The sequence below is a fragment of the Pontibacter sp. HSC-14F20 genome (assembly GCF_019599265.1).
Classification (GTDB): domain Bacteria; phylum Bacteroidota; class Bacteroidia; order Cytophagales; family Hymenobacteraceae; genus Pontibacter.
The window spans coordinates 1-53,683 of record NZ_JAHZTC010000025.1; the positions used below are offsets into that span (position 1 = coordinate 1).

Genomic DNA, 53,683 nt, shown 5'->3' on the forward strand with positions numbered 1-53,683 from the left:
GCACCCTGTTTTAAGCTTGTAGAGTATGGCGCCTACTATTTTACTGGCTGCCACATGGAGCCTGGGACCGCGTTTGCCAACACTTAGTTGTGGCACGATCCATTTATTTATGCTATCTTCACTTAAGACTTCCATTGGATTAGGACTTGGTGAGCAAATGTTTTCGCAAATACTTTTACCAACCTAATTCTTTGGAGGTTCTTAAAACCCTAAACAGCTTCATAAAGTAAAACGGCACTTACTATAAGATTTAAAGTGGAAATGTATGCTGGTACAGAATTCTCAGAATCTAAATCAAATTTACTTACAATTAACAGTAATCGGTCACTAACAAACTTAGGGCTTTGGCTCGTAATCGTAAAATAACTTGAAATCCAAGGAATATTAGGTTCAACTACAAGCATACTAAATATACAAATTCCTAATACTGTGATTACAGTTACCAGTACCGTCTTAAATATTAATTTAGCTGGTAATCTATATCCTAATAGAATTTCACCCTCCATAGAGCTAATGGATTTATCATTTTTAAAAGTGCCAAATATAACCGAAACCTAATTGATTCTTACTTATTCCTACATTCCCATATATTATAAAGTCCCTATAGAAACAGTGCTTCTTAAATAAAAAAACCCTCTCCTGTTTATAAGAGAGGGTTTATATTGAATTTTCTGACAGAAAAGACAATTACTTCTTTGCCGTGATATCCAGGCTTACTGTGAAGTTATCATCGATTACTTTGTCGCCCAGGTCATCAAAGAAGCTCTTAGAGCCGTAACGAACGTCATATTTGGCGCGGTCAACGATCACATCGGCTTTCGCAGTAGCATTACCGTTCTCAACGTTAACTGTAGCCGGGAAGCTTACCGGGTTGGTTTTGCCTTTAATAGTCAGGTCACCTTCTACATTATAGTTTGGCTGGCCGGCAGCGGCGTCAGCGATCGGGCTGATGCTGTTGATTTTAAAGTTAGCCGTCGGGTGCTGCTCAACGCCAAAGAAGTCGTCAGACTTCAGGTGACCTACCAGGTCAGCATTGTACTTGGCATCTGTTAAGTCGGTGTTGGTGATAGAGGCCATGTCGATGGTAAACTCACCACCTACTAACTGGCCTTCAGCTACTACCAGTTCGCCACCCTGCAGGCTGATGTTACCAGAGTGCTCGCCACCTACTTTTTTACCATTCCAGGTCAGTTGGCTTGCAGACGGATCTACGGCATAAGCCTCACCCTCTGCTGCAACAGGAGCTTCTGTAGCTACGGCAGTTGTGTTCTCAGTTGCGGTGTTGCTGTCGGTGCAGGCAGTAAAGAAAAGCGCTGCGGCCATAGAAGCAAAGATTGCTGTCTTTTTCATGTAATTCTGATTTAGATAATGATAGTTTTCGAATTTGATTTGCAAATTTAATGTATATACATTTATTGTACAAACATGTTTATCTTTATTTTTGGTTCCATCACAATAATATCTGGTTGTTGCAAATCAAGGAAGACAGTTAACTGCTAAAGAATCTTCTCATCTACCTTATTGATAAATCAGAATCATGCCCTGCACATCATTTTATCATTGCCGCTGCAATTCAGGTTGTCAGACTTTATATGTCAGTAGGCTTCTTAAAAGGTATAGCGCGAGAAAACACGTGAGGGTGAATAAAAAAAGCCACTATACAGTTATACCTGTAAGTGGCTCTTGGATAATCCTGTAATAAATGCCTTGTTTATCTGCTCCCAGACAAAACAATCAATATACTTTAAGTAACCGGCTCATTCGCCGGAGTGTTGGTTTTTGAGCATTCTTTCCAATAACTCGTTCTTTTCCCGCTCACTTTTAAGGAGCGCATCATAGAGCTCCACTATCTTTTCTATGGGATTGAAGGTACATTGATCAAAATATCCATTGTTACCTGCAGTAGAATTATCATGCAATGTTTGAACATTGAAGATAGCCCCCTCTTCGGAAAAATTCTCAATAGCCTCTGTAGTCACACCAAGTGCTTTGGCTATCTTTTCAAGTGTTGCCTTATCCATATCCTCTTCCTGCTCAATTCGGGAGATGTTCTGCTGGGTGGTTCCCAGTTCACTGGCAAGCGAAGCCTGCTTTACGCCAAGGGCCGTACGCATTCTACGGACATGATCGCCCAGATGAATGGGCCGTTTTCTTGCTGCTGTTTCCATGATTTGAATGTACGCATATTTTATAAATAAATCAAGTATAATTGCGAGTATTTTACAATTAACTACTTGTTTATCATACACTTACTAAAATGCTTTACTTAGCAGGTTGCGCATTTGATTTTATGCTCGCAATACCTCTCACATCCTATTATTCTCCTGAAATGCAGTAGATTACACTGGATTATCAACGCCGCCGAGTCACTTCCAGCACGCACTGCCGTCATGCTCTTACAGGCACTGCCCTGAAAGCCTCTTGTATGCCCGAGGTCATTCCATACTGCGCGTCGCTGCTGGCAGCCTCAAAGGCCACATGTCATCTGTTTCAAAAGCAAGTCAACCCACTCCAAAAAGCAACAAAACGACCAGAAACATAATATGCTGTTTCTGGTCGCTTGTTGCAAAGGCTAATGCATTCCTGTGTAACGGAGCGGCTTTGCGAAGGGATCCTGCGCTGAATGCTATTGCTTTGCCTTCACATTCAGGCTTACCGTGAACTCATCATAGATCGCTTTGTCGCCCAGGTTTTCAAAGAAGTTGCTGGAGCGGTAGCGGATATCGTATTTGGTGCGGTCTACTGTCACATCAGCTTTGGCTGTGGCTACGCCGTCTTTCACAGTGATAATGGCCGGGAAGCTTACCGGGTTCGTGATGCCTTTGATGGTCAGGTTGCCTTTTACGTTGTAGTTCGGCTGGCCTGCGGCGGCTTTGGCGATCGGAATAGCTTCGGTGATCACGAAAGAACCGCTTGGGTACTTTTCTACACCAAAGAAATCATCCGACTTCAGGTGACCCACCAGTTTGCCGTTCATGCCAGCATCTTTGATGTCTTCCACCGTGATCGAACTCATATCAAACTCGAAGGAGCCGCCCGTCACACGGTTTTTGTCCACCGTCAGCTGACCGCTTTTCAGGGAAATTTTGCCATAGTGCTCACCAGTCACTTTTTTGGCGTTCCAGTTTACCTCGCTGGCAGCCGTCTCAACAGCAAAAGTACGTCCCTTGGCAGGAGCAGCTATTTCTGTTGCGTTCCGATCTGTGTTAGAGGTGCCGGTAAAGGCAGATAGCATCAGCGCAGCTGCAAGCGATGCCAGAATAGCGGTTTTTTTCATGTGATAAATGATTGATTTTGAGTAGTTGGATGGTTTATTTTTAAAATGGTTTAATGGTCTCAACTGTTTTTCCGCACTTTATCCAACAGCCTGCTCAGCTCAAGGGCCTCCTCGTCTGACAGGTTGGTGATACCTGTTCCCTTTCCTCCCTCCAGTTCATCCATCTGCCTGAGCAGGTCCAGGCCTTTCTCAGTGATCAGCACATCGACCGTGCGCCGGTCCTTTGGGCACTGCTGGCGGGAGACCAGCTCTTTTGCCACCAGCTTATCGACGATGCGGGAAGCGTTGGAGGTCTTGTCGAGCATACGCTCTATCAGCATGCTAACGGTAGCGGGCCTGGGGTATTGTCCGCGCAGGATACGTAAAATATTGTATTGCGGCAAACTTACGCCAAATGGTTTGAAGTGCGCACTTTGCTGCTGCTCTACCCAACCGGCAGTATATACCAGGTTAATATACGCTTTCTGGTGCAGACTCCTGAATACCGGCTGCTTGATTTCTTCTTCTATCTGCATAGTATGTTGTTTCGTTTTTGGTCTTTAGATGGCATTAACCCATCTCTACTGAAAATTGGCCGGATCAAGACTCACAGTATCAAAGCAGGACCCTATACCCATAGATTTGCTGGCCCCTCGAAGCCGACTGTCATCACCACCCCTTTCAAAAGGGGACCCTTTATATAATAATGTACCCCTAAAAGGGTTAAACACGATTTATCCCTGCAACTCAACTACATAACAGCAGCGGCCTATAGCTCCAGACAATGAGGTGACTGCAAATATATGTACATACATTTAATACAGCAACATAGTTCAGCATTATACTTAAATAATTTCAGCTTTTACATTCTGAAGAAAACGCTGCACTAAAAATAGGCTTTCCTTGCTTAAAAATAGCTTGTTTATAATAATATTTATTTTAAATATTACGGTCCATAGTCAATATCGAACCTTTACCCTAATCCTAAACATCTCTCATATGAAAAAAGCATTTAGAATCATCGGTATGCTCTTCGTGGTGCTGGTGGCAATTGCAGCGGCCGGGGTGGTATACCTGCGCTATACCTTCCCGAAGGTGGATGCGGCACCCGCCATTACCATCCAGAAATCACCGGAACTGATTGAACGGGGAGCCTACCTGGCTAACCATGTGGCGGTTTGCATCGACTGCCACTCCACCCGCGACTTCTCCCGCTTTTCAGGTCCGGTTGTGCCCGGCACGGAAGGCAAAGGGGGCGATGTTTTTGATCATTCCATGGGCTTTCCGGGTGTTTTTTATGCCCGCAACATCACTTCCGACACGGAGACAGGTATAGGCAGTTGGACCGACGGCGAGGTATACCGCGCTTTCACGACAGGGGTTAGCCGCAACGGGGATCCGCTCTTCCCGGTGATGCCTTATAAGTCCTATGCCAGCATGACCACCAACGATGCCTATGCCATCATCTCCTACATTCGCTCCCTTAACCCGATCAAGTACCAGGTGCCCGAGTCAAAGCCTGACTTCCCGATGAACCTGATTCTGCGTACCATCCCCTCGGGCAAGCCAAATCCAACTGATGAACACACGTTGCAGGATGAACTGGTGCGCGGCAAGTACCTGCTTACCATAGCAGCCTGCGCCGAATGCCATACGCCACAAGATAAAGGAGCACCCATCGAAGGAAAATACCTGGCCGGCGGATTTGAGTTTAAATTCCCGAACGGAGCCGTGTTGCGCTCTTCCAACATCACGCCCGACAAGCAGACAGGTATAGGCAACTGGACAGAAGAGGCTTTTGTGCAACGTTTCAAAAACTACGAGGCTCCCGAGGCGACAGCCGCAAAGTTAGCGCCGGACGCCTTCAATACTATTATGCCCTGGGCCATGTATGCCGGTATGGAAGAAGCCGACCTGAAGGCAATCTACAAATACCTGATGACGGTGGAGGGGAATGCCAACAAGGTTGAGCGCTTTAGCCCGCCGACTGCAGTAGCCAGTAAGTAAGCGCAATTCTATACCTATAGCGCACGTTTGCTGTCACTTCTTTCAGAAGTCGGATGGCAAACGTGCGTTTGTATTGCTATATTTGAGGTATAGCCAAACACAAAACATGGAAAGCAAAACCTACATCAGCTATATGCAGTCGCCGCTCGGCCTGCTCCGGATTGGCGGTACCAAACAAGGCATAACAGAAGTAAACTTTTGTGAAAAGGACGCCGTGCCGGCTGAGCAGACGCATGAAATGCCCGTTTGTATCAGCGATTGTGTGCAGCAGCTGGAGGAATATTTTGCGGGGAAACGGCATGATTTTGACTTAGCGCTGGCACCTGCGGGTACAACTTTCCAGAAACAGGTATGGCAGGAACTGCAAGGTATACCGCACGGCAAAACCACCAGCTACCTGGCCGTGTCGAGGGCAGTGTCGGGTGAGAAGGCAATTCGTGCTGTGGGGGCCGCTAACGGTCGCAACCCGATCTGCATAATTGTGCCCTGCCACCGGGTAATCGGCAGCGACGGAAGCCTGACGGGCTATGCCGGAGGCCTGTGGCGAAAAGAGTGGCTACTACGTCATGAAGGAGCACTGAGAACCGCTGCACAGATATCCCCCTTTTAAAAGTTCAAATAATAACTAATAAACTGCAACATACTTACAAGTACGAAGGTATAAAGTAAAAGCACCCTGTGTTAAGGTGCTTTTACGTGTTATTACCTATGCAATTGTCTTATCAGAAAGCAAAACCACACCTGCTCGAAGCTCAGATGGGAGCCCGAGTGCTTGCTTTTTTCCTGGACACATTTTTCCTGTTGTCCACTATCGGGCTAATCGAATACTTTACTTTCAGCAGCAATGAAGAGGCTTTGGTTTTTAAGTCAGAACGCCTACTGCACCTGCTGATGGGTTGGCTATACTTTGCAGGTACTGAAAGCGGCGCCTGGCAAGGCTCTCTAGGCAAACAGTTCTTGGGACTTCGCGTTGTGGGTTTTTGCGGCGACCGCATCTCATTCCGACGCGCCAGCCTCCGTTATCTACTCAGGCCAATCAGCATTTTTGTGTTGCTCACGCAGGCATTGACAGGCACAAGAGTTGCCTCTCATACCCGCCTGCTCCACGACCGCATCTGCAAAACCAGGGTATTGTCTTAAAGCCTAGGCCCCAAATTCAAAGCCTAGGCCCCGAATTCAGTTACCTCTACACTAGCCGTACTGTCCGGGCGAACGGTCAGTTTAAACAGATAGCGGTACTGGCTGTCAGCAATTTCCTCGAAAGGTTTTTCAGCCCCAAACGCTTCGATGATCGGCAAAAGCGTATTGGAATGACCGGCTACAACAATTGTCTGTCCGCGATGCTCCTGCAGGATACGCGTTTTAAGCCCCTCGAAATCGTGCCCTTCGTACTGCACCACCTCTATGTTACGCTCTCTGGCCAATGGATAAAGCGTCTGTCCGGTACGCATGTATTTAGTGGCATACAAAGCGTCCACTTCCTGCCCTTCTAAGAAAGCCCGCAAGGCTTCTGCCCGTGCATGCCCCGCTTCTGTCAGTTCCGGATCTTCGTTGGAAGCTTCAGTGGTATCCTTTTCGGCATGGCGCACCAGGTATACGGTAGTCACTTCAGTAGCAGTCTCAATCTCCTCGATCTGCTGATCGGAAGTGGCTGTATTGGAATTGCAGGCGCTGAAAATGCTTAAAAACAAAAGCAATGAACTGAGTCGGAAGAGGTTTTTCATGCGTTAAGATTTAGATCGTGATAAGGTTTAGAGCTAGAAAGTTAAGAAGTTAAACGGAATAATACACCCTGATTATTGGTGGATGAGTATTAAGCAGGTTACAATTTCTCAGGCTGAATCACACCCTTGCTTGAGCTGCTCTCAGGATTTAGATATTTTCGCAAATACCAGGTTCAATCACTTCAAAGGCAGAAACAATACACCCAGATTTCTACAACTTATACCCCAACTCTAGCCCTTCTGACAGCAAACGCTCAGCCTGGCTGTTTTTACCTTGCTGGTACAACAGGTTGACCAAGCTCTGGCGGGCGGCATACAGGTATGGGTTCTCACGGAGGGCAGCTTCGTAGGCTTTCCGGGCGCGCTTTGGTTCTTTCTCTGCTTCCCATACCTTGCCGGAGGCGAACAGAAATTCGGCCAGTTCCGCAGGCGTGTGTTGTACGGGCTGCTTTTTGAGTTCTTCCTGCGCCTTGCCGGCATCACCTAGCCCGGCGTATACCCTGGCCAATAAAGCAGCTTCGCTGCGGGCGCGCAATTTCCCGTTGCTGATAGGCGCCAGCAATTGCTGTGCAGCAGCTTTGTCTCCCAGTTGTAACTGCCAGTTGGCCATGCGCACCATATAGCCCGGGCGCGGTGTACCTGCCGCAGTGAGGATGCGCTGCGCTTCTGCAAGGGTGGCAATGGCTTCGGCATATTTGCCTTGCGTAGCCAGTACCTCGGCATACTGCTGACGTAGTTCATAGTGCTGCGGCTTGCGGGCTACCAGTGCTGCCAATGTACGCTCTGCCTCCTGTGATGGCGCGGCCGTACCGCGCAGCCAGCTGGTATAGGCCTGTGCCTCGTCACGACGGTCCCGCAAATAAGTAGAGATGGTCGGGGCTTCCTGTACGTAGCGCTCCCCTACTGCAATGGCCTCCAAAAGACGACCGTAATCCGCATACATTTCCCGGAAAGCCTGGTTGATGCGGGCGCGGGTCAACAGATCATCTTCCAGCAAGAGGGCCTGCTCATAACGCATCTGTTGCTCCTGCACAGCGCGACGGACCGACAATTGTCCGGCCCTGCGTCGGGCTTCAAACAAATCTGCCTCAGCGGTATAGATCGGCGCATAATCCTTGTTTACTTTCTGAGCACGCAGCAGCCACTGTTGTGCTTCGTCGAAAGCCAGTTGTCGTTGCTTCAGACCGGCATAGGCCAGCAGGGCAGGCTGGTAGCTGGCATCCCAGGTTAGGGCCGAGTCGAGTAGCGCGGCCGCTCTCGGATAGTTTTGTGCCCGGGTCTCGCGCTCGGCCAGGTTCAGGTATACCTGTGCCCAGTTACTGGCCATCGCCTGTTTGTCGCCGGCCAGGTAAGCTTCCTGCCGCTTCACCAGCTTATCCAGGAAGGTATACAGCTCCGGATCTTTCGCCTTCAGGTCGCTCGTGGTATTAATGGACTTGTGATTGAGCGGATGCACTTTCACGGGCTCAAAATAGGCCGGATAGGTCTGGGCCAGGTATTCGTGCTCGTTGTTGGCCGAGTAATAATCGAGCGTACGGCCCTCTTTCATGGCATTGTGGTAGAGGCGACGCACAGCCCGGTTTTCAGCATCCGTAAATACCCGCCCATGGAACAGGTGCACGTACTCATGCAGCACCACATTACGCTCCAGGTAAGCTCCCCTGATGACGTATTCAATGGCGGCGGCTCCGCTTCCTACTCCCCGGATGTCCATCCACTGGCGATTATCGAAGGTGGTGGCCTGGCGGAAATAAGGCGAATTCATGGCAATGGCCAGATCGGTGTGCAGCGGCGGAATTACGAATTTCTCTCCCTGGCGTGACAGAAAAGGAAAATAAACCGTGCTGGCGTATAGCTGCGACCAAACCATTTTCTTCACCGTCTCACCCGGATAATAAGTTACATCCGGAAACACACGGGCAAAGTTAACAGGGTCTTTGATTCCGGTTTGCCGGATCACCTGTGAGAGTGAATCGTAGGCAGCCAGGTATACGAGTTGTTTTTGCTTGATAACAGCGGCCAGGGCATTGTGCGCCGGACCGTAGTGTTTTTTGTTGCGGAGGATGCGTTGAAAGATCACTTCAGCCGAATCGAGGCGTGGCTGGCGCGGCAGGTCGAAGGCCATGTAATAGGCAGAGCCGCGCAGCATGTCGGGCAATACCGAAGCCGGGTAAGTTTGCTGCACTTTCCGGATCTCAGCCAAGGCTTCCTGCAGTTTGTTTTGAGAAATCAGCTGATTAGCAGGTTGGAGAGCTTTTCTTACGGCTTCGTCTTCCGGCTGGGCATAATCAGCATAGGTGAGGTTGGTATGGCCATTGCCCCAGTGCCAGTGCGTGACATAGTGCAGGGGATTGAGTGCCAGTACCAGCTCCCACTGCGCGGCCATGGCGTTGAGTTGGGTGGCATCTACCCGGCGCCAGATGGCATAGCCGTAGTTGAAGCGGGCGTCCGCATCAAATGGGTTGAGGGTCAGGCTTCTGACAAGTGGTTTCTCGGCCTCTTCCGGCTTTTGGTCCCAGAAAAGCACATCCGACTCCAGCAGATAGGCAGCGGCATTATTTGGATTCCAGCGCTGCACTTTCAGGGCCTGAGCCAGTGCCTCGTTATACTTTTTCTGCAGCATCAGGATGCGCCCCACCAGCAAGGTGGCTTCCTCATCTTTCGGATTGAGACGAAGCAGTTTTTGGACAGTAGCCAGCGCCTCCTTTAATTCCCAAGCCTGCATCTGTAGCTGACTCTGGAGTAGCAAAGCTGCTCTGCTGGCAGGTTCCTGTTTCAGCACCTGATTAACCAGTACTTCTGCAGCATGATATTCGTGCCGCAGCATGGCTAGTCTGGCTTTGACTAAGTTAATCCCAGGTGAAGCCGTACTAGATTTGAGCAGCGCCTCAGCCTCCTGCCACATACCTAAGTCCAGCATGCGGTTTGCCCGCTCAGGCAACGGCCTTCTACCTGGCTCACGCAAAGTGCTTCGTTCTTTCTCCAACCTGGCTTTCACCTCGGCTATCTGGTCGGGCTGCTGGGCGAGGGCAGGTATAGCAGGTATAGCAAAGAGCAGCAAGGTATAGCCAAGACAGGCAATCAGGAGGCGCGGCATAGTTTCTGTTTTAGAAGGGCGGTTGACAACTCTAAATTAAGCCGCCTGATGCTGAAGACAAAGGGATTTGAGAAATTGTTGTTTGTTAAGTGGTTAAATTGATTGAAGTATGGCTGCAAGTGGCAGGTCTTTGGTAGAATAAGTTGTGACTTATACCTGTTAACTATACCTGTCAGGATTTTCAACTCCCGGGCTTCCTACCTTAAAATACCACCTCTCCAGTTTTTTCATCAAATAGATAGCGAGCAGGAGCCAAAGGATGCCCATGGCGTACCCGGCCAGTACATCGGTGGCGTAATGCACGTTTAGGTAAATGCGGCTATACCCGATGAGGAGAAGTAAAATCAGGAGAAGCAACACACAGCTCTTCCGCCAAAGCGGATCTTTCACTTCGCGCCACACAATATAAATGAGTAGTCCGTAGAAGGAGCTGCCGATCATGGCGTGTCCGCTGGGAAAGCTGAGGCCCGACTGCTCGAGCATAGCCGTCACAGGCCGGGGCCGTTCGAAAACCCGCTTGAGCAATTGGTTGAACATGGTGCTGGTAAAGGCAATCACCAGAACTTTCAGGGCATACCAGCGCAAATATTGAAACCAGGACATGACCAGCACGATGAGCGCCGGGGCGACCAGCAGGTAGTCGGCGGAGGCGAAAAAAGAGAAAAAGCGCATTAAACGGGTCATTCCATCAGAACGGTGCGTTGCGGCATAAAGAAACAGGGCATTATCGAGGGCGGAATCCTGCTGAATGAACACCTCCCGGGTCATGTAACTGAACACAAAAAGACAGGCAAAAAAAGCCAGCGCCACCAGCACCGCCTCCGCCGATAGCAGCGCCAGTAAAGCCAGAAGTCGCTTGGTAAGGCCTTTCATGTCGTGCACATTTTGCCTCCTTTACGAACAATTGCGGTTTTGGTGTGGATTGGGTGGGTGATCTACCCCAAACAGGAAGGGGACTTTCAGCTATTGCTGCTTTCTTTCAGGTATAAGAAGCATTGCTGTAACTGTCATATTTCACTGATAGGTATAGTAAGACTAACTTGCCCCTCAAGCTATGAAACAAATCTCCTGTATCAGGCCCACCATTACGACACTCCACTGTTGGGGGTGAAGGGGTCCCCCTGTCAAGAGCGTTCAGCGAGTGGGGGTAGGGGTTCTCGATTTGGAGGGTCTTGACTTTTTTGCCTACTGGGGGTAGGGGCCCTCTATTTTTTTCTCAATAAAAAAAGTGAGGCCCGCCGTACAGGCGAAGCTATACCTGTAATTGCAGTTGCTAGAAAGCAAAAGATCTATACCTGGCTATACCAATCACAAGCAAGGACGCTCGCGCCATACGCACTACCACACCAGCAAACACTTTAGAAAAATTACTCCAGAAAGGTATAAAAACAAAAAAGCCGGCTTTGCAGCCGGCTTTTTCCATTTTGGATTAGTGCGCACGGGGAGAGTCGAACTCCCACGCCCGAAGGCACAGGCTTCTGAGACCTGCACGTCTACCAGTTCCGCCACGTGCGCGCTGGTAATAATCAAAATGTAATTCCCAAAACCCTTTAACCCTTGTTGATTGGGATTGCAAAGGTATAACAGAAATTATTATCTGCAATAGCCCACCCGAAAAAAAATTCCGCTCACTCAAATTCACTCCTCTTCCACTACCGGGGCAATCTCTTTGCGGGTATATTTTTCGATGCGGCGCAGCAGCCAGATGCCGAGGATAACCCACAGAATACCAGCAGCAAAACCCGCCACTACATCAGTTGCATAGTGCACGCGTAGGTAAATCCGGCTGAATCCGATGAGCAAAATAAAAATGACGAGCAGGGCCACTAAAAAATTTCTGAGGGGCTTCGATTCCACATGCTTCCAGGTCAGGTAAATAATCAGACTGTAGAACGAGGCGGCAATCATGGAGTGCCCGCTCGGAAAGCTCAGGCCCGAGGCATCGACCAGGGGCATTTCAGGGCGCTGCCTGTCGAAAAAGAATTTAAGCACCAGGTTAAGCGAGATACTGCCCAGCGCCACCACCGGCACTTTGAGCGAATACCACTTATGCCGCCGCACAAACAGGAAATAAGCAATGAGCAGCAGACCGGCCGCCGTCATGAAGTGGCGGGAAGCAAAAAAGGTGATGAACTCGATGAATTGCGTAAAACCGGTGCTCTGCAAATCGGCGGCTACAGAAAAGGCCGCCTCATCGAACTTAATCGGGCCGGATGCCTCTACCACCTGGGCGCTCACATAAAGAAAGATCACCACGCAGGCCAGAAAAACCACCATCACAAAAATCAGCTCGAGGGTGAATAAGGCAAAGCCAGCGGCCAGCTTTTTGTAGAAATTTCGTATCATGAAATCATGGGAATTGGTTCGAGTACAGGCTAAGTATACGCCCGACCTGTTATTACGTATGCCAAGCCATACAAGTATAAATAAGACAGCGCATGGGCCAAACCACCAGACTATTTATTGCAGCGCCGCTTCCTGACGAACTGAAAGCGTATTTTGTAGAACAGGCCGGCAGGTATAAGAGCGATGCCCTGCGACAGGTGCCCACAGAAAACCTGCACCTGACGCTTTACTTTATCGGTAATGTTCCGGCCAGTCAGTTGCCCGCCATACAGGATGTGACCGCTCACCTGACACGGCAGTTTACCCCCTTCACCTTGCAGCTGGAGGCGATAGAACCTGGTCCCAAACCCCGCTCGCCACGTCTGATCTGGGCTCGCTTTAGAAGCCATGATGCTTTTGCCCAACTGAGTGGCAGCCTCACACAGGCGCTTTCAACTGAGCCGCCTCTTCACCGTGAGCCCAAACCGCACGTCACGCTTGCCCGTTTTCGCAAAGACCGCCCGGTGCCGCATTCCCTCCAATCGTTCTACCCGGACACCCCCCTTGCGCTGCAGGTGAACGAGATAGCAGTCTGGCATTCAGAACTAGGATCACCCCACCCCCACTACAGCATTTTGCAGCGCTACCCCCTGACAGGTAACCACGCGGAGGGTAAAACAGTATGAGAATCACCCCTTATTTGAAGAAGATAAAAACACTATGACCCAAACCGAGCTTACCGAACTGACCATGCTGCTGAAAGATAATGGCCTGACCGTTGCTTTTGCCGAAAGCTGCACGGCCGGCATGCTGTCATCTGAACTGGTAAAAGCCAAAGGCAGTAGCGATGTGCTGATCGGCAGCCTGGTGGTATACCATGTTGAAGCCAAGAAAAAACTGCTGGGCGTAAAACAGGACACGCTGGACCTCTATACTGCCGAATCGCAGCAGGTAACCAATGAAATGGTGATGGGTCTAAAAAAAGCGCTGAACGCCGATATCAGCGTCGCTACCACAGGTCTTACCGGCGCAGGAGGCTCCGAAACTTCTGAAAAGCCGGTAGGTACTATTTTCGTTTCTTTTCTGTATGATGGGAAAGCCGAGGAGTTCCGGGAGGTGTTCAAGGGCAACAGCCTAAGCCTGCTCAAACAGTTTACCGAATACGTACTCGATAAACTTAAAGGGATTGTGCAGGAGCATTATACCCGTTAATCTTTACGACGGATGATGAGGATTTCTCCATTTTGTCATTTCGAACACAAGTGAGAAATCTGGCGTGAAAATAGCACGCTACCCCTCACTTCAATTAACTTTGAACACACCCAGGATGGAAGCAGCTAAAACCTTTATCCATCCTCGCCTCAGATTTCTCCCGCTGGCCGAAATGACAAACTACCTGAGCAACACCAATTTCGATCGCATTGCCCCGGTCTACGATGGCCTTTCGCGGCTGGTCTTCGGTAATGCGCTGCGGAAGGCGCAGACAGAACATTTGTCACTTATTCCGCAACACGCCAAGGTACTGCTGATCGGAGGTGGTTCCGGCTGGCTGCTGGAGCAGTTACTGAAGCAACGGCCCTTCGTGGAAGTCACTTACCTGGAAGTATCAGCTACCATGCTGCAACTGGCCCGGCAACGCATTTGCCAACAACCTGCCCTGGCACATTCCTCAGTAGACTTTCGCTTAGGTGATGAGAGCAGCCTGCAGCCCGACGAAACATTTGACGTTATGCTCACCCCTTTTCTACTCGACCTTTTTCCAGACGAGCGCTTGCTATACCTGATAGACCGGTTATGCGCCGCATTACGTCCAGAGGGGCGCTGGCTGTTCAGCGATTTCTGGCCGACTCAAACACCTATACCTGCCTGGCAGCGTCTGCTGCTCAAGAGTATGTACACCTTTTTTGGTTTAGTGAGCGATGTAAAGGCGTCCGGTCTTCCCGACTTTGGTGAGCACTTTGCCCGGAAACCGTTATCTCTGGAGACTTCTGCTGCATTTTATGGCGGTCTGGTACAGGCCAGATCTTACCGAAAAGTATAGCCACATTGCGCGATAGCTGTAAAATTCATACTTTTAGTGTCGAACCAAACACTCCCTTATGTCCATGAGACTTTTCGGCGCCCTATGTGCTGCCCTGTCGCTAACGTTTACGCCACTGCTGGCGCAGGGGCAGCAAGTTAGCTACCACCTCTCCTTCCCCAACGCCGTGCACCACGAGGCACAGATCAGCGTAACGTTTACAGGTATAAAAAGCGACACGCTGCAAGTGCTGATGCCCCGCAGTTCGCCGGGCAGGTACGCGCTGCACGAGTTCGCCAAAAATGTGTACAGCGTAAAAGCCACCGACAGCAAAGGACAGCAGCTGCCCGTCAGCAGAACCAGTCCGCACGAGTGGGCTGTGAGCGGACACCAGGGCGAAGTCACGCTGAGCTATACCTTGTTTGGCGACCACGCCGACGGCACCTATTCCGGCATCGACGAGACACACGCCCACCTGAACATGCCCGCTACCCTGATGTATGCCCGGGGCTTTGAACAAACACCTGCCCGCGTGACATTCCGGGTTCCGCAGGGAAGCAACTGGAAAGTGGCCACGCAGCTGCAGCCCCTCAACGATTCGACTTTCCAGGCTCCGAATTTTCAGTACCTGATGGACAGCCCGACAGAACTGAGCGATTTCTCTTTTGCTGAGTGGAAGGTGCAGGACGGCACCAAAAGCCAGACCATACAGGTTGCCATGCACCATCCAGCCACGCAGACTGCTTTCGACAGTTATGTGGCCAGCACCAAAAAGATTGTGGCAGAGCAGCAGGCCGTTTACGGAGATTTGCCCGATTTCGACTTTGGCCGCTATACCTTTATTGCCTGCTACATGCCCCAGGCAGTAGGCGATGGCATGGAACACCGCAACTCCACCATCCTGACCAGTTCAAGATCGCTTAACAACTTTACATCTGCCCTGCTGGGTACGGTCTCGCATGAGTTTTTCCATGCCTGGAATGTGGAGCGCCTGCGTCCTGCCACCCTGGAGCCGTTTGATTTTCAGCGGGCTAATATGACAGAAGCGCTTTGGCTGGCCGAGGGTTTTACAAGCTACTACGGCAACCTGACCATGCGCCGCAGCGGCATCTCTGACCTCAGAAAGTACAGCAGTAGTCTGGCTGGTGACCTGAATTATGTGCTGCTCTCGCCTGGCCGTCACTACAATAGTCTGGTGGAAATGAGCATGCAGGCTCCTTTTGTAGATGCAGCCCGCTCCGTGGATCCGCACAACCGTAACAACACTTTCATATCTTACTATACCTATGGCAGTGTGCTGGGCATGGGCCTCGACCTTACCCTGCGCCGTGATTTCAACACTACACTGGATAACTACATGCAGGCTCTCTGGCAGAAATATGGTCAGGCTGAAAAGCCCTATACCATGGCCGACCTGCAGCAAACCCTGGCTGAAGTCACAAAAGATACTGCCTGGGCAGCCGACTTCTTCAAACGACAGGTATTTGGCAGCGAACTGCCCGATTACGCCGCACTCCTGGCCGAAGCCGGGCTACAACTGCGCAAGGCCAACACCGGCAAAGCTACTCTAGGACCTGCCAATTTTGAGTTCAGCAAGCAAGGTGCAAAGCTCCTGAACGGCACCTACGTCACCTCTCCCCTCTATAAAGCCGGCATCAACCGCGGCGACGTCATCCTGACGATTAACGGGAAGAAAGTAACCAGCGAGAAGCAAATGGAGAAAATTCTGAACAAGCTCAAGCCAGCCCACAGCGTGCCTGTTACCTACCAGCGTTATGGTACAACCAGACAAACCACTCTGGTGATGGAAGAAGACCCCACGCTGGAGGTTGTAACCTTTGAGGAAACCGGCAAGGAGCTGACGCCTGCCATGCAGCAATTCAGACAAGCCTGGCTGGATACCCAGACCAAGTAGGTATGCAAGGTATAAACCTCAAGATCATCCTGCTGCATAGCCTGGTCGTGCTGCTGGCTGCTCATGCTTTTATTGCGCTGGGCTATATTTACGATGTGCCGCTGGCGGAGCTATACCTGGAAACAGGCAACCTGGGCAAATTTGAGACAAGCGCCAATACCTACCAGGTGAATTCTGAGCGGATCAGTAAGTTTATGCTCGTTCAGCGGTATGCGCCTTATGCCGGGGCACTGTTTGCCGTGGCGCTTTCATTTATCGCCCTGCGCAGGAAAAAGTTTGGCATGAAGCACACCCTGATCGTGCTGGTGATCGCGGCACTGCTGGCCTTTGGCGGGGTTTTAGAAATGTCGTTTCTCAGAGACATCCTTTTTGCTCCCGGCCGACTTGTTTCAGCATCGGTCATGACTGTTTATACCTTTAACTACCTGCTTTTGCTGGGCCTTAGCTTTTGGCTGGCGTTCCTGAGCAAACGTATACCTGGCCTGGAAAGCAAAAACAAGGTATAGCCACCAACAACAAAACAAGTGTATACCCGTTTGAAAAAAGACACCCGCTTGTTTCTGAAGCAATTGCGCTATAACTTAGTACCACATTCAACAGAGAGTTTTTCACGTGAAAATATTTTTAAGCACCATCCTGACCTGTAGCCTGCTTTTTGCCGGATCAGCCATGGCCCAGAGCGGCCAGAAAGCCAGTCTTGAGGCCGCGCCGTCCCCAACCCTGCAGGAACAGCCAAACCAGTCTGCTGCAGAGAGACCAACGAAATTTGAGATGCCGGCAAAGCGCCTCAGTTATAGTCTGGCTGCGGGAGCCAGTTTTGGCAGCGGTTTTGGCGCCACTTACCTCGAGCCAACTGTCCGATATCAGCTCAATCCGCGTTTGCGTGTGTTCAGCAGCCTGACCTATATGTCGGTGATGCCCGGACACTATACCGTGCCCACCACCGAAGGAGGTACCAGCATGATGCGCACCAGCGCCAGCAATCACTACATTGCGCACGTGGGGGCCGACTACCTGGTGAACGAACGCCTGATTTTGAGCGGCAGCGTATGGAAAGACTTCTCAAACATTCCGGCTCAGAACCCGGCTTACATGAATTTTATGAACCCGGGCCGTCAGGGAATGGACTTCCGGGCGACTTATAAAGTTACCGAACACTTTTCGGTGACAGGTGCCATGCGCTACTCCAATGGTGCCTCTCCGTTTCACAACTCCTACCACCCTCCGGTATCTGTGGGCCGAAGCGGAGGCTTCTGGTACTAGAATTCCGGCGTAGGATAAAATATTGCAAAGCGTCTTTTCTGAAAGGAGAAGGCGTTTTTTTAATGCCATCCGGCGTATATTAATTATTTCCCGGCACACGTTTCAACTTTCGGGTGCGTTATCGTGTTAATAATCGTTGAAAACAAGCTTATTCAGATTTTGAGGCAGAAGAACGAAACAGTAAGACATCTGAAAAACGACAAACTGGACGTAGTGAAACCAGATTTCCGTGGCAACAAGACCATTAACGGACAGTTTGTGAACGGCGGCGAGGTTTTTACGCCTAAACTAAGTAATGTGCTGCGCTGGAAAACCTCCCGCAACCCGCAGCGCGAAGAGAAAAAAGCCGACAACTACGTGCCCCCCGTTGTCTATGGCACCGACTTCATTAATTCGAAAGAAGATATGGTGGTCTGGCTCGGGCATGCTACCTTCCTGATCCGGGTAAACGGACTGACCATGATCACCGATCCGGTGTTTTACGACCTGCCCATGATCAAGCGTCGCATCGGGCTGCCCTGCGCCCCGGAGCAACTCACAGGGATAGACCTGGCCCTTTTCTCGCACGGCCACCGCGATCACCTCGACGAACGCTCCATTAAAACACTCTACCGCCAGAATCCGGACATGAAAGCCCTTGCCCCTTTGCATGCCGGCGATCTGCTTCGTAGTGCTGAGCCGCATTTGCCTTACCAGGAGGCGGGCTGGTACCAGAAATTCGACCTCACGCCGGAAGGTATAGAGATTTACTTTCTGCCAGCCTCGCACTGGCACCGCCGCGGCATGTTCGACATGAACAAAGTACTGTGGGGAAGTTTCCTGATCAAAACACCAACCATGCAGCTCTATTTTGCGGGCGACACAGGTTATAATGGTCATTTTGAAGAGATAGAAGCCTTGTTTGGTCCGATGGATGTGTGTGTGATGCCGGTGGGCGCCTACCGACCAAGCTTTCTGATGCAGAAGAGTCACCTGAATCCACATGAAGCGGTGCGGGCCTACAATGTGCTGCGCGGCGGCACTTTTATACCGATGCACTACGGCACTTTTGACCTCTCGGACGAGCCGGCGGGAGAGCCGGTGCGGCTGCTCGAGCAAATTGCCGCCTCAGGTATGATGCAAGGCCTGCGTATACCTGCCATCGGAGAGCAGGTGCTGCTGCGGGAATTGGTATAGCCCGAAAACCGGCAGGCTGTGCTATATTTGCAGCGTTTTCCACATTTCACATGTCTGCAACGCTTATCATCAGCCTGATCATCGGCTATTTCTGCATCCTGATTCTGATCTCTTTCCTGACGGGCAAGAGTACCGATTCCGACACCTTCTTTCTGGCCAACCGCAAATCGCCCTGGTACATCGTGGCCTTTGGCATGATCGGTGCGACCCTCTCAGGCGTGACTTTCGTGTCGGTGCCGGGCATGGTGCGTGATTTGCAGTTTACCTACATGCAGCTCTTACTGGGCTATATAGCGGGCTATTTTGTGATCGCTACGATCTTGTTGCCGCTTTACTATCGTCTCAATCTTGTCTCTATCTATACCTACCTGGACCAGCGCTTCGGGTTCTGGTCCTACAAAACCGGGGCAGCCTTCTTCCTGCTCTCACGCACGCTGGGTTCTGCCATCCGCCTTTTTCTGGTAGCGAGCGTGCTGCAACTGGCGGCATTCGATCAAATAGGCATTCCGTTTGCCGTCACAGTAGCCGTCACGATCCTGCTGATCTGGATCTATACCTTCCGGAGCGGCATGAAAACCATCATCTGGACCGATACTTTCCAGACTGCCGCCATGCTGACGGCGGTGGGAGTCAGCATCTGGGTGGTATCGGATGAGCTGAATCTGGGTTTCCAGGGGATGGTCGATACGATTTCGGCCAGCGAATACAGCACGATTTTTAACTGGGATTATAAGGAAGACACCTATTTCCTGAAGCAGTTTTTCGCGGGCGCTTTCATTACCATCGTCATGACCGGCCTGGACCAGGACATGATGCAGAAAAACCTGAGTTGCAAGAATATCGGCGAAGCGCAGAAAAACATGTTCTGGTTCACCGGAATTCTAACGGTGGTTATCGTGATGTTTCTTTCGCTGGGGGCTTTGCTATACCTGTACGCTTCCTCTAAAGGTATAACGCTGCCCGAGCGCGGCGATGACGTGTTTCCGTTTCTGGCCCTGAACCACTTCCCGCCTGTTGTAGGTATAGCGTTCATCCTGGGCATTATTGCCATCGCCTACGCCTCTGCCGATTCGGCGCTGACTTCCCTTACCACCTCCTTCTGCGTGGATTTTCTTAATTTCAAAGCGCGCAGCGAGCACGAGCGGGTACGGCTGCGGTACTTTGTGCACATCGGCTTTTCCTTACTGATTGGTCTGGTCATCATAGCCGTCAACGCCTTCAACAGCCAGAGTCTCATCGCCACGGTGCTGCAGGTGGCCGGCTATACCTACGGCCCGCTGCTGGGACTCTACAGCTTCGGTCTCTTTACCCGCCGCCCGGTGCGCGATCGTTTCGTGCCTGCTATCTGTATAGCCGCCCCGCTTATCACTTACATCATCAGCGCCAACTCCGCCGCCTGGTTTTATGGCTATAAGTTTGGTTTTGAGGTACTGATACTGAATGGGTTCCTGACCTTTGTGGGGTTATGGGCAGTGCCGCATAAAAGAGTGGTTCGTGTGTAGGGACAAGCAAATTAGAATCTTGCAATTCTATGGGTAGAGGGCCTCTTAAATCCTGTAAATCCCGATTCTGGCATTTATATCCTATACTTTGCTTACCTTTGAAAGATTTTTCGGGTACGTGGCATTTTTAGTGCTGCCTGGCTGTTATAGGCCAGCACCCCCTATCATAAAGTATAGAATTGATTAATGGCAAAACGCGGAATCGGGCTAAACGACAATACGCAGGAGAAAGAAGGCAGAAAGAAAATCAGCAAAGACAGCTTCCGTCGCGGTATCAGGATATTTAGCTACGTACTACCCTACAAGTTTAAATTCCTGGTCGGTCTGGGCTTTCTGGTACTTTCCAGCCTGACCTTCATGATCTTCCCGCTGCTCACCGGCAAGCTGGTCGACTCCTCCACCGGCAATGCCGACTGGTTCCTTGAAGACATCGACATGATTGCCCTTGGCCTTTTTGCCGTGATTCTGGCGCAGGGTATTTTCTCTTTTTTCCGGGTATACTTCTTTGCGCAGGTGAGCGAAAACGCCGTGGCTGACATACGCCGCGACCTTTACAGCAAGTTCATGATGCTGCCGATTCCTTTCTATGAAAAAAGGCGCGTAGGCGAGATCACCAGCCGCATCACCACCGACGTAGCGCAGGTACAGGATGCCATGTCGATTACGCTGGCCGAACTTTTCCGCCAGATCACCACGCTTTTGGTGGGTATCATCATCATTCTCTGGACTTCCATTAAACTGTCGATGTTCATGCTGGCGACCTTTCCGGTGCTGGTGGCGCTCACGCTGGTTTTTGGCCGCAAGATCAAGAGCCTCTCCAAGAAAACACAAGACGAACTGGCCAACACCAACGTCATCGTAGAAGAAACGCTGCAGGCGATCAACACCGTGAAAGCTTATACCAACGAAAACTTTGAGATCGGCCGCTACCGCCACTCGCTCAGCAAAGCCGTAAAAGCGGCCCTGTCGGCAGCCAATTACCGGGGTGCTTTCATTTCCTTTGTGATCGTAGGCCTGTTTGGCGGTATTATCCTCGTGATCTGGTACGGTGCAACGCTCGTGCAGAATGGTGATTTGACTATTGGGGAACTGATTTCCTTTATTATTTATACCGTATTCATCGGCGCCTCCGTGGGTGGTTTGGGTGAACTTTACGGCAAAATACAGTCAGCCTTGGGAGCAACCGAGCGCATCCAGGAAATCCTGGCCGAAACAGAAGAGCCAACCGATAAGAGCCTGCGTCCGCTGAGCGAAATCCCGCGTGTTCGTGGCGACATCAGTTATAACCAGGTGGCCTTCTCTTACCCTACCCGTCCGGACATTCAGGTGCTCCGCGATATCAATTTCAGCATACGTTCCGGTGAAAAGATTGCCCTCGTAGGCCCAAGCGGCGCCGGTAAGTCTACTATTGTGCAACTGTTGCTTCGTCTCTACGACGTAAGCCACGGCAGCATTACCGTCGACGGGCAGGACATCCGCCAGATGAGTCTGACTGAACTTCGAGCAAATGTGGGTATCGTGCCGCAGGAGGTACTGCTTTTTGGTGGTTCTATCCGCGAGAATATTGCTTACGGTCGTCCGGAGGCTACGGAAGAAGAAATCATAGCAGCAGCACGCAAAGCCAATGCCTACGACTTTATCTCGTCCTTCCCGGAAGGACTGGATACTTTGGTGGGCGAGCGCGGCATCAAGCTCTCCGGCGGTCAGCGCCAGCGCGTCGCCATCGCCCGCGCCATCCTGAAAAACCCGGCTATCCTCGTACTCGACGAAGCCACCAGCTCGCTTGACTCAGAGTCAGAACATTTGGTGCAGCAGGCCATGGATGAGCTGATGAAGAACCGAACCTCTATCGTGATAGCCCACCGCCTGAGTACCATCCGCAAAGTGGATAAGATTTTGGTGATCGATGGTGGGGAAATTGTTGAGGAAGGCTCACATGAGGTACTATCACTTAATGACAATGGGATTTATGCGAATCTGCTTAGGTTGCAGTTTGAAATGAGTTAAGAATTTATGCTGTAAGGTATACGAGCCCTGTTAGTGTTAAGCTGACAGGGCTCTTTTTGTTACGGGTATAGCTGCTGCAATTGCAGGTATAGCAGCCAAAATTGTTCCATTGCCTGCCCTGCCCGGGCGGACCTCACTTTTTTATCTTGACATAAAAATCGAGGGCCCCTAGCCCCAGTAGGCAAAAAAGTCAAGACCCTCCAAATCGAGGACCCCCTACCCCCACTCGCTGAACGCTCTTGACAGGGGGACCCCTTCACCCCCAACAGTGGAGTGTCAAAAAGTGTACCTGGCTCAAGTGATCTACTTCGTAGCTCAAGGGGCAAGTTAGTCTTGCTATACCTGCCAGTGGCTTGTGAATTCATACAGAAGCTACAGTTCCTATGCCTGTAAGATGGCAGCGGCAGACTCCTTCCCCTGTTTTGGGGGTAGGGGCCCTCGACAAAAGGGGAAGGCTGGGATGGGGTAACTCCCCTTCGAAGGGGATATCAATCGTTCGTGAGAATTCTGCAAATCCCTTAATCCTGACAATCCTGATTTCAACAAGTTATACCTCCGTTGCCCCAAGACATTCGCAGTTCTGAGAGGACGCTGCCAAGTCTACACTTTCTCTTCCAAATTTACCACTGCTGAGAATTTATGGAGCAGACCTCAATACAGAGGGCCAGACAGCTAACTTTATCGCTACCTATGCATACTTCCACATCCATATATCCTAATAAATCACTAATTTGCGGAGTATAAACGGTCTATACCTTCGCTAGTCGCTCCTGAACAACTTTATGCACACAACCAGCGCTTTCACCCGAGCCATTCTTTTCTGCTTGCTGCTTGTAATTAGCTTTTCGGCTTCGGCTCAGAACTACCGCGATACATTCAGGGCGCGCAATGCGGTGTATGCAGAATTAGGGGGAAATGGCGATTTACTTTCGGCTAACTACGACCGTATTGTGTACCAGAAGTCCATGCTAAAGGTGGCTTTTCGGATAGGTATCGCGAGCAACACATTCTTTTCCGCTGAGGAGCCGGGCTTTTATCCGGTTGTGCCTGTTGAGGCGCTGGGCATGATCGGGCGTTTTCAGAAGCACTTTGAATTTGGTTTGGGCTATACCCGCCGCTTTACCAACGAACCTGACCTTTTGCAGAACATGTACTTCAGCCGCATCGGTTTCCGGTATCAAAACCCGACAGGCGGCCTTGTGGTGCGGGTTGCCTTCACTCCTTTCCTGTCTACAGAAAGCAACATCAAGTCGCCGGGCGCTGCTTTTATACCCCGCTTTGGCTTAAGTGTGGGCCGAAGTTTTTAAGTCAACCTCAAAACTTATTCTGAAAGTAAAGGTTAAGGGAAATAACCAGCATTTTTGAGTATTTTCGAGTCGCAAACCATCAATTATCTTAAATATAGAACCATGAAAAAGATTTTATTCAGCATGCTACTGTCAGCGGCGCTACTAGGCGGTACAGCTGTAACAGTTCAGGCCCAGCAACAAGGCATCGCTATGCCAGCTGCCAGTCCACTATCTACCCTGACACAAGAGATCGGCCTTTCGAACGTAGCCGTGTCCTATTCCCGCCCATCCAAGAAAGGCCGCTCGGTATACGGTGGCGACATTGTGCCTTTTGGCAAGGTATGGCGCACAGGAGCCAACAACTCCACCACCTTGAAGTTTAGCGATGAAGTAACCATTCAGGGCAAAAAGGTGCCAGCCGGAGAGTACGCACTGCTGACTATACCTGCCCAGAACGAGTGGACGATCATCCTCTACAAAGACACCAAACTTGGCGGAAACGTGGCCCAGTATAAGCAGGAAAACGACCAGCTCCGTTTTACGGTAAAGCCGCAGACCAACCCGAGAACAGTAGAAACCTTCACGATCAACTTCGCGAACCTGAAGGCAAACTCAGCTGATCTGGAGATTCTGTGGGACAAGACAATTGCCAGTTTCACCATCGAGGCTGAAGTAGACAGCAAAGTGATGGCGCAGATTCAGGAGCGTGTGGTAAATGGAAAAGAAGTGTCTCCTGCTCTTTATGCCGCTGCCGCCAGCTACTACGCCGAGAACAACAAGGATATGAAGCAGGCGCTGGAATGGATGAAAAAAGCCAACGCCAATGACCCTAAATTCTGGAACCTGCACGCTCAGGCCAAAATCCAGGCGAAAATGAAAGACTACAAAGGCGCCGTGAAAACCGCCGAGCAGTCAATCGAACTCGCTAAGAAGGCAAGCAACGACGACTATGTGCGTATGAATGAGAAAGCCATTGCCGAGTGGAAGAAAATGAAGTAGGCTATACCTGCCCGCTTTTTACCGAAAGCCTCTGCTCTGGCAGGGGCTTTCCTTTTTAAGAAATCTGCTGGAAATAAAGCCACCTTTCCCTTCAATCCGTTTATTTAAGCGTATTTTACCGCGACCGTAGGAGAATCCGGAAGTATGGCTTACGCGCAACTATATCCGAATCTCTACATGCTGTCGGGATGACGGATAGGATTGATTGGGGTCGTCGGCTCCCTTTTACATTACCTTTAAGATTATACCTGTTGGAAGAGAAGAAACATTCAGAAGATCATTTGGGCCCGGCCCGCGAATATTGGTGGAACGACGATTACCTGGAACTGCTGGCTCACCGCCTGCACCTGGATTACACCGGTACGCTCGTGGACATTGGCTGCGGCAAGGGCATGATGGGCTTCATGTTTTCGCGGCACATGCCGCCCGGGGCCAAGGTATACGGTGTTGATTTTGAGTCGGAGTACATCGAAGAAGCCAGGCAGAAAGCCCAGAGCATCTACCTGCATAACGACATCTCCTACGACTTCCGGGTAGGCAACGCCTCCAACATTCCGCTGCCCGACAACCTGGCTGATATCACGCTCTGCCAGACTTTGCTGATCCATGTGAAAGACCCGAAACAGGTGATCGACGAGATGATCCGCATTACAAAACCCGGCGGCTGGGTGCTGGCGCTGGAGCCAAACAACCTGGTACCTAATTTGATGTTCGACCGCTACGGCGAAACTGATTTTGACGTAGAAAGCACCCTGGAAGTACTCGAAATAAAGCTGCGTATCGAGAAAGGAAAAAAGCGACTCGGCGAAGGCTTCAACTCCCTCGGCGACGTTATACCTGACTTATATCTGAAAGCGGGCCTCGAAAACATCAAGGTATGGATTTCCGACAAAGCGCTTTCTATCATTCCGCCTTATGATACGCAGGAGAAAATGCTGCGCGTGGAGCAGATGCTGCAGTGGATCGACTCCGATTCCATGGGCTACGACTACCAGGACAACCTGAATTATTTCATGGCTGGCGGCGGCGACAAAGACAAGTTTGATGCTTACTGGCAGAAGCTGCTCTACAACAAGATCGCTCTCAAGCAGCGGCTCCTCAATGAAGAGTATGTATCGGCTGGGGGCAGTCTGGTTTATATTGTAGCGGGGCAGAAACCGCGGTACTAGTGCTATGCCGGGAGCGTTCTCGCTTGTGACTGGTATGGCCAGGTATAGGTATGCTACTGCTGCCATCGGTATAACAATCAGTATTGTTTCATTGCTTCCACTGGCCGGCAGCGCCTTCCTTTTTTCCTTGATGGGAGTAGGAGGCCTCGAGAAAGAAGGGGGCAGGAGGATGCTCATCGTGCACGAAGATTGCCTTGTTCTAGGAAAAGTTAGCATAGGGTAACTCAATCCTCAAAATACTTTCTAATCCTACAAATCCTGATCCAGACAAAAGTTAAAGCGCTTTTTTAAGCAGTCTCCTTTTCCTTTTCCCCCATAAACAACTGGAGGATCGCCCCAAACACAACCACTGCCATACAACCGATCACGTTGAACCACAGGAAGGCAATGTCGGTGTAGAAATGGCAGTAGAGCACCACGGCTTCGGCCAGCAGCGCGGCAATAAACACGGCGTGCCCCTTGATGTACTTCACGTAAAAGGCCACCAGAAATATCCCCAGAATCGTGCCGTAGAAGATGGACCCGATGATGTTGACGGCCTGAATCAGGTTATCGAGCATAGAGGCGTAGGTGGCGAAAATGATGGCCAGTGTGCCCCAGGCAGCAGTAAAAAGCTTGGAAGCCCGCAGGTAATGGAAATTGTCTTTGTCCTTTTTAACGGATCGTTTGTATATGTCTATCACCGTGGTCGAGGCCAGCGCATTGAGTTCAGATGCTGTGGAGGACATGGCAGCTGAGAAGATCACAGCCAGCAGCAAACCCACCAGTCCGGCAGGCAGGTATTTCATCACAAAGGAAATGAACACGTAGTCGGTATCTTTGGTCTCAGCATCGGGCGTGGCCTTGGCGATAAGTGCTTTCGTTTCGTTACGCACCTCTTTTGAGGCATCTGTTATTCCTTGCACCTTGGCCTGGGCGCTGGCGATGGCCGTTTCGTTATCGGTTCGCAGGGCGGCTACCAGACCGTGCATGGCCTCCTGTTTCTGGTTGAACAAAGCAGTATGTTGCTCTTCAAGGGCCTGCATCTCCGGCCCAAAATCTGTAGCGTATACCTTGTCTTTGGCGGCTTCGTTGAAAAACAGCGGCGGCTGGTTGAACTGGTAAAACACAAACACCATTACCCCGATAAACAAAATAATAAACTGCATCGGGATCTTGAGCAGGCCGTTAAAAAGCAAACCCAGTCGGCTCTCCCCTACTGACTTTCCACCCAGATAACGGGCCACCTGGCTCTGGTCGGTACCAAAATAAGAAAGTGCCAGAAACAGGCCACCCGTCATACCTGACCAGAAATTATACCGGTCGTTCCAGTCAAAAGAGAAATCGACCACGTTCATTTTGCCCATCTTGCCGGCCACGGCTATCGCATCGCCGAAGGATACACTTTCGGGCAGATAATGCACCACCATAAAACCGGCTACGAGCATACCGCCCATCATCACGGCCATTTGCTGCTTCTGCGTCACACTCACCGCCTTCGTGCCCCCCGACACGGTATAGACAATTACCAGGATACCGATGAAGAGGTTGGTGAGCGTCAGGTTCCAGCCCAGTATGGTGGAAAGAATAATGGCCGGTGCATAAATAGTGATGCCCGCCGCCAGTCCGCGCTGGATCAGAAAGAGCAATGCAGCCAGCGAGCGGGTCTTGAGGTCGAAGCGGCTTTCCAGATACTCATAAGCCGTGTATACCTTGAGCCGATAGAAAATAGGAATGACCGTGATCGAGATGATGACCATGGCGATGGGCAAACCAAAATAAAACTGCACGAAGCGCATCCCGTCTTCGTAGGCCTGCCCCGGTGTGGAAAGAAAGGTGATGGCACTGGCCTGCGTTGCCATGATGGACAGCCCGATGGTCCACCACTTCATGCTGTTATCGCCTTTCAGATAGCCTTCAATGTCTTTGCTGCCGCGTGTTTTCCAGACGCCGTAACTTACAATAAAGCCTAGTGTGCCGAGCAGTACAATCCAGTCGAGTAACCTCATGAATAGATGCGGGTGATGATGTAAAACAGGGTGATCAGAAAAGCCAGATTGCCCAGCACCAGCCAGTACATGCTTTTCCAGCTTTTGAAAAAGGGCGGTTTGTCAAGCTCCTGGGTAGGCTTGTTGTCAGTTTCTTTCATGGTTTATATCTTATCAAAAGCGCGATGCGCGTGACACGCTGGCTTCCGATTATTATTTGGCTGTACTCTCCGCGCTGCTGCCCTGGGCGCCATGCCCGTTTCCGAGCGAGATCAGGTTGGTGAAGATGCGGTAGGCACCCGGCACCCCGGCAGGCAGCTGTCTGAACCAGGAATAGCCGGTATAGACAAAATGTCCCTTGCCATACCTTGCGATCAACAAGCCCCCGTCACGGGCAGGTTCGCCAGGGTCATTGCTCGAGAGTATGGCTTCGAACTCGCTGCTCCACTCACTCGGGAAGTATAAGCCTCGCTCCTGCACCCATCCCTCAAAGTCCTTTTTGGTGATCTTGTTCGGGCTGTTCAGCGCCTGGTGACCTGGCTTCAGGAAACGCACCTCCGCCTCCTCCACCGTTACCCGCTGGCTTGAAATCTTCAAAGGATAAGGCGCTACAGTATTCGTTTTGAGGCTGTGCCCGGTGTTATACTGCACGATGACGGTACCGCCCTGCTGCACATAGTTAAGCAGACGCGGCTGGTAAAAATTCATGCGCTCCACCGTATTGTAAGCCCGAACACCCAGTATCACCGCATCGAAACGCTCCAGATTCTGATCTGTGATATCTTCATCTTTGAGCAAGGTGACATTATACCCGATCTGCTGCAGACTGGCAGGTATATCGTCGCCGGCACCCATCAGGTAGGCGATCTGCTCCCCGTTGCGCTTCAGGTCGAGGCGTACGGCTTTGGCTACGGCTTCCGGAAAAGTGGTTTGAGTCGGGATGTGGCTGTACTGGATCACATTGAGTCCGCGGGTATAAGCCTTGCCTGCAACCGTAGCCACGGCTTTCAGCTCTACCTCCTGCTGCCCTTTGGGCGGATGCACCATAAAGCGCACCAGTTGCTCGGCTCCGTTCTGCTCCAGGTCAAATGCTGCCTGCGCCGGCTCTGCCCGCCAGCCCTTCGGCAGTTGCAGCGCCACATTGCCTTTTATACCTGCCTTGCCTGACTTCACCAGCACGTGCACCGGCTTGGGCTCCTGCGAGGCAAACATCAGTACTTTCTCCGAGATGTTCACAAACACGGGGGGCGTAATGGCCAAAGGTCTGTATTGTTCGCCGTCTACCGGATCGTTGCGCTTGTAAACCACCGGCACGGTATAGCTAAAAGGCTCCCCACTGATCAGCAGGTCAAGGCGTACTTCTACGGCCGGTTTGTTTTCCGGCGCTCCAATCTCCTGCAGATCATCTACCCGGAAAAGGCCCAGCGTGCCCTCCTGCCGTAGCCAGTAAGGCTGCGTGAGCTGCGCGGATGGCGGAATCGGCAATTTAAATGAGATCAGATGCACCTCATTCGGAGCGAGTGATTTATTCAGGGTGCTGTCCCTGGAAGCGAAGGCGGGGCGCATGCCCACCAGCTGCACAGGTATAGCCGAGCGGTTGATGGCTTCCAGCTGCAGGTTCAGGCGTTCGCCCGGCGTTACGGCATAGTCTGTGGCCACTGCCTCCAGGTATAGCCCCAGGCTGCCTTTCACGACCTGCTCCAGTTCTTCCGTTTTGAGTCGCTTCCAGTAGCTGTCCGGCAGTTTGGCCAGCTCTTTCCGGGCGGCCAGCAGCGTGGGCACCACAGCGGACGGTTGCTCGGGTTTAAACTCCGAAACTGCCTGCTGCAACAGGGCTGCTACTTTCTCACTGCCTTTTACGCGGCTCCAGGTGGTGTTTATACCTTCAAACAGTTCTTCTTTTGCCCGCTCGCCTTTGGTATGTTCCAGATACTCCACGGTAACACCACGCGTACCGGTGGCGCCAAAGCCCTGGCTCTTGTGCATGCTGCGGCTCAGAGCGGCAATTTCCGGGTAAGATTTGCCCAGCAGCGGATTATAACCGCCAACGTCTACTTTCAGAAGTTGCGACCCATAGTCCTCGAATTCTTTCTGGCTGCGAAAAGACCATACGCCCGTATTCCAGAGCACCCGCTTGGCCTGCCATACCTGCACATGCTTCAGCTGCTCGGGGAAGCGTTTCGGGTCGGCGGCTGCCTCGAAGGCCTCGCTGGCCAGCATGGCCGAGGCGGTGTGGTGACCATGGGTTTCAGATGGCTTTGGCGAGAAGCGGGTGATGATCACGTCTGGTTTGAACTTGCGGATCGCCCAGACCACATCGTGCAACACCTTTTCCTTGTCCCAGGTCGCAAAAGTCTCCTCCGGGTTTTTAGAGAAGCCGAAGTCGTTGGCCCGGGTGAAGAACTGCTGTCCTCCATCCATGCGGCGGGCCTGCAGCAGCTCCTGCGTACGGATGATGCCCAGCCCCTCCCGTATTTCGGGACCGATCAGGTTCTGCCCGCCATCACCACGGGTAATGGAAAGGTAGCCGGTGTTGTAGCGCTTTTCGTTGGACAGGTAGGCAATAAAGCGCGTGTTCTCATCGTCCGGGTGGGCTGCCACATAAAGTGCAGTGCCCAGCACATTCAGTTTTTTGATATCCTGCAGCAGCTCAGCAGCATGTGGTTTGTCCGGGGATTGCGCCTGAAGCAAGTCTCCTGCAAGCAGTGCGAAAAGGGCAAATAAGAGCGAAAAACTTTTTTTCATGGTTTTAATTAAAGATGTGGTGGAATGGAGCAGTCATCACCATGCTGTAAATCTAAAAAATTTGCGTTAGCCTACCCAGTTTTGCAGTTTATATAAGACAGAAAGTTGCTCAAACCCGACATATAACAATCGGTATAATTATTTTGCATTTAAAACAGGCTGATATTTCTTTAATCAGTTTCAGAAGATATAGTCTTGTAATATGACTAGTCAGGACTTAACAAAGAATACTATCGATTAAAGTAAAGTTTACAAAAAAATAATCAAATTATTAGCTTTATATTTAACCCTCACTATATTTGTAAAAAAGTGGAACACACTTAACGCATACTGCCTAAGGCTCGTCAGTTATACTGGGTAGCCCCTACTATGAAACAATGTATCTGAAGGCTACTAACATCTGACACACATGGCAGAAAGCAGAATTGAGGACCAGGCGATTGAATTTCTTGGAACCTACTATGCCAAACATGAAAAAAAATCTGGCTTACTTGTAAACAGACGTGTGCCCACCCACCAAGGCACCTTTGCTGACGCTCTGTTTGCTTACCAGAAACACGACAATTGCTTTTTTGCCGTTTCGCTCAATACTGCTGCCTCCCGTAAACTGTCCCGCCTGCTGAACTCCTACAAGAAAAAAGGGCTGGGCAAGAGCCGCTATTTGACTGCCGCAGCCATTTTCGGCGTGGCAGCCTACAGCTGTTACCTGGCGGGGAGTTGGCTGGCCATGGCCGCTATACCTGCCCTACTGGCTGTCGCTGGCTTTGTCCTGCACTCCAGGCTTCGTAAGCGCTACATACAGCAGCAAATGAAAACGACCGTTGACCAACTCAAGCAGCAACCCGGCGACCATCAGTGGCTGGGTATACAGGTAAGCAGCCTGTGCTGGCACGGCAATGCCATGGCAAACTACCTCTCCAAATTATGCGAGCGCAAAGGGATTGGCCTGCTGACAGTTGGCAAACGCTCCCGCCTTACCCTGCGTCAGGAGCCACGCCTGGCTACCTGCCGCCGCACCGACTTCCTTTCTTATTATGCCCAGGGCGAGAACCTGCGCAGAGAACTTTCAGACCAATTTATGCGGGTGGCTTAAGCTGCAAATAAATTGCGTCCGGGCCTTTACTAATCATCTCCCTCGTGCGTACAAATGTCAAAAACGCCCTTGCCTGTTAGGTGAGGGCCGGATATGACTGTACGCACATGAAAAGATATTTAAGTTCACTTCCCCTGGCCATTCTCTTTCTTGCCGGATGCCAGACCCAGGACCGTTTCCAGATTCCGAGCACGCAGCCCGACATGCGGGGCAACATCACCAACATCAAAAAAACCAATTCCAAAACAAAAGAAGGTGTGGCCGTGGTCCTGGTCGAATCTGTGGAAGGCGTGCAAACCGGCCACACCAAAGCAACACTCCGCATCGATGCCAAAACCTACATTGAAAACGTAGAGGGCGCCGCGCTCCGATTAGAGCACCTGCGCGAAGGACAGTTAGTAGAAGCCTGGTTTGATGAACAGATCATGGAGTCCTTTCCGGTGGAAGCCCATGCAGCAGCGGTTCGGGTGAGTAACTAAAGCACTAGATGGAACAGAAACAAGTTCGCTATACCTGGCACAAAGTATTTGACAGCCTGGCCGAAGCCCGGGAGCAGGTGCCACTTCGCAAACTGAAGCAGTTGGTGCTCGATGGCCGAGCTGTTTGCTTTGCCCATACCCCCACCGGCTTTTTCGCCCTCGACGATGTGTGTCCACATCTGGGCTACTCGCTCAGCAAAGGCACAACAAATTATCTGGATGAAGTGATTTGTCCCTGGCACAGCTACAGGTTTAGCATGCGGGACGGGCGAGAGTGCGAGTTTCGCACCCGTAAAGCGGTTCTCCACCAAGTGGAGTTAAGAGAGGACGGCGTATTTGTGGGGATTGAGCAGACAGCCGCTACTACCTGAAAAGGAGCGCTTTACCCTCGCAAGCAGGCACTCCACTCAAAACAGGACATTTTCTGTGGGTGAGGTGTCCTAATTGTTTACATTGAGGCGCAACCAAACGATTGTTACCCTTATGGCATCCCGCATTATCCATCCGGAAAACGCGCCATTTGCGCCGATTGAACTGCGCCACATGATGGGCGATGTATACCTGACCATTCAGCGCAAAGAGTATTACATCGAAGCCAAGTGGCAGGGCCACATAACGGCTGACAATGTGGTCTGCGCAGCCCAGGCCTTTCTCGAATTGCTAAAAAAACACCCCTGCTCGAAATTGCTCAACGACAAGTCGGACGTGACTGGTGACTGGCAGGATGCGAACGACTGGCTTCAGTTTGAATGGCTGCCGCAGGTGCTCGGGGCAGGTTTGCGCTACATAGCGCATGTTTACTCCCTGAACATGTTCAGCAAACTCGCTGCCCGAGAGCTTGAAGAGCGTATTACCCCTCAGCTCTCCATGAAGAATTTTTATGAACGGCACCTGGCCGAAACGTGGCTCCTGGACCAGGATGACACTGCTGCTGGCCGGCGGGCTGCCAGTGCTTAGCGCACGTTAGCAGCTACCGCGTGTGGCGCAACAGGTGTGATCACGACTGTGTCGAGCAGTACGGTCATCACAGGTTTTTCTACTTCCATTTCCACGTGGCTGGCGATTGCAGCATCTGTTGGTTGAGTGTTTTGAGTAGCTGGTTGCATTGCAAGACCGAAGCAAGATACTGTGGCGGCGATGACGAATATTACTTTCATGGCTTTATTATTTAGTGGTTATCAATTAATTACTGTGACAAAGCTATTCTATAGTACTTTGTTATGCAAGGTACTGTTGCTACAATCACTACTATTTTATACCAAGGCCCGGAAATTATCCGTGAAGTACCCCAAAAACCGGACGAACGGGCACCTACTTTCAAAGCCAAAAAGAGCAACTATTACCAGGTATAGTTATATAGAAGTTATCATCCATAACCTTTCTGTCAGATAATGCCGCGTATTTAGTCTTTCCCAAAAAATTAGCTTTAATTTTGTCCTTCGGTCTTTGCCCAGGTGATGGGCTTAAGGCTTCCCAGGCAGGTATAACACAGCTTTTATGCAGAATATAGAAGAAGCAGAAAGAGTACAGCAAGAAGAAAAAGAAGGCGGGTTTAAGCGGGAAATCACACTTTTCGACGCCATTATGATCGTGACCGGTGGCATGATCGGTTCGGGTATCTTCATCGTAACGGCCGATATCTCGCGTGCGGTCGTGAGTCCGGGCAATATGCTGCTGGTATGGGTGCTCTCTGGCTTCCTGACCATGGTGGGCGCCATCAGTTATGGTGAGCTTTCGTCGATGTTCCCGAAAGTGGGCGGACAGTATGTATACCTGAAAGAAGCCTACAACAAAATGGTGGCCTTCCTCTATGGCTGGACCCTTTTCCTCGTGATCCAGACAGGTGTGATTGCGGCGGTAGCCGTGGCGTTCGCCCGATTCACAGGAGTGCTTATCCCTTGGTTCAGCGAAGCCAATGTGCTGTTTTCTTTGGCTGGCTTTAATTTCACCTCCGTGCAGCTGCTGGCCATCGTGAGCATCCTATACCTGACCTACATCAACTCCAGGGGCGTGAAAAGTGGCAAGCTGATCCAGAATATTTTCGGCAGCACCAAGCTGATTGCCCTGTTCGGCCTGATTCTTTTCGGCTTGCTTTTCGGCATCAACGATACAGCCGTGCAGGCCAATTTCTCTGATTTCTGGGGTTCTGCCGCAGCGGCCTCCGGAGCCAGCGAAGCGCCTCCGGTAGGTATGGCGCTGATCACGGCCATCGGTATTGCCATGGTGGGCGCCCTGTTCTCGGCCGACTCCTGGAATAACATCGGCTTCTCGGGCGATGAGATCGTAAATCCGAAGCGCACCATTGTGCTGAGCATGGTCATTGGCAGCGCCATTGTGATGGGGTTATACCTGATCATCAACCTTGTATACCTGTTGGTGCTGCCTCTTAACGGCGATCCCAATGCAACGGATGTGATAGGGCAAGGTATAAAATACGCCTCCAACGACCGTGTGGCAACAGCAGTAGCAGAGGTGATCGGCGGGTATCCGGCCACGGTAGGTATCGCCATTCTGATCATGATCTCTACATTCGGCTGTAACAACGGAGCCATTCTGTCAGGAGCGCGGGTATACTATGCTATTGCCAAAGACGGGCTGTTTTTCGAGAGAATGGGACGACTGAACAAAAACGGCGTACCGGCTGCTGCCCTGTGGCTACAGTGCGCCTGGGCCTGTTTGCTTGCCCTCTCCGGCACCTACAACGACCTCCTCGACTATGTAATCTTTGCGGTGATGCTCTTTTATATCCTGACAATTATCGGGGTTTTTGTGCTGCGTGTGCGCCGTCCGGATCTCAAGCGGCCGTACAAAGCATTTGGCTACCCGATTCTGCCGGCACTCTACGTACTGATCTCTTCGGGCATCTGCATCATCCTGCTCATCTACAAGCCTGTCTATACCTGGCCGGGCCTGATCATCGTGGCGCTGGGAATACCGGTTTATTATTTCTTCGGAAGCAAGTTTAAGCAGGAGTCTGGTTTATAGGTATAGCCTTATGGTAGAACTGAAAAGCAGTTTGTCAGGTATGGCAGGCTGCTTTTTTTGTAGTTTTGCCGCTGCATTCGGCCACTAGTCGTAGAAGCACAACTGTATGAGCACCATTTATTTTATCAGCGGACTTGGGGCGGACGAGCGTATGTTTCAGTTTTTGCACCTCAAATGCAGAAACAAGGTATACGTGCAATGGATTAGGCCGAAAGATGGCGAGCCGCTGCACGACTATGCGGTGCGGCTGGCCGAGCAGATCACCGAACCCAACCCGGTGCTGGTAGGCATGTCCTTTGGGGGGATTGTAGCAATTGAGCTTTCTAAGTTTCTGAACCCACGCAAAACCATCCTGATTTCGAGTATTGCCAGCAGCAGGATTTTGCCGTGGTACTACCGCCTGATGGGCTTCCTGCGGCTGCATCGCCTGATACCTGTGCCCTGGCTCAAGCGCTTTCATTTTGCAGGTCCGCTGCTGTTTGGCGCCAACACCAAAGCCGAAAAAGTACTGCTCAAGCAGGTGATCCTTGAAACCGACCCGCACTTCCTGCGCTGGGCCATCGGGCAGTTGCTCAACTGGCACCAACCCGACCACTACGAGAACTGCATTATGCTCCATGGCACGGCGGACCGCATTCTGCCCATGGGCACTTACCCGGGCATCATTAAAGTAAAAAGGGCCGGTCACCTGATGGTTTTGAGTCACGCTTCCGAGATAAGTGCTATCTTGGATAAGATTTTAGAAGATTGCCAAACATGACAACAGATAAAAAGAAATTCATCATTAAAACGCCGGATGGCCGTACCGCCGACCTCACCAATGCGACTACGCTCCGCAGCAACAACCTCTACCCTTTCGGCCGCCACAACTACTCTATTTATGAAAGTCCGGAAGGCATATTCGTGCGTGGTTATAACAGCGGCGAGCGCGAGATCATGCTGACAGGTTTTGAGATTATTGACGAGGCGACGGCCCGCGGCTACAAACATACCTATACCCGCGAAGATTAGTAGGCCATGGAGTTGAGTTTCTGGGAAAAGGAATCGTATTTCAGCCACGTGGACGTGCTCATTGTGGGCAGCGGCATTGTGGGACTCAACGCGGCGCTATACCTGAAAACGCAACAGCCCGCCTTAAAAGTAATGGTGGTGGAGCGCGGACTGCTCCCCACCGGGGCCAGCACCCGCAACGCCGGCTTTGCCTGCTTTGGCAGTCCCTCCGAGCTGCTCGACGACCTGAGTCACCACAGCGAAAGCGAGGTGTTTGCGCTGGTCGAGCGCCGATGGCGTGGACTGCAGCGTCTGCGGCAGAACCTCGGTGACCAGGCCATCGACTACCACCGCTGGGGTGGCTACGAACTGTTTGAAGAAAACCAAAAGCCGCTCTACGAAGCCTGCCTTGAGCAACTCCCCTACCTCAACAAGCAGTTGCAGCAGGTGACGGGAGAACAGGACATATACCGCCCGGCAGACCACAAGATCAGTGATTTCGGATTTAAGCAAGTCGCGCACCTGCTCGAAAGTACAGCCGAAGGGCAGATCGACACGGGCAAAATGGTACTGGCGCTCACGCAGAAAGTACAGGCCCTGGGCGTGATTGTGCTGAACGGACTGGAGATTGAAAGGCTGCAGGAGGAGAGCACCGCTATAACCGCCCTCACCAAACAAGGCATTACTATACCTGCCCGCGCCGCGCTTGTGGCCACCAACGGCTTTGCTCGCCAGCTGCTCCCGCAGTTGCAGGTAGGGCCGGCCCGGGCACAGGTGCTCATCACCAAACCTATACCAGACCTGCGCTTCAAAGGCACTTTCCACTACGACAAGGGCTTTTACTACTTCCGCAACATCGGCAACCGGGTGCTGTTCGGCGGCGGCCGCAACCTCGACTTCAAAACCGAAGAAACGACCCGGATGGGCTTGACTCAACTGGTACAGAACAAACTGGATGAACTTTTACGCGAAGTTATTTTGCCTGGCATACCTTACGAAGTAGAGCAGCGCTGGAGCGGTATCATGGGGGTAGGTCCCGGCAAGACCACCATCGTGCAATCGGTATCAGAGCATGTTTGCTGCGCGGTGCGTATGGGCGGCATGGGCGTGGCAATTGGTTCGCTGGTAGGAGAAGAGGGGGCGGCGTTAGTTTTAGAGAAGCTGTAACAGGTATAGCATAGCCATTTTTTCACAGTTTAGGTACAAGGCTACTGCTAAATAACATTTGATCCTGATTTGAAATTAAACGATTCTTGATTTTTCAGTATGCGATTTCTACTAACAAAAAAGGTAAACCATTAGCGGTTTACCTTTTTCAGTTATTATCGTCAGTACGAGTTAGATTCGTATCCATTGAGGCCTTGGGTTAGGGTTAGAAATCATCAGGTTTCTGGCGGCTTCCTTCTCCGCTCTATAAAATTCCTGATATTCTTCTTCGCTCATTTCTTCGCGAAGGGCAATGTGGAACTTAGCCAGTTCGGGATGTAGTTGGTTGCGCTCCTGGCGCTCCTGGGGACTGTCTCTGTTAAAATCGTAAAAGGATTTCACTAAATTTTTCATAAGTAATGATTTGATTTAAAGTGAGTTGGAGAACAGTTTTACTCCCAAGCTCCTGTATAAGTTGTCTATATTCAGAAGCAGTTTTCCACAATTTGCCCTCAGCGCCGCCAAACCCACAAAAGCACACAGGCAGCACCGGCAATTAAAAAGCCCCTGCCAATTGGCAGAGGCTTTTATTCAGAATATCAAATACTTATATAATTAAATCTGAAGATCTAATGCTGCCATGAGCAGATTGATTATTGGCCCAGGTGCTTAAAGTAAAGTCCGGTTGCCACCAGCAGCAGCTTGGTTAGCTCGGGAATATCCCGGGTGATGGAAATGTGCCCGCTGGTGATGCTGAAATTGCCTTGCTCAAAGCGCATTAATGAATTTCCAGCCTCGTCCAGCAAGTCTCTGCTGCTGTCCAATGCCCTGCCTTTGAACGTAAACTGCTCGCCTGTGACCAAAGTAGTCCTGGTTTGGCCAAAGCCCGAGGTCTTGCTCATACCGATCACTTCGTCTTTGAATCGGATCGTAACATCCTGCTCAAGCCAGCCTTGCCTTTGGAAGTACAGGTTGATCCGTTGTGAACTGAAATCGGCGTCGTTGCTGGTCCAGCCACGGAAGGCAAGCTCGCCAACCAGCCCGTTATCATCACTCACGCTATACCTCCGAGAGGCTGCATTTTCCTGTTTCCAGCGCAGCAATTCCATACCTCCTACTTCAGGCCCAGCACGTCTACGCCTTGCTCGAACACCACGTCAACAGGTATGTTCTTTTGGCTGAGCAGGTCAAGGTCGGCTTGCAGCTCAGCACTGATCTGGCCCTGCTCGTTTAGCAGTTTTCCAACACCAGCGTAATCGCCATTGCCCTGCAGCGTCAGGATCAGCTGAGACAGTTTATCCATCGCCTCTCCCATTTTCACGTAATTCACGCGGTACTTGCCGGTCTGTGCATCGCGCTCAAAAGCACCATTCTCTTTAAAGAAATTGAAGCGCACCATGTTGGCCTTGCCATGCGCACTGGCCGCACCGAAACGCACCGAACGGAAAATACCGGCCATAAAGGTGGTATAGTAGTCCTCAAGACTGCCGCTCACTTCGCCTTTCTTGTGCAGTTGCGTGATCATGTAAAGACCCAGGATGTCAGCTTTTCCTTCTTCCAATGCAGAAGCATGTTCTTTCAGGGCCTCGCGTACCGTGCCTTTGCCGTTGATGGTGTTCTTTATACCTAAGCCGTGGGCTACCTCGTGGAACATGGTGTTGGCAAAGAAAGCATCGAAGGTTATATGCTGCTTCTGATCGTCGGCAATCAGCTCATCAGCGATCGGCAACATGATCTTGTCGAACTTGGCCTGCATGGCATTCTTGAGTTGCAAGCGACGTGTGCCTTTCTTCAGCTGTACCTCTTCGTCGTTTGGCAGGTTGATGGCAATGGTTTTGCTGCCCGCATTGCAATCACCGGCGTAGTAGACCACGTCATAGGCATTCAGGTCGGAGTCGGTGCCGGGCGTTTCTTTTTTGTAGTTGTCGGCCACAGGCAAGCCACGCTGCAGCTCAGGTAAAAAGGCCGCATACTTCTCCAGACGTTTACTCCAGTCCATGTCCTTGATCAGTACATAGGCCTCATGTGCCGCTTTGTAGCCAAATACCTTGTCCTCGTAAGTTTCGATCGGGCCGATGATGACGTCGATGCGATTGTTCTTCATGTCCATCCAGGCCAGATCGCTTGGCTGGTAGTTGTCGTTTAGCAGGGCATCAGCACGAAGCGTCAGGTATTTTTTCAGACCCGGCTCCTCGGCCAGGCTGGCCGCCTGCCTGAGCAGGTTGGAAGCACGTGTTACCTGCTCTTTGAACTGCACGTGGTAGGGCACTGTAATGAGTTGGCCATTGGCATCACGGCGCAGGAAGGTATACTGGCTGGCTTTGTCTTTCAGGTTGGCTTTTTCGAACTCCTCCTTTGTCATGTCGTGCGGGTAGAAGTTGGCTGCATCCGGCTTTGGTCCCACGCCAGGTATAAAGGGTTCGTTGTTTTCCAATCGGTCCCAGGGGCCGTAGTTGATTTTCACAAACTGCCTGGCGGCATCGTCGGTCAGGGCGTTCAGCAGGGAGTCTTTTTTGCCATAGGCCTCATACCAGAACAGCTCATCCATGATGTTGCTGGCCTCAATCAGGAGCGGAATCATCTGCCGTTCTTTTTCACTGAGTGAGTTCATGTCAGCCGTTAAACGAACGGTGGTATACATACCCAGCTTCTGCTGCAGGTCGGTGGCAGTGCTGTCAGTCTGTACCGTTTCATTGGTTTGCGCTTCGTTGGTCGTGCTGCCTGTGCAGGCGGCCGTCATGGCGGCTACGGAAGCGGCAAGTATAAGGTGGCGTGATTTCATATAGGTATAAGGTTAGTTTTATTTTTCAAGAGAAAGATACAGGATTTGAAGTAAAAGAAAAAGCCGCCACCCTTTGGCAGGGCAGCGGCTTATACCTATGTGATACTCCTGACTCGCTTAAAACAAGCCGAACAGCTCACTGTTGATGCGTTCAATGATGCTTCCCAGATCCTCCGGATTCGCCACAAAATCCATGTTGTTGACATCGATTACCAGCAGTTTGCCCTGGTCGTAGCTGCTCATCCAGGTGTTGTAATGCTCGTTGAGGTTGCGCAGGTAGTTGATGCTGATGTTGTTTTCGTACTCACGGTTGCGCTTTTCGATCTGGCCGATGAGCTTCGGCAGGTCGGCTTTCAGGTAGATCATCAGGTCCGGTGCTTTCACCATGCTGATCATCGACTGGAAAAGGGCAAAGTAGTTCTCGTAATCGCGCGTGCTCATTAAACCCGACTGGTGCAGGTTCTTGGCGAAGATAAAGGCATCCTCATAGATAGTGCGGTCCTGAATCACGTGCCCGTCTTTGGCCTGAATCTGCTGTACCTGCCCAAAGCGACTGTTCAGGAAATACACCTGCAGGTGGAAAGACCAGCGTTCCATGTCTTCATAAAAATCCTTCAGGTAAGGATTATTCTCGACTGCCTCCAGGTATAGCTCCCACTTAAAATGCTGGGAAAGTTTTGTGGCCAGGGTGGTTTTGCCGGCGCCAATATTGCCGACGATCGCAATGTGCATGGTAAGGATGTAATGGGTGAAAAAACCGGCTGCAAATTAAGCCTTTTTTTCGGGGATGACGACCGCAAATTCTGAAACTTACCAACGGGGTTATACACATTGTGCCTGCCTTGCCCTACCGTGTGCCACTCTCCTCAATTTTCCATCATTTTAGAAGAGACGTAAGCACCAACGCTATAGCTGTCTTATGGTCCTGCATCAACTCCGCTGTCCCAACCTCGTAAACTTAAACTGAAACCAAACTTGAAAAGCGATGACAAAAGGACACAACCAGGACCGCAATAAGACAGAGCAAAAGCCCGAAGCCAAGCATAAAGGCGGACAGGAAGGAAACCGCAGCCTGAGCGATCAGCAGAAGGATAAGAGCCCGAACCAGGGCAGGAATGACAAAAAAGACCAGTCTGGCGGCACAAAAGGCCAGAACGCTATCTAGTTAACAGTTCAATCTAAAACAGGTGGAGCGTGCAGCGATTGATTGCTGCACGCTCCACCTGTTTTAGCAAGTAGATGGTTCTTTTATTTTAGGGCAGGTACACCTAACGCTGCTCCCGCATCTGGTTATACCTGTCTTTGGCGTCGCGGCTTTTGCGCAGGGTGTTGAACTCTACCTGTAGCGCCGCTACTTTCATCTTGTCGCTGTTGTTCATTTGGCTGAGCACTTGCTGCTTTCGGTCGTTGAGCTGCAGGTATACGTGTTCGGCATAGTCCCAATCGCGCAAGCTCCAGTCGGTGCGTTGCGCCCGCACGTTTTCCATAAACCGGACAAAAGTGCCCCGCATCTGACTGGCTTTTAACTGGCCGATTTTGTTCGTGCCGGTCAGGCGACGCTCCCAGGTGGTGGCCGTCTCGCGGCTCAGGGGCTGTCCGTAGCGCTCTTCCTTCTCAGCTTCCCACTCCTGGTACTGGCTCTTCAGTTGGCCATACTCCTGCCTCGAGGCTTCGTTCAGCTGGCTGCTGTTACGGTCAATTCTTTGGGTGCGGGTCCTGAACTCCTGCTTAACAGCTGGCCATTCAGCCCGTGTTATGCTATCGCCCTGGCTTACTCTTTTGTTCATCCAGTTACGGAAATCCTCCAGGTCCTGCTCCAGCTTGGATTTGGTCTGCGCCTGAACACCTAGCGTGCTCAGTACCATCCATAACATGAGGGCGGCAACAAATAGCTTCTTCATCGTTCGGTTGTGTTTTGTTTCGTACTACTCTTTTAACACAGCATTCCCCTTAAATATTATGCCAGAATATGCTGATGACACTATATTTTTCAAAACTGATACTATACCTGCACCCGGTAGAACAGAACGTTTGCTATCCTTTTGTAGCGGCTTACGTTTAAAGCAAAGGCAGGCATTTCGTCTGCACTGCACTTGGGATTGTGCCAAACACGTTCTTCTCCCATCAAACCAAATAAACTAATATGCGCAAAACGAGGGACAACTTCCACGAAACCGTTGTTTCTATACCTAACCGGGACGAGATCATCCTGAGTGCTGAACAATTTCCGTTCAAGGCAACGCTCAGTCTGTCACCGCTGGTGTCTTACTGGGAAAACAAGATCAAAACAGACCCCAACTGCAATGTGTCTCGCGTAAACGAGCTGGCCGGTCTGCTGCGCCAAAACCCGGAGCTGCTGGAGCCTATTGAAGATGTGGCTATCATTGATAAATACATTGACACGGTCGACATCCTGATGGAAGATATTTTCCCGAGTGCCCTTTGGGAGAACGACCTGCGTGCCACGGTGCTGCCCTTTCACTTCGACAGCTTTTACGCCACACCACGCCTGGAGGAACTCGACCTGCTGGGCGGCGGCAACTATACCCAAAAGCTTAACCTCGACCTTAAAACGCTGCTCTTCCGCCAGACGCTCTCGGCCTATACCTTGATTCTGGAGAAGTTTTATAATGCCAATTTCTTTGTGGAAGAGCCCTTTATCTTCAGCATCAAAGACAAGTTCACCAAACTGGACCGGCACTACAAGCTGATCACGGATCTGAAGTTCATGAAAGTGAAAGCCAAAGGGCCGATCAAGAAACTGAGCACGCAGGAAATAAATTTTCTGATAAACCGCTACAACGACCTCGACCTCTGGATGCAGAAGATTCCGCCGGAGAACTTTGAGTTCAGCGGCTTTGCCATTTACGATTTTACGGATGTGACCAACGAGGCGACCATTTCCTCCTTGCGCTACGACCTCCTCGATCAGGATTCTGTGACCACACCGGAAGGTTTTGAGAGCCTGCAGCAAAAACTGCGCGTGCTGTTTGGGCTGCCGGGCCTGCGGCTGGGCTTGTCTTCCCTGCCCGCTCTGCACGACTTTGACACTAATTTTACCCGCAAAACCTGGAACGGGTTGGTGCTTCAGAAAAATTCTCACATCAAACTCGAAGATCTAACGGAGTCGATCTATGCCCCGGTGCTCATAAAAGGCAATACCATTATCGTAGACGACCTGGAGCAACTGGACGAGCCCAACAGACTGGAGCAGGAGTTGATTAAAACCGGTTTGCGCAACCTGATCATCGCGCCGCTTCAATACGAAGGCAAAATGATCGGGATGCTGGAACTGGCCTCGCCTATACCTGGCGAGTTGAATGCCCTCTCCACCATCAAGCTCAAGGAGATTCTGCCCCTGTTTGCCCTGGCGCTTAACCGCATGCTCGACGAGTTACGCAGCAGCATCCAGAACATCATCAAAGAGAAGTATACCGCTATCCACCCGATTGTGGAGTGGCGCTTTACACAGGCAGCCATCAACCTGCTCGATAAGATGGAGCGCAATGTGCCGGCTGAGATCGAGCCGATCGTGTTCCGGGACATCTTCCCGCTTTACGGCGTTTCGGATATCCGCAGCTCGGCCTCAGAGCGCAACAAAGCCATACAGGGCGACCTGCTCGACCAGTTGGTGCTGGCCAAAGAAGTGATACTGGCTGCCAAGGACCAATTGCCGCTTTCGATCCTGGATGAATTAGTATACAAGATTGACAAGTACTCACAGAACATGGTGCAGGAGCTGAGTTCGGGCGATGAGGCGGTGGTGCTGGAGTTTTTGCGCACCGAGATCGAACCGCTCTTCAATCACTTTGCCCAGAAGTATCCTACTACCCAGAAGGCCATTGAAGCGTACCGGAAGGCTACCAACAACCCGAATGGTGTCGTGTATAACAAGCGGCGTGCCTACGAAGAAAGTCTATACCTGATCAATGATACCATTTCCACTTTCCTGGACCGGGAGGAGGAAAAGGCGCAGCAGATCTTTCCGCACTACTTTGAGAAGTATAAGACGGATGGTCTGGAGTATAACATCTATATCGGGGCATCGCTGCTGAACAGTGGTCATTTTCAGGAGCTATACCTAAAGAACATGCGCCTGTGGCAACTCATGCTCACCTGCGAGATTGCCCGCCGCATACACAAACTGCGCGCCAACCTGAAACTGCCGCTCGAGATCACGCAGCTGATTCTCGTGCACAGCAACCCGATCAGTATCCGCTTCCGGCTCGACGAGAAGAAGTTTGACGTGGAGGGTGCCGACAATATCCGCTATGAGATCCTTAAAAAGCGAATCGACAAGGCCACTTTGCGTGGCTCCGAAGAGCGCCTCACCCAACCCGGCAAGGTGGCCATCGTCTATACCCAGCCGCGGGAAGCGCAGGAGTACCGCCGCTACATCGATTTTCTGCAGGCCGAGGGTTACATTGAAGAAGAAATAGAAGATCTGGAGATTGAGGAGCTACAAGGGGTACAGGGTCTGAAAGCACTCCGCATTTCGATCAATTTCCAGGAGCAGCTGCGCCACGACATTGATGCCGGCGACGAGCTGCTGCAGATCGCGCAGGCTGCTGCCCTGAACTAAAATTGCACTTTTATACCTTGCCCAATTTTTTTAACAGATTAAATATCATCACACAAACCATCTAATCAACAACTTACACTAAATTCTGAGTTGTAAAATTCTACCAATTACAGGTGCCTCTGTAATTTTCTCTACACCGGTGCAATTATTTTAAGGAAAACGGCGTTTTACCTGAGACTGCCGGGGAAGCGCCCTGTGCCGTTTATTTATTTTCACTTTTCAACTTTTAGCCAAATGAAATTGAAAAACCGTTTTTTACCCGCCATGCTAGTATTTGGCGTGGTAGCACTATCATCTTGCGAGAAAAACGACCACGAGTCTGCACAGCCAACGTTTGACCAGGGCAGCCTGTCTCATATCATGCTGGATTCTGCCGAGGTTACTTCTTATAAGGTAGTAAGCAAGCAGCTTAGCCAGGTGAACCACTACAACCAGGAAACCGGTGAAGTGGAGAGCTTCGACAAGTACGAGCGTGACAACAAGGGCCGCCTGATCAAGAGTACAACCTACGCTGGCAAAAGCCAGACACTCCTCACAGAGCAGCACTACACCTACAACGACAAAGGCGAGTTGAGCAAATCGGTGTCCACTTACTTTACAGGTGGCAAGCCCGAGTACCAGACCTACAGCACTTACGCTTATGACGCTTCCAACAAGCTGAGCAAGAAGTCTGTTTATGAAGGTACTGAGGAGAAAGGCAAACTGAAGTCTTTCACGACTTATGAAGTAATGCAAAACGGTAACTACGCCCAGGAAAAGCAGTTTGTAATCGATGGTTCAGGAGAAGCCAAGCTTTACGCGACCACGACCAACTCTTACGATTCTAACCCGAACCCGCTGCACGCTTTTGAAGAGCCAGGCTCGGCCAGCAGCCCGAACAACCTGGTGCGCTCTTCTATGGTGGTACACAACAGCCAGAAGACATTCACGCGCTCTTACGCTTACAAGTACGACGAGAGCGGCATGCCAATCAGCCAGACGGTGACACTGCCAAATGGTAAGTCCCAAACATTCAACTACGTGTACAGCAACTAATGCTGCTGCGTAGTTCGCCCCACAGCCCCCGGCCGTTTACGTCCGGGGGCTGTGGGGTTTCCGGGCTTTTGCGGCTGCCAACCGGCATCTGGTAATTGTGCCGTAAAAAACCTATATTTGTTATTGTACTAAACAACAGACAATGGCGAAGACAAAAATAACAGTGAACAACAATGGTTCGCTGCGCGTAGAGGGTGAATTTGAGATCGTGGACAAGAACGGTAACGTATACGGGCTTGGCGGCCGCGAGCTGGTTTCGATCTGCCGTTGCGGCATGTCCAAAAACAAACCGTTCTGCGACGGCTCACACAAAGGACACTTTGAACATGAGGCCGAGGCCTTTGACCTACCTCCTAAGAAACAATAACACGGCCCCACCTAACACCACCTGTACCCTATGGCAGAGCGCCTGATCACCGTGGCCACCTTCAGCCAACCCACAGAAGCCCACATCCTGAAAGGCCGTCTTGAGGCGGAGGGAATTCTATGTTTTTTGGGGGACGAACAGATCATTGCGGCGCAGCCTTTCTATTCGCTGGCGGTAGGCGGCGTGAAACTGCAGGTGACAGAGGGCGATGTGGAAGAGGCCCTTGAGCTGCTTGACCGGATTGAGCGCGGCACCAGTGAGTACATCATCGATGATAACATTGAGCTGGCTCCTCCCGCTCAGCTATACCAGGATTCCGAAGCCTGCCCGATCTGCGAATCAAAAAATATCTCTGCCCGCGGATTTTTCGGGGGTACACTAGGTATCACCCTGCCTTTCGTCAGCCGGCGCTATGGCTGCCACGACTGCGGCTATACCTGGAAAGAAAACTAAAAAGCGCCCCTTGGGGCGCTTTTTTTATACCTGCAGTGCTATACCTAGTGGCCTTATTTCAGGCTGTTTACCAGCTGCACATACTGGGCGCGGGCATCTTCCTGGCTCGTTCCTTCCAGACTTTTCCAGGCATCCCACTTGGCGATGTTCTTGAAATCAAAGCCGCCCGGGCGGTCCGTGTTCACATCGCCTTCCGTCGCCTGCTTAAACAAGCTGTAGAGTTGCAGCAGAATGTTATTAGATGGTCGTTCGGTTAGCTCCTTGGATTGAGCCACTGCCTGCTCAAATTCTTCTTGTGTTGCCATAGTGTGTCTGATTTATATTTTAAGGTATAGCAAGGTATAAAAAAATACGCTGCATGCATAACTTTAATTTATGTTTAACTTCTCGGTATTTTCCTTATTTTTATAGCGACTTAATAGATACTCACTATGAAAAAAACACAGCACAGTGCTACAGCTCCGGCCCTGCTCCTATCGGCTTGCCTGCTGGCGGGCACAGCCTGCAGCACTACCCAACAACCCACCGCAACCGAGACGGCCACGACTGAACAAACAACCAGTCAAACGGCCGATACCGCGGTGAAGGCCGATCAGCCGCAACCGCCAGTAGCTGCCAAAAAACCGAAAGAACTGACAGCCCACGGTCACACCCGCACCGACAATTACTACTGGATGAACGAGCGCGAAAATCCGGAAGTGATTGCCTACCTGAACGCCGAAAACGATTACACCAAGCAGGTAATGGCTGATACGGAAGCGCTGCAGGAAAAGCTCTTCGACGAGATTGTGGGCCGCATCAAGCAAACCGATGAGTCAGTGCCTTACAAGAAGAACGGCTATTTCTACTATACCCGTTTTGAGGCTGGCAAAGAGTATCCGGTCTATGCCCGCAAAAAAGGGAACCTGGATGCCAAAGAAGAGATCATGATCAACGCCAACGAGCGTGCTGAGGGTAAAAGCTATTATGCTGCCGCCGGCATGAACGTGAGCCCGGACAACCAGCTGCTGGCTTTTGGTGAAGACACGGTGAGCCGACGCCAGTATACCATCCGCTTCAAAAACCTGCAGACCGGCGAGCTGCTGCCCGACCGTATACCTAACACCACGGGCGGAGCAGTATGGGCTAACGACAACAAGACCATTTTCTATACCATGAAAGATCCTGCCCTGCGTTCTTTCAAGATCTTCCGCCATACCCTGGGCACTCCCACTTCGCAGGACAAAGAGGTATACCACGAAGCTGATGAGACCTTCAGCACGTTTGTCTACAAGACCAAGTCAGATAAATATATCATCATCGGCTCCAGCAGTACACTCTCGCAGGAATACCGTTTCGTGGACGCTGCCAAGCCAACAGCCACGCCTAAAGTTATTCAGCCACGCGAGCGCGGTCTGGAGTATAGCGTTGACCATTTCGGCGACAGTTTTTACATCCGCACCAACAAAGACGGCGCCACCAACTTTAAGCTGATGAAAACGCCGGTCGGCAAAACCACCAAGGAAAGCTGGAAAGAGGTAATCCCGCACCGTGCGGACACCTACCTGGAAGGCACCGAAATTTTCAAAGATTACCTGGTGTTGCAGGAACGCAAGAACGGTCTGACTCAATTGCGCATCAAGAAGTGGAATGACCCGAAAACCGACTACTATGTAGATTTCGGAGAAGAAGCCTATACCGCCGGCATCAGCATCAACCCTGATTTCGATAGCAAAGTGCTGCGCTATGTGTACAGTTCCCTTACCACCCCGAGCTCCACGTTCGATTACAACATGGAAACCAAGCAGAAAACCCTGCTGAAAGAACAGGAAGTGGTGGGTGATTTCGACAAGAACAACTACGAAGCCAAGCGCATTTATGCCACCGCCAAAGACGGTACCAAGATTCCGGTTTCGCTGGTATACCGCAAGGGCCTGAAGCTCGATGGCAACAACCCGACCCTGCAGTACGCATACGGTTCCTATGGCATCAGCATGAACCCTGGTTTTAGCTCCGTACGCCTGAGTTTACTGGATCGTGGCTTTGTATATGCTATTGCGCACATCCGGGGTGGTCAGGAAATGGGGCGGCAGTGGTATGAGGATGGCAAGCTGATGAAGAAGAAAAATACCTTCACCGATTTCATCGATGTGTCGGAATACCTGATCAAGCAAGGTTATACCAATCCGGATAAGCTGTTTGCACAGGGCGGTAGCGCCGGCGGCCTGTTAATAGGCGCTGTTGCCAACATGCGTCCCGACCTGTATGAAGGTATGCACGCTGCCGTACCGTTTGTGGATGTGGTTACTACCATGCTCGACACCAGCATTCCGCTCACCACCGGTGAGTTTGACGAATGGGGCAATCCGGCCAAGAAAGACGCCTACGATTATATGCTTTCCTACTCGCCTTATGACAACGTGGAAGCCAAAGACTATCCGAACATGCTCGTAACCACCGGCCTGCACGACTCGCAGGTACAGTATTTTGAGCCAGCCAAGTGGGTAGCCAAGCTCCGCGAGCTGAAGACCGACGATAACCTGGTGCTCTTCCAGACCAACATGGAAGCGGGACACGGCGGTGCATCCGGCCGCTTCCAGCCTTACCGTGAAACAGCCCTGCAATACGCTTTCTTCTTGAAGCTGGCTGGAATCACGGAGTAGGTATAACATAAACGTTAAAAGAGGAAGCCCGCTGCAAATGGATTTGCAGCGGGCTTCCTCTTTTATACCTGTCATTTCGACCTTTGGGCGAAATCTGAAATTTTACCCGGTCCTTGAAAGACTCCAACTCTCTGCTATCGTCGGGATGACAGGCTAATCTCTTCTTATGGAATCAGTTTAACTCACCTGCACCACGATCTTTCCGAACTGTTTGCCGGCTTCCATGTAGCGCATTGCCTGCTCGGTTTCTTCGAGCGGGAAGACGATATCGACCACCGGCTTTACTTTCTTTTCTGCCACAAAAGCGATCATTTCGGCGAAGTCCTGGTTGATGCCCATGGTGCTGCCATGTATGGCAAGCTGCTTCCAGAAAATCTCAGCCGGATTGATCTGGCCGATCATACCTGTCGTGCCGCCATAGATTCCGATGCGGCCGCCGGGCTTAGCCAATTTCACCAGTTGCACAAAGCCTTCGCCCGCAGCCCCGTCGATGCTCACATCGAATCCTCCGACTTCAGCTTTCAGCTCCTTGCCCCAGTTTTCTTTCTTGTAATTTATGCCGCCGGTTGCCCCCAGCTGTTTAGCCTTTTCTATTTTCTCATCTGATCCCGATGTCACCCATACCTCTGCCCCAGCTGCTACCGCAAACTGCACGGCAAAAAGAGCCACGCCACCACCGGCGCCCGTTATCAGCACCCGCTCACCGGCTCTCAATCCGCATTTTGTAAACATAGCGCGATAGGCCGTTACGCCCGCCAGCGGCAGGGCAGCAGCCTCTTCAAAACTCAGGTGCGCTGGCTTGCGGTGCAGGTTAGAAGCTCTAACTTTCACGTAGTCGGCAAAAGTGCCGTCTTCAGGCATACCCAGCACCTTATACGCCTTGCTATGCGCCTGCGGGTTATCGCCCCAATCGGTAGAAGGATCGATCACCACCTGCTGCCCTATCCAGCTTTTATCCACGCCTTCGCCCACTTCGGTCACAATACCGGCACCGTCAGATCCCAGAATGGCCGGATAATCCTTGGTGAAGTAGCGACCGTACTGTATCCAGACGTCGCGGTGGTTCAGGGCGGCAGCTTTCACCTGCACAATGGCTTCTCCGGCACCGGCAACAGGTTTTTCTTTTTCGATCAGCACGAAAGGACTGTTGATCGCTTCCAGGTATATGGCTCTCATAGTAGTTGTTTTAAGGTATCGATGCAAAGGTATAACATCTGCCCTAAGCTGAAAAACCTCTTCCGACAGGCATTGGCTTTTTATACGGGAGCGCCTATCTTCGTTGCAAGTAACGTAAATAAGACAGCAAATGAGCAGCAAGTTCAGTTTTAGAGAAGCAAGTCTTTCCGATATACCTCTCATCCATCAACTAGCCAGGGCAACCTGGGAGCCGACTTACCGGGCTATTCTTTCGCAGGAGCAGATTGAATATATGTTTGAGGTGATCTATACCTATGAAGCCCTTGAACGGCAGATGCAGGAAAACCAAACCTTTATTTTACTGCAGGACAGCCTGGAGCCGATCGGTTTTGCGGCATATTCTCTAAAAGATTCTGCAGACGCTGTATACAAACTCAACAAGCTATACCTGCTCCCTACCCGGCAGGGCGAGGGTCTGGGCAATTTACTGCTGACAGCAGTGGAAGAAAGGGTAAGGAAAGCAGGAGCCCGTTACCTGGACCTGAATGTAAACACGTACAACAAAGCAAAAGCTTTTTATGAGCGCTGCGGTTACCAGGTGCTGCTGGAAGAAGACATTCCGATCGGGCCTTACTGGATGAACGACTATGTGATGCGCAAAGCTTTGCCATAAAAAAACGGGCAGCTGTAAGGCTGCCCGTTTTGAATCACCTAATTAACAGTCCAAATTATTTAATCGCGATTGGATCAGCATTTCCATCCGGATCATTTTTCACAGTGCCACTTGTTTTAAGCGGACCGTGCAGCAAAAGGCCTGCTACGTGTGGAGAGGCCATAGACGTCCCACTGATCGTGTTATAGGCACCACCTTTCCAGGTAGAGTTGATGCTCACACCAGGTGCGCAAACGTCTACTGGCGGGTTGCCATAGTTAGAGAAGCTGGCCCATGAGTCAGAAGAGTTCATGGCAGACACTGTATAAACGTTCGCATGGTTCACACGTGCCGGAGACGAGCTGTTGGCATGCGTAGACTCGTTACCGGCAGCCAGGGCAAACTTAATGCCTTTGCTGGCAGCAGCAACCACAGCATTGTCAAGCGCAGCGGAAGTTGGTCCGCCTAAGCTCATGTTTGCCACATCGCCAGCCTTCCCGGCTGATGTTACATAGTCAACGCCGGCAATTACACCAGAGTAGGAACCGCTACCGCGTGAGTCGAGTACTTTTACGGCAACTACAGTAGCGCCGTGTGCCACACCAATCACACCAATTGAGTTATTAAGAGCAGCAATAGTACCTGCTACGTGCGTTCCGTGACCGTTACCATCGTCAGCAGAACCTGCATCTTTACCGGATGTAAAGAAGGTACGGCTGCGGTTCACATCTACGTTCAGGTCTGGGTGGTCAAGGTCGATACCAGAGTCGATCACCCAGGCAGTTTTGCCAGTAGCATCACCATAACCTACACGGGCGATACCGTAAGGCACTGTTTGAGGTGTAGAGCCACCGCCGCCACCTGGCTTACCACCGCCTGGCGCCAGCATCACGATTCTGTCTGGCTCGATATAGGCTACACGATCATCGCTGCGGAGCGCAGTCACCTGGTCGTCGGTTAACTTGGCTGCCATACCTAAGATCGCCTCGCCATACGCCTGCTCGATGGTGGCATTGGCAATACCATTAGAAGAGAGTAATTCCTGCCCCATTTCGCGCACCGCGCCGATACGTTCGGCATAAGTAGCAGTACCATCCAGGCGCAGATTAGCACCTTTCTTAAATACAACAATGTACTGACCTTTGATAACTGCCCCGTTCTGGGTAGAGGTCTGTAAATTTTCTGCTACTTCGGTTGCTTCAGGAGCCTCAGAGTCGCAAGAAGTAAAGGATACGGCGGCAGTAGAGAGAGCTGCCCCAAATAGTACAGAACGCAGTACGTTCTTAATGCGTAAGGTGTTTTTCATACTTGTTTAATAGGTTAGGTTAGTTAAAGTTTTAAGGTTTATTATAAGGATAGTGAAAGCCAAACTATTGAACAGCATTTATATATCCAAATAAAAGTATAATTTTTTTTAAAGTTTTTTTCTTAAATGTACCTGACGCTATCTAGAAGCCGCACATTGTTACAACATCTAAATTACACTGAAATCAGAGCCTATTTTCTTGTGTATACAGCAATAGAGGCCCTTTTTGATCTATATGCAAATTTCAGCGTATTTAGAGGGCGCCTTATACGCTACGCAAAAAAGAAGGTTTGTATTCGAGAAGCAGTATCTTTGTAAAGTATAATTTTAATCTCATTTTAATAAGCATACAGTGCAATTTTATTTGCATTTTATTCTTATCATTCACTATATTAACAGATGCACCAAGCCCCCCCTTTATGAACTATCTGAAAAATACACTCCGTTCCCAGTCTCTCCTGTGTGTGATCATCTTACTTGTAGGTATAACTGGCTGCCAACCCAAAACAGAGGAGCAGGCTACAGCCGACAAGCGCGAGACCGATACAGAGGCCAAGCTTGAACCGCTCACCTCAGAAAATGTAGTGGAGGTACTAATTGCCTATGAAAAGGAGCATGCTGACAGCCTCGTCATCATCAGCACGCGCCATGGCGACATCAAGCTGCGACTATACCCTGAAACTCCTTTGCACCGTGCCAACTTTGTGCGTCTCACCAAGGCGGGCTTTTATAACCAGGGAGAATTCTACCGCGTCGTGAAAGGTTTTGCCGTACAGGGGGGCGACTCAGATACCCGCACCATGAAAAACGGGGCGTACAAGATTCCGCAGGAGTTCAACCCCAAATACATCCACAAGCGCGGCGCCCTGGCCATGGCCCGTTACGGCGACGAGCGCAACCCTGAAAAGGAATCTTCTTCGCACAACTTTTACATTGTGCAGGGTGAGGTCAAATCAGTTCAGGAGCTGAGAGCTTTCGAGGCTAAACACAACATGAAGTATACCCCGGAGCAGATCGCACTCTATACCTCCATCGGCGGCGAGCCGTCACTGGACCAGGAGTATACCGTGTTCGGGGAAGTTATAGAAGGGATGGATGTGGTGGATAAGATCTCAGAAGAGCCGGTAGACGGGCAAAGTTGGCCACGTGACATTGTGCCGCACACCATCAAGACGATGAATCAGTAATTATCACCTTACTCCAGGTATAAAACAAAATGCCCCGACCTGTCTGGGAGGGCACTGAAAAAGTCCCTCATTTAGGAGCAACCCTTAGAAGCGATCAGGTAAAAACATTTTTTACCTGATCGCTTCTTTTATTATCAGAAGTCGTGCTGGCCAATCGAACGATCACTTGTGTATAGGGTCGGAAAGGAAGGGCGCCTGGGCGCTTTTGTGGGGAATTCCCGAGGCTTAAGCGCTTAGCTTGAGGATTCTCTTCAGATTCACTGTGAAGATGGCCAGCGCTCCCTGCAGCTGCATGCTGGTGATGCCATAGGAGATGGCCCTGCCATAGCCATGGACGTTTTTGAGCTCGCTGTTCTTAGCTTCTATTTTATAGCGCTCCCTGGTCT

General features: G+C 51.0%; 55 protein-coding genes and 1 tRNA gene. 32 read left to right on the plus strand and 24 right to left on the minus strand.

Going from position 1 to position 53,683, the window contains the following annotated elements; all coding sequences use genetic code 11:
* Positions 1 to 209: 209 nt before the first annotated feature.
* From K3G39_RS18425 to K3G39_RS18445, 5 genes are all read right to left on the minus strand, one after another.
* Positions 210 to 506, minus strand: coding sequence for a hypothetical protein (locus K3G39_RS18425; protein WP_220627647.1), 297 nt, complete (start codon positions 504 to 506; stop codon positions 210 to 212).
* Positions 507 to 687: 181 nt separating this feature from the next.
* Positions 688 to 1,350: a YceI family protein gene (locus tag K3G39_RS18430; RefSeq protein ID WP_220627648.1), complete on the minus strand. Its 663-nt coding sequence runs from the start codon at positions 1,348 to 1,350 to the stop codon at positions 688 to 690.
* Between the two features lie 407 nt (positions 1,351 to 1,757).
* The gene (locus K3G39_RS18435) at positions 1,758 to 2,168 is read right to left on the minus strand and encodes a helix-turn-helix domain-containing protein (protein ID WP_220627649.1); all 411 of its coding nucleotides are present in this window, start codon (positions 2,166 to 2,168) and stop codon (positions 1,758 to 1,760) included.
* 458 nt (positions 2,169 to 2,626) lie between these two features.
* Positions 2,627 to 3,277 carry a YceI family protein gene (locus K3G39_RS18440; protein WP_220627650.1) on the minus strand — a complete coding sequence of 217 codons (651 nt, stop codon included), beginning with the start codon at positions 3,275 to 3,277 and terminating at the stop codon, positions 2,627 to 2,629.
* A 59-nt stretch (positions 3,278 to 3,336) separates the two neighbouring features.
* Positions 3,337 to 3,792 (minus strand): MarR family winged helix-turn-helix transcriptional regulator, encoded by a 456-nt coding sequence (locus tag K3G39_RS18445; RefSeq protein WP_220627651.1) that lies wholly within the window; start codon positions 3,790 to 3,792, stop codon positions 3,337 to 3,339.
* Positions 3,793 to 4,255: 463 nt separating this feature from the next.
* On the opposite strand from K3G39_RS18445, the gene K3G39_RS18450 reads away from it, so the two are divergent.
* From K3G39_RS18450 to K3G39_RS18460, 3 genes are all read left to right on the plus strand, one after another.
* Entirely contained in the window at positions 4,256 to 5,263 is a 1,008-nt protein-coding gene (locus K3G39_RS18450; protein ID WP_220627652.1) for a c-type cytochrome, read from the plus strand.
* A 106-nt stretch (positions 5,264 to 5,369) separates the two neighbouring features.
* Positions 5,370 to 5,873 (plus strand): methylated-DNA--[protein]-cysteine S-methyltransferase, encoded by a 504-nt coding sequence (locus tag K3G39_RS18455; RefSeq protein ID WP_220627653.1) that lies wholly within the window; start codon positions 5,370 to 5,372, stop codon positions 5,871 to 5,873.
* A gap of 98 nt (positions 5,874 to 5,971) precedes the next feature.
* On the plus strand, positions 5,972 to 6,403 hold the full coding sequence (locus K3G39_RS18460) for an RDD family protein (protein ID WP_220627654.1): 432 nt from the start codon (positions 5,972 to 5,974) through the stop codon (positions 6,401 to 6,403).
* A 23-nt stretch (positions 6,404 to 6,426) separates the two neighbouring features.
* Here the strand turns inward: K3G39_RS18460 and K3G39_RS18465 are convergent, their stop codons facing one another.
* The 6 genes from K3G39_RS18465 to K3G39_RS18490 form a co-directional block, all read right to left on the minus strand.
* The gene (locus K3G39_RS18465) at positions 6,427 to 6,987 is read right to left on the minus strand and encodes a histidine phosphatase family protein (RefSeq protein WP_220627655.1); all 561 of its coding nucleotides are present in this window, start codon (positions 6,985 to 6,987) and stop codon (positions 6,427 to 6,429) included.
* Between the two features lie 211 nt (positions 6,988 to 7,198).
* Positions 7,199 to 10,084 carry a tetratricopeptide repeat protein gene (locus tag K3G39_RS18470; protein WP_220627656.1) on the minus strand — a complete coding sequence of 962 codons (2,886 nt, stop codon included), beginning with the start codon at positions 10,082 to 10,084 and terminating at the stop codon, positions 7,199 to 7,201.
* Between the two features lie 159 nt (positions 10,085 to 10,243).
* Entirely contained in the window at positions 10,244 to 10,957 is a 714-nt protein-coding gene (locus K3G39_RS18475) for a phosphatase PAP2 family protein (protein ID WP_220627657.1), read from the minus strand.
* A gap of 400 nt (positions 10,958 to 11,357) precedes the next feature.
* Complete coding sequence (locus tag K3G39_RS18480) at positions 11,358 to 11,507, minus strand: hypothetical protein (RefSeq protein ID WP_220627658.1); 150 nt, start codon at positions 11,505 to 11,507, stop codon at positions 11,358 to 11,360.
* Between the two features lie 10 nt (positions 11,508 to 11,517).
* Positions 11,518 to 11,599 (minus strand) — tRNA-Leu (locus K3G39_RS18485).
* 123 nt (positions 11,600 to 11,722) lie between these two features.
* Positions 11,723 to 12,430, minus strand: coding sequence for a phosphatase PAP2 family protein (locus tag K3G39_RS18490; protein ID WP_220627659.1), 708 nt, complete (start codon positions 12,428 to 12,430; stop codon positions 11,723 to 11,725).
* A gap of 92 nt (positions 12,431 to 12,522) precedes the next feature.
* Here K3G39_RS18490 and thpR point away from each other — a divergent pair, with 92 nt between their 5' ends.
* The 13 genes from thpR (at position 12,523) to K3G39_RS18555 (ending at position 25,972) form a co-directional block, all read left to right on the plus strand.
* Positions 12,523 to 13,095: an RNA 2',3'-cyclic phosphodiesterase gene (gene thpR / locus K3G39_RS18495; RefSeq protein ID WP_220627660.1), complete on the plus strand. Its 573-nt coding sequence runs from the start codon at positions 12,523 to 12,525 to the stop codon at positions 13,093 to 13,095.
* Between the two features lie 34 nt (positions 13,096 to 13,129).
* A complete protein-coding gene (locus K3G39_RS18500; RefSeq protein WP_220627661.1) occupies positions 13,130 to 13,621 on the plus strand; it encodes a CinA family protein in 492 nt (163 codons plus the stop codon).
* A 115-nt stretch (positions 13,622 to 13,736) separates the two neighbouring features.
* Positions 13,737 to 14,450: a class I SAM-dependent methyltransferase gene (locus K3G39_RS18505; protein WP_255594498.1), complete on the plus strand. Its 714-nt coding sequence runs from the start codon at positions 13,737 to 13,739 to the stop codon at positions 14,448 to 14,450.
* Between the two features lie 58 nt (positions 14,451 to 14,508).
* On the plus strand, positions 14,509 to 16,344 hold the full coding sequence (locus K3G39_RS18510; RefSeq protein ID WP_220627662.1) for a M61 family metallopeptidase: 1,836 nt from the start codon (positions 14,509 to 14,511) through the stop codon (positions 16,342 to 16,344).
* Between the two features lie 2 nt (positions 16,345 to 16,346).
* Positions 16,347 to 16,850: a hypothetical protein gene (locus K3G39_RS18515; protein ID WP_220627663.1), complete on the plus strand. Its 504-nt coding sequence runs from the start codon at positions 16,347 to 16,349 to the stop codon at positions 16,848 to 16,850.
* Between the two features lie 106 nt (positions 16,851 to 16,956).
* Positions 16,957 to 17,607, plus strand: a complete 651-nt coding sequence (locus tag K3G39_RS18520; RefSeq protein WP_370627285.1) for a hypothetical protein — start codon at positions 16,957 to 16,959, stop codon at positions 17,605 to 17,607.
* A 159-nt stretch (positions 17,608 to 17,766) separates the two neighbouring features.
* On the plus strand, positions 17,767 to 18,783 hold the full coding sequence (locus K3G39_RS18525; protein WP_255594499.1) for an MBL fold metallo-hydrolase: 1,017 nt from the start codon (positions 17,767 to 17,769) through the stop codon (positions 18,781 to 18,783).
* A gap of 50 nt (positions 18,784 to 18,833) precedes the next feature.
* On the plus strand, positions 18,834 to 20,285 hold the full coding sequence (locus K3G39_RS18530; protein ID WP_220627665.1) for a sodium:solute symporter: 1,452 nt from the start codon (positions 18,834 to 18,836) through the stop codon (positions 20,283 to 20,285).
* Between the two features lie 186 nt (positions 20,286 to 20,471).
* On the plus strand, positions 20,472 to 22,292 hold the full coding sequence (locus K3G39_RS18535; protein WP_220627666.1) for an ABC transporter ATP-binding protein: 1,821 nt from the start codon (positions 20,472 to 20,474) through the stop codon (positions 22,290 to 22,292).
* Between the two features lie 782 nt (positions 22,293 to 23,074).
* A complete protein-coding gene (locus tag K3G39_RS18540) occupies positions 23,075 to 23,599 on the plus strand; it encodes a hypothetical protein (RefSeq protein ID WP_220627667.1) in 525 nt (174 codons plus the stop codon).
* A gap of 102 nt (positions 23,600 to 23,701) precedes the next feature.
* On the plus strand, positions 23,702 to 24,580 hold the full coding sequence (locus tag K3G39_RS18545) for a DUF2911 domain-containing protein (protein WP_220627668.1): 879 nt from the start codon (positions 23,702 to 23,704) through the stop codon (positions 24,578 to 24,580).
* 251 nt (positions 24,581 to 24,831) lie between these two features.
* Positions 24,832 to 25,749, plus strand: coding sequence for a bifunctional 2-polyprenyl-6-hydroxyphenol methylase/3-demethylubiquinol 3-O-methyltransferase UbiG (locus K3G39_RS18550; protein WP_220627669.1), 918 nt, complete (start codon positions 24,832 to 24,834; stop codon positions 25,747 to 25,749).
* A 4-nt stretch (positions 25,750 to 25,753) separates the two neighbouring features.
* Complete coding sequence (locus K3G39_RS18555) at positions 25,754 to 25,972, plus strand: hypothetical protein (protein WP_220627670.1); 219 nt, start codon at positions 25,754 to 25,756, stop codon at positions 25,970 to 25,972.
* 64 nt (positions 25,973 to 26,036) lie between these two features.
* On the opposite strand, the gene K3G39_RS18560 is transcribed toward K3G39_RS18555, so the two are convergent.
* The 3 genes from K3G39_RS18560 to K3G39_RS18570 are packed head-to-tail and all read right to left on the minus strand — an operon-like array spanning position 26,037 to position 30,461.
* Entirely contained in the window at positions 26,037 to 27,737 is a 1,701-nt protein-coding gene (locus tag K3G39_RS18560; RefSeq protein ID WP_220627671.1) for a sodium:solute symporter, read from the minus strand.
* On the minus strand, positions 27,734 to 27,877 hold the full coding sequence (locus K3G39_RS18565; RefSeq protein WP_220627672.1) for a hypothetical protein: 144 nt from the start codon (positions 27,875 to 27,877) through the stop codon (positions 27,734 to 27,736). The genes K3G39_RS18560 and K3G39_RS18565 overlap by 4 nt, the downstream gene beginning before the upstream one ends.
* Before the next feature lie 52 nt (positions 27,878 to 27,929).
* Positions 27,930 to 30,461 (minus strand): PIG-L family deacetylase, encoded by a 2,532-nt coding sequence (locus tag K3G39_RS18570; RefSeq protein ID WP_220627673.1) that lies wholly within the window; start codon positions 30,459 to 30,461, stop codon positions 27,930 to 27,932.
* 409 nt (positions 30,462 to 30,870) lie between these two features.
* Between K3G39_RS18570 and K3G39_RS18575 the strand changes: the two genes are divergently transcribed.
* The 4 genes from K3G39_RS18575 (at position 30,871) to K3G39_RS18590 (ending at position 32,990) form a co-directional block, all read left to right on the plus strand.
* A complete protein-coding gene (locus K3G39_RS18575) occupies positions 30,871 to 31,554 on the plus strand; it encodes a hypothetical protein (RefSeq protein ID WP_220627674.1) in 684 nt (227 codons plus the stop codon).
* Positions 31,555 to 31,661: 107 nt separating this feature from the next.
* Positions 31,662 to 32,033 (plus strand): YobA family protein, encoded by a 372-nt coding sequence (locus tag K3G39_RS18580; protein WP_220627675.1) that lies wholly within the window; start codon positions 31,662 to 31,664, stop codon positions 32,031 to 32,033.
* An 8-nt stretch (positions 32,034 to 32,041) separates the two neighbouring features.
* Complete coding sequence (locus K3G39_RS18585) at positions 32,042 to 32,404, plus strand: Rieske 2Fe-2S domain-containing protein (RefSeq protein WP_220627676.1); 363 nt, start codon at positions 32,042 to 32,044, stop codon at positions 32,402 to 32,404.
* 112 nt (positions 32,405 to 32,516) lie between these two features.
* Positions 32,517 to 32,990, plus strand: coding sequence for a hypothetical protein (locus K3G39_RS18590; protein ID WP_255594500.1), 474 nt, complete (start codon positions 32,517 to 32,519; stop codon positions 32,988 to 32,990).
* On the opposite strand, the gene K3G39_RS18595 is transcribed toward K3G39_RS18590, so the two are convergent.
* Positions 32,987 to 33,190, minus strand: a complete 204-nt coding sequence (locus K3G39_RS18595; protein WP_220627677.1) for a hypothetical protein — start codon at positions 33,188 to 33,190, stop codon at positions 32,987 to 32,989. The two genes, K3G39_RS18590 and K3G39_RS18595, sit on opposite strands and share 4 nt — an antisense overlap.
* Positions 33,191 to 33,530: 340 nt before the next feature.
* Here K3G39_RS18595 and K3G39_RS18600 point away from each other — a divergent pair, with 340 nt between their 5' ends.
* From K3G39_RS18600 to K3G39_RS18615, 4 genes are all read left to right on the plus strand, one after another.
* Positions 33,531 to 35,018, plus strand: coding sequence for an APC family permease (locus tag K3G39_RS18600; RefSeq protein WP_220627678.1), 1,488 nt, complete (start codon positions 33,531 to 33,533; stop codon positions 35,016 to 35,018).
* A gap of 106 nt (positions 35,019 to 35,124) precedes the next feature.
* Positions 35,125 to 35,778 (plus strand): alpha/beta hydrolase, encoded by a 654-nt coding sequence (locus K3G39_RS18605; RefSeq protein WP_220627679.1) that lies wholly within the window; start codon positions 35,125 to 35,127, stop codon positions 35,776 to 35,778.
* Positions 35,775 to 36,029 carry a hypothetical protein gene (locus K3G39_RS18610; RefSeq protein ID WP_220627680.1) on the plus strand — a complete coding sequence of 85 codons (255 nt, stop codon included), beginning with the start codon at positions 35,775 to 35,777 and terminating at the stop codon, positions 36,027 to 36,029. The genes K3G39_RS18605 and K3G39_RS18610 overlap by 4 nt, the downstream gene beginning before the upstream one ends.
* Before the next feature lie 6 nt (positions 36,030 to 36,035).
* On the plus strand, positions 36,036 to 37,175 hold the full coding sequence (locus K3G39_RS18615; RefSeq protein ID WP_220627681.1) for an FAD-binding oxidoreductase: 1,140 nt from the start codon (positions 36,036 to 36,038) through the stop codon (positions 37,173 to 37,175).
* A 171-nt stretch (positions 37,176 to 37,346) separates the two neighbouring features.
* On the opposite strand, the gene K3G39_RS18620 is transcribed toward K3G39_RS18615, so the two are convergent.
* The 4 genes from K3G39_RS18620 to K3G39_RS18635 all read right to left on the minus strand — a co-directional run bounded on the left by K3G39_RS18620 (position 37,347) and on the right by K3G39_RS18635 (position 40,668).
* The gene (locus K3G39_RS18620; RefSeq protein ID WP_220627682.1) at positions 37,347 to 37,568 is read right to left on the minus strand and encodes a hypothetical protein; all 222 of its coding nucleotides are present in this window, start codon (positions 37,566 to 37,568) and stop codon (positions 37,347 to 37,349) included.
* A 239-nt stretch (positions 37,569 to 37,807) separates the two neighbouring features.
* Positions 37,808 to 38,263 carry a hypothetical protein gene (locus tag K3G39_RS18625; RefSeq protein WP_220627683.1) on the minus strand — a complete coding sequence of 152 codons (456 nt, stop codon included), beginning with the start codon at positions 38,261 to 38,263 and terminating at the stop codon, positions 37,808 to 37,810.
* A 5-nt stretch (positions 38,264 to 38,268) separates the two neighbouring features.
* Positions 38,269 to 39,936: a Zn-dependent hydrolase gene (locus K3G39_RS18630; RefSeq protein WP_220627684.1), complete on the minus strand. Its 1,668-nt coding sequence runs from the start codon at positions 39,934 to 39,936 to the stop codon at positions 38,269 to 38,271.
* 117 nt (positions 39,937 to 40,053) lie between these two features.
* On the minus strand, positions 40,054 to 40,668 hold the full coding sequence (locus K3G39_RS18635; protein WP_220627685.1) for a deoxynucleoside kinase: 615 nt from the start codon (positions 40,666 to 40,668) through the stop codon (positions 40,054 to 40,056).
* Positions 40,669 to 40,921: 253 nt separating this feature from the next.
* Between K3G39_RS18635 and K3G39_RS18640 the strand changes: the two genes are divergently transcribed.
* Positions 40,922 to 41,101 carry a hypothetical protein gene (locus tag K3G39_RS18640; protein ID WP_220627686.1) on the plus strand — a complete coding sequence of 60 codons (180 nt, stop codon included), beginning with the start codon at positions 40,922 to 40,924 and terminating at the stop codon, positions 41,099 to 41,101.
* A 103-nt stretch (positions 41,102 to 41,204) separates the two neighbouring features.
* Here K3G39_RS18640 and K3G39_RS18645 read toward each other — a convergent pair whose 3' ends face one another.
* Positions 41,205 to 41,837, minus strand: a complete 633-nt coding sequence (locus K3G39_RS18645; protein ID WP_220627687.1) for a DUF6565 domain-containing protein — start codon at positions 41,835 to 41,837, stop codon at positions 41,205 to 41,207.
* Positions 41,838 to 42,079: 242 nt separating this feature from the next.
* Between K3G39_RS18645 and K3G39_RS18650 the strand changes: the two genes are divergently transcribed.
* From K3G39_RS18650 to K3G39_RS18665, 4 genes are all read left to right on the plus strand, one after another.
* The gene (locus K3G39_RS18650) at positions 42,080 to 44,518 is read left to right on the plus strand and encodes a GAF domain-containing protein (protein WP_220627688.1); all 2,439 of its coding nucleotides are present in this window, start codon (positions 42,080 to 42,082) and stop codon (positions 44,516 to 44,518) included.
* 234 nt (positions 44,519 to 44,752) lie between these two features.
* Positions 44,753 to 45,553 (plus strand): hypothetical protein, encoded by an 801-nt coding sequence (locus tag K3G39_RS18655; RefSeq protein ID WP_220627689.1) that lies wholly within the window; start codon positions 44,753 to 44,755, stop codon positions 45,551 to 45,553.
* 142 nt (positions 45,554 to 45,695) lie between these two features.
* A complete protein-coding gene (locus K3G39_RS18660) occupies positions 45,696 to 45,920 on the plus strand; it encodes a CDGSH iron-sulfur domain-containing protein (RefSeq protein WP_220627690.1) in 225 nt (74 codons plus the stop codon).
* A gap of 30 nt (positions 45,921 to 45,950) precedes the next feature.
* Positions 45,951 to 46,373: a DUF2007 domain-containing protein gene (locus K3G39_RS18665; protein ID WP_220627691.1), complete on the plus strand. Its 423-nt coding sequence runs from the start codon at positions 45,951 to 45,953 to the stop codon at positions 46,371 to 46,373.
* A 53-nt stretch (positions 46,374 to 46,426) separates the two neighbouring features.
* Here the strand turns inward: K3G39_RS18665 and K3G39_RS18670 are convergent, their stop codons facing one another.
* Entirely contained in the window at positions 46,427 to 46,678 is a 252-nt protein-coding gene (locus K3G39_RS18670) for an acyl-CoA-binding protein (protein WP_220627692.1), read from the minus strand.
* Between the two features lie 126 nt (positions 46,679 to 46,804).
* Between K3G39_RS18670 and K3G39_RS18675 the strand changes: the two genes are divergently transcribed.
* Positions 46,805 to 49,015 carry a S9 family peptidase gene (locus K3G39_RS18675; protein WP_220627693.1) on the plus strand — a complete coding sequence of 737 codons (2,211 nt, stop codon included), beginning with the start codon at positions 46,805 to 46,807 and terminating at the stop codon, positions 49,013 to 49,015.
* A gap of 177 nt (positions 49,016 to 49,192) precedes the next feature.
* On the opposite strand, the gene K3G39_RS18680 is transcribed toward K3G39_RS18675, so the two are convergent.
* On the minus strand, positions 49,193 to 50,191 hold the full coding sequence (locus tag K3G39_RS18680) for a zinc-binding dehydrogenase (RefSeq protein WP_220627694.1): 999 nt from the start codon (positions 50,189 to 50,191) through the stop codon (positions 49,193 to 49,195).
* A gap of 130 nt (positions 50,192 to 50,321) precedes the next feature.
* On the opposite strand from K3G39_RS18680, the gene K3G39_RS18685 reads away from it, so the two are divergent.
* A complete protein-coding gene (locus K3G39_RS18685; RefSeq protein WP_220627695.1) occupies positions 50,322 to 50,825 on the plus strand; it encodes a GNAT family N-acetyltransferase in 504 nt (167 codons plus the stop codon).
* 55 nt (positions 50,826 to 50,880) lie between these two features.
* Here K3G39_RS18685 and K3G39_RS18690 read toward each other — a convergent pair whose 3' ends face one another.
* Positions 50,881 to 52,110 carry a S8 family peptidase gene (locus tag K3G39_RS18690; RefSeq protein ID WP_220627696.1) on the minus strand — a complete coding sequence of 410 codons (1,230 nt, stop codon included), beginning with the start codon at positions 52,108 to 52,110 and terminating at the stop codon, positions 50,881 to 50,883.
* A gap of 419 nt (positions 52,111 to 52,529) precedes the next feature.
* On the opposite strand from K3G39_RS18690, the gene K3G39_RS18695 reads away from it, so the two are divergent.
* The gene (locus tag K3G39_RS18695; protein ID WP_220627697.1) at positions 52,530 to 53,297 is read left to right on the plus strand and encodes a peptidylprolyl isomerase; all 768 of its coding nucleotides are present in this window, start codon (positions 52,530 to 52,532) and stop codon (positions 53,295 to 53,297) included.
* 225 nt (positions 53,298 to 53,522) lie between these two features.
* Here the strand turns inward: K3G39_RS18695 and K3G39_RS18700 are convergent.
* Positions 53,523 to 53,683 (minus strand): transposase (locus tag K3G39_RS18700; RefSeq protein WP_220627701.1); only part of this gene is annotated, 161 nt, incomplete at its 5' end.

What these genes read in the sequence shown, in the direction of transcription:
- K3G39_RS18625 (WP_220627683.1), bottom strand. Translation starts at nt 38,263, where the DNA reads ATGGAATTGCTGCGCTGGAAACAGGAAAATGCAGCCTCTCGGAGGTAT.
- K3G39_RS18445 (WP_220627651.1), bottom strand. Translation starts at nt 3,792, where the DNA reads ATGCAGATAGAAGAAGAAATCAAGCAGCCGGTATTCAGGAGTCTGCAC.
- K3G39_RS18430 (WP_220627648.1), bottom strand. Translation starts at nt 1,350, where the DNA reads ATGAAAAAGACAGCAATCTTTGCTTCTATGGCCGCAGCGCTTTTCTTT.
- K3G39_RS18610 (WP_220627680.1), top strand. Translation starts at nt 35,775, where the DNA reads ATGACAACAGATAAAAAGAAATTCATCATTAAAACGCCGGATGGCCGT.
- K3G39_RS18680 (WP_220627694.1), bottom strand. Translation starts at nt 50,191, where the DNA reads ATGAGAGCCATATACCTGGAAGCGATCAACAGTCCTTTCGTGCTGATC.
- K3G39_RS18595 (WP_220627677.1), bottom strand. Translation starts at nt 33,190, where the DNA reads ATGAAAGTAATATTCGTCATCGCCGCCACAGTATCTTGCTTCGGTCTT.
- K3G39_RS18635 (WP_220627685.1), bottom strand. Translation starts at nt 40,668, where the DNA reads ATGCACATTGCGATCGTCGGCAATATTGGCGCCGGCAAAACCACCCTG.
- K3G39_RS18590 (WP_255594500.1), top strand. Translation starts at nt 32,517, where the DNA reads ATGGCATCCCGCATTATCCATCCGGAAAACGCGCCATTTGCGCCGATT.
- K3G39_RS18470 (WP_220627656.1), bottom strand. Translation starts at nt 10,084, where the DNA reads ATGCCGCGCCTCCTGATTGCCTGTCTTGGCTATACCTTGCTGCTCTTT.
- K3G39_RS18480 (WP_220627658.1), bottom strand. Translation starts at nt 11,507, where the DNA reads ATGGAAAAAGCCGGCTGCAAAGCCGGCTTTTTTGTTTTTATACCTTTC.
- K3G39_RS18650 (WP_220627688.1), top strand. Translation starts at nt 42,080, where the DNA reads ATGCGCAAAACGAGGGACAACTTCCACGAAACCGTTGTTTCTATACCT.
- K3G39_RS18570 (WP_220627673.1), bottom strand. Translation starts at nt 30,461, where the DNA reads ATGAAAAAAAGTTTTTCGCTCTTATTTGCCCTTTTCGCACTGCTTGCA.
- K3G39_RS18510 (WP_220627662.1), top strand. Translation starts at nt 14,509, where the DNA reads ATGTCCATGAGACTTTTCGGCGCCCTATGTGCTGCCCTGTCGCTAACG.
- K3G39_RS18580 (WP_220627675.1), top strand. Translation starts at nt 31,662, where the DNA reads ATGAAAAGATATTTAAGTTCACTTCCCCTGGCCATTCTCTTTCTTGCC.
- K3G39_RS18540 (WP_220627667.1), top strand. Translation starts at nt 23,075, where the DNA reads ATGCACACAACCAGCGCTTTCACCCGAGCCATTCTTTTCTGCTTGCTG.
- K3G39_RS18455 (WP_220627653.1), top strand. Translation starts at nt 5,370, where the DNA reads ATGGAAAGCAAAACCTACATCAGCTATATGCAGTCGCCGCTCGGCCTG.
- K3G39_RS18620 (WP_220627682.1), bottom strand. Translation starts at nt 37,568, where the DNA reads ATGAAAAATTTAGTGAAATCCTTTTACGATTTTAACAGAGACAGTCCC.
- K3G39_RS18605 (WP_220627679.1), top strand. Translation starts at nt 35,125, where the DNA reads ATGAGCACCATTTATTTTATCAGCGGACTTGGGGCGGACGAGCGTATG.
- K3G39_RS18535 (WP_220627666.1), top strand. Translation starts at nt 20,472, where the DNA reads ATGGCAAAACGCGGAATCGGGCTAAACGACAATACGCAGGAGAAAGAA.
- K3G39_RS18555 (WP_220627670.1), top strand. Translation starts at nt 25,754, where the DNA reads ATGCCGGGAGCGTTCTCGCTTGTGACTGGTATGGCCAGGTATAGGTAT.
- K3G39_RS18450 (WP_220627652.1), top strand. Translation starts at nt 4,256, where the DNA reads ATGAAAAAAGCATTTAGAATCATCGGTATGCTCTTCGTGGTGCTGGTG.
- K3G39_RS18690 (WP_220627696.1), bottom strand. Translation starts at nt 52,110, where the DNA reads ATGAAAAACACCTTACGCATTAAGAACGTACTGCGTTCTGTACTATTT.
- K3G39_RS18670 (WP_220627692.1), bottom strand. Translation starts at nt 46,678, where the DNA reads ATGGCAACACAAGAAGAATTTGAGCAGGCAGTGGCTCAATCCAAGGAG.
- K3G39_RS18640 (WP_220627686.1), top strand. Translation starts at nt 40,922, where the DNA reads ATGACAAAAGGACACAACCAGGACCGCAATAAGACAGAGCAAAAGCCC.
- K3G39_RS18695 (WP_220627697.1), top strand. Translation starts at nt 52,530, where the DNA reads ATGAACTATCTGAAAAATACACTCCGTTCCCAGTCTCTCCTGTGTGTG.
- K3G39_RS18465 (WP_220627655.1), bottom strand. Translation starts at nt 6,987, where the DNA reads ATGAAAAACCTCTTCCGACTCAGTTCATTGCTTTTGTTTTTAAGCATT.
- K3G39_RS18560 (WP_220627671.1), bottom strand. Translation starts at nt 27,737, where the DNA reads ATGAGGTTACTCGACTGGATTGTACTGCTCGGCACACTAGGCTTTATT.
- K3G39_RS18545 (WP_220627668.1), top strand. Translation starts at nt 23,702, where the DNA reads ATGAAAAAGATTTTATTCAGCATGCTACTGTCAGCGGCGCTACTAGGC.
- K3G39_RS18675 (WP_220627693.1), top strand. Translation starts at nt 46,805, where the DNA reads ATGAAAAAAACACAGCACAGTGCTACAGCTCCGGCCCTGCTCCTATCG.
- K3G39_RS18645 (WP_220627687.1), bottom strand. Translation starts at nt 41,837, where the DNA reads ATGAAGAAGCTATTTGTTGCCGCCCTCATGTTATGGATGGTACTGAGC.
- K3G39_RS18460 (WP_220627654.1), top strand. Translation starts at nt 5,972, where the DNA reads ATGCAATTGTCTTATCAGAAAGCAAAACCACACCTGCTCGAAGCTCAG.
- K3G39_RS18585 (WP_220627676.1), top strand. Translation starts at nt 32,042, where the DNA reads ATGGAACAGAAACAAGTTCGCTATACCTGGCACAAAGTATTTGACAGC.
- K3G39_RS18490 (WP_220627659.1), bottom strand. Translation starts at nt 12,430, where the DNA reads ATGATACGAAATTTCTACAAAAAGCTGGCCGCTGGCTTTGCCTTATTC.
- K3G39_RS18515 (WP_220627663.1), top strand. Translation starts at nt 16,347, where the DNA reads ATGCAAGGTATAAACCTCAAGATCATCCTGCTGCATAGCCTGGTCGTG.
- K3G39_RS18660 (WP_220627690.1), top strand. Translation starts at nt 45,696, where the DNA reads ATGGCGAAGACAAAAATAACAGTGAACAACAATGGTTCGCTGCGCGTA.
- K3G39_RS18665 (WP_220627691.1), top strand. Translation starts at nt 45,951, where the DNA reads ATGGCAGAGCGCCTGATCACCGTGGCCACCTTCAGCCAACCCACAGAA.
- K3G39_RS18600 (WP_220627678.1), top strand. Translation starts at nt 33,531, where the DNA reads ATGCAGAATATAGAAGAAGCAGAAAGAGTACAGCAAGAAGAAAAAGAA.
- K3G39_RS18655 (WP_220627689.1), top strand. Translation starts at nt 44,753, where the DNA reads ATGAAATTGAAAAACCGTTTTTTACCCGCCATGCTAGTATTTGGCGTG.
- K3G39_RS18475 (WP_220627657.1), bottom strand. Translation starts at nt 10,957, where the DNA reads ATGAAAGGCCTTACCAAGCGACTTCTGGCTTTACTGGCGCTGCTATCG.
- K3G39_RS18575 (WP_220627674.1), top strand. Translation starts at nt 30,871, where the DNA reads ATGGCAGAAAGCAGAATTGAGGACCAGGCGATTGAATTTCTTGGAACC.
- K3G39_RS18440 (WP_220627650.1), bottom strand. Translation starts at nt 3,277, where the DNA reads ATGAAAAAAACCGCTATTCTGGCATCGCTTGCAGCTGCGCTGATGCTA.
- thpR (WP_220627660.1), top strand. Translation starts at nt 12,523, where the DNA reads ATGGGCCAAACCACCAGACTATTTATTGCAGCGCCGCTTCCTGACGAA.
- K3G39_RS18685 (WP_220627695.1), top strand. Translation starts at nt 50,322, where the DNA reads ATGAGCAGCAAGTTCAGTTTTAGAGAAGCAAGTCTTTCCGATATACCT.
- K3G39_RS18530 (WP_220627665.1), top strand. Translation starts at nt 18,834, where the DNA reads ATGTCTGCAACGCTTATCATCAGCCTGATCATCGGCTATTTCTGCATC.
- K3G39_RS18425 (WP_220627647.1), bottom strand. Translation starts at nt 506, where the DNA reads ATGGAGGGTGAAATTCTATTAGGATATAGATTACCAGCTAAATTAATA.
- K3G39_RS18565 (WP_220627672.1), bottom strand. Translation starts at nt 27,877, where the DNA reads ATGAAAGAAACTGACAACAAGCCTACCCAGGAGCTTGACAAACCGCCC.
- K3G39_RS18435 (WP_220627649.1), bottom strand. Translation starts at nt 2,168, where the DNA reads ATGGAAACAGCAGCAAGAAAACGGCCCATTCATCTGGGCGATCATGTC.
- K3G39_RS18630 (WP_220627684.1), bottom strand. Translation starts at nt 39,936, where the DNA reads ATGAAATCACGCCACCTTATACTTGCCGCTTCCGTAGCCGCCATGACG.
- K3G39_RS18505 (WP_255594498.1), top strand. Translation starts at nt 13,737, where the DNA reads ATGGAAGCAGCTAAAACCTTTATCCATCCTCGCCTCAGATTTCTCCCG.
- K3G39_RS18615 (WP_220627681.1), top strand. Translation starts at nt 36,036, where the DNA reads ATGGAGTTGAGTTTCTGGGAAAAGGAATCGTATTTCAGCCACGTGGAC.
- K3G39_RS18500 (WP_220627661.1), top strand. Translation starts at nt 13,130, where the DNA reads ATGACCCAAACCGAGCTTACCGAACTGACCATGCTGCTGAAAGATAAT.